The sequence below is a fragment of the Clostridium minihomine genome (assembly GCF_900240385.1).
GTDB classification, from domain to species: Bacteria; Bacillota; Clostridia; order Oscillospirales; family Acutalibacteraceae; genus Faecalispora; species Faecalispora minihomine.
In genome coordinates this window covers 402,619-460,289 of the sequence record NZ_OEQH01000001.1, presented here as the reverse complement: position 1 = coordinate 460,289, position 57,671 = coordinate 402,619, and the positions used below count along the sequence as shown (strand labels likewise).

55 protein-coding genes and 2 tRNA genes (2 of these 57 only partly in view) are annotated in these 57,671 nt (G+C 47.1%); 17 read left to right on the top strand and 40 right to left on the bottom strand.

The window, feature by feature from the left end:
- A protein-coding gene (locus C1A02_RS02195) for a protein-glutamine gamma-glutamyltransferase (RefSeq protein WP_101696562.1) crosses the window boundary here: on the top strand, nucleotides 1–661 show its 3' portion. The gene continues 149 nt to the left of window position 1, outside the view; the window shows 661 of its 810 coding nt (coding positions 150–810); its start codon lies off the left edge, out of view; the stop codon is at nucleotides 659–661.
- A 173-nt stretch (nucleotides 662–834) separates the two neighbouring features.
- On the opposite strand, the gene C1A02_RS02190 is transcribed toward C1A02_RS02195, so the two are convergent.
- Nucleotides 835–1,119: a GlsB/YeaQ/YmgE family stress response membrane protein gene (locus tag C1A02_RS02190; RefSeq protein ID WP_101696561.1), complete on the bottom strand. Its 285-nt coding sequence runs from the start codon at nucleotides 1,117–1,119 to the stop codon at nucleotides 835–837.
- Nucleotides 1,120–1,723: 604 nt separating this feature from the next.
- Between C1A02_RS02190 and C1A02_RS02185 the strand changes: the two genes are divergently transcribed.
- From C1A02_RS02185 to C1A02_RS02170, 3 genes are all read left to right on the top strand, one after another.
- Complete coding sequence (locus C1A02_RS02185; protein ID WP_101696560.1) at nucleotides 1,724–2,665, top strand: hypothetical protein; 942 nt, start codon at nucleotides 1,724–1,726, stop codon at nucleotides 2,663–2,665.
- A gap of 761 nt (nucleotides 2,666–3,426) precedes the next feature.
- Nucleotides 3,427–4,893 (top strand): CARDB domain-containing protein, encoded by a 1,467-nt coding sequence (locus C1A02_RS02175; RefSeq protein WP_101696558.1) that lies wholly within the window; start codon nucleotides 3,427–3,429, stop codon nucleotides 4,891–4,893.
- Between the two features lie 14 nt (nucleotides 4,894–4,907).
- The gene (locus C1A02_RS02170) at nucleotides 4,908–5,591 is read left to right on the top strand and encodes a hypothetical protein (RefSeq protein WP_101696557.1); all 684 of its coding nucleotides are present in this window, start codon (nucleotides 4,908–4,910) and stop codon (nucleotides 5,589–5,591) included.
- Between the two features lie 172 nt (nucleotides 5,592–5,763).
- Here C1A02_RS02170 and C1A02_RS02165 read toward each other — a convergent pair whose 3' ends face one another.
- The 5 genes from C1A02_RS02165 to C1A02_RS02145 all read right to left on the bottom strand — a co-directional run bounded on the left by C1A02_RS02165 (nucleotide 5,764) and on the right by C1A02_RS02145 (nucleotide 9,557).
- Nucleotides 5,764–5,970 (bottom strand): hypothetical protein, encoded by a 207-nt coding sequence (locus C1A02_RS02165; RefSeq protein WP_101696556.1) that lies wholly within the window; start codon nucleotides 5,968–5,970, stop codon nucleotides 5,764–5,766.
- A gap of 215 nt (nucleotides 5,971–6,185) precedes the next feature.
- Nucleotides 6,186–6,262, bottom strand: a tRNA-Pro gene (locus C1A02_RS02160).
- A gap of 32 nt (nucleotides 6,263–6,294) precedes the next feature.
- Nucleotides 6,295–6,368 (bottom strand) — tRNA-Gln (locus tag C1A02_RS02155).
- 311 nt (nucleotides 6,369–6,679) lie between these two features.
- Nucleotides 6,680–8,275, bottom strand: coding sequence for an NAD(P)/FAD-dependent oxidoreductase (locus C1A02_RS02150; RefSeq protein WP_101696555.1), 1,596 nt, complete (start codon nucleotides 8,273–8,275; stop codon nucleotides 6,680–6,682).
- Nucleotides 8,268–9,557: a BaiN/RdsA family NAD(P)/FAD-dependent oxidoreductase gene (locus C1A02_RS02145; RefSeq protein WP_101696554.1), complete on the bottom strand. Its 1,290-nt coding sequence runs from the start codon at nucleotides 9,555–9,557 to the stop codon at nucleotides 8,268–8,270. The genes C1A02_RS02150 and C1A02_RS02145 overlap by 8 nt, the downstream gene beginning before the upstream one ends.
- A 199-nt stretch (nucleotides 9,558–9,756) precedes the next feature.
- Here C1A02_RS02145 and C1A02_RS02140 point away from each other — a divergent pair, with 199 nt between their 5' ends.
- Nucleotides 9,757–10,656, top strand: a complete 900-nt coding sequence (locus C1A02_RS02140) for a GGDEF domain-containing protein (protein WP_101696553.1) — start codon at nucleotides 9,757–9,759, stop codon at nucleotides 10,654–10,656.
- 242 nt (nucleotides 10,657–10,898) lie between these two features.
- Here the strand turns inward: C1A02_RS02140 and C1A02_RS02135 are convergent, their stop codons facing one another.
- Genes C1A02_RS02135 through C1A02_RS02095 form a run of 9 tightly spaced genes read right to left on the bottom strand, consistent with a single transcriptional unit; the run spans nucleotide 10,899 to nucleotide 19,483 of the window.
- The gene (locus C1A02_RS02135) at nucleotides 10,899–12,104 is read right to left on the bottom strand and encodes a peptidase U32 family protein (RefSeq protein WP_101696552.1); all 1,206 of its coding nucleotides are present in this window, start codon (nucleotides 12,102–12,104) and stop codon (nucleotides 10,899–10,901) included.
- A complete protein-coding gene (gene mltG, locus C1A02_RS02130) occupies nucleotides 12,101–13,408 on the bottom strand; it encodes an endolytic transglycosylase MltG (protein WP_101696551.1) in 1,308 nt (435 codons plus the stop codon). The genes C1A02_RS02135 and mltG overlap by 4 nt, the downstream gene beginning before the upstream one ends.
- A gap of 11 nt (nucleotides 13,409–13,419) precedes the next feature.
- Complete coding sequence (locus C1A02_RS02125) at nucleotides 13,420–14,016, bottom strand: 5-formyltetrahydrofolate cyclo-ligase (RefSeq protein WP_101696550.1); 597 nt, start codon at nucleotides 14,014–14,016, stop codon at nucleotides 13,420–13,422.
- Nucleotides 14,007–14,546 (bottom strand): DJ-1 family glyoxalase III, encoded by a 540-nt coding sequence (locus C1A02_RS02120; protein WP_101696549.1) that lies wholly within the window; start codon nucleotides 14,544–14,546, stop codon nucleotides 14,007–14,009. Before C1A02_RS02120 ends, C1A02_RS02125 begins: the two co-directional genes overlap by 10 nt.
- Before the next feature lie 21 nt (nucleotides 14,547–14,567).
- On the bottom strand, nucleotides 14,568–15,446 hold the full coding sequence (locus C1A02_RS02115; protein WP_101696548.1) for a GNAT family N-acetyltransferase: 879 nt from the start codon (nucleotides 15,444–15,446) through the stop codon (nucleotides 14,568–14,570).
- Nucleotides 15,443–16,354 (bottom strand): DUF2156 domain-containing protein, encoded by a 912-nt coding sequence (locus C1A02_RS02110; RefSeq protein WP_101696547.1) that lies wholly within the window; start codon nucleotides 16,352–16,354, stop codon nucleotides 15,443–15,445. The genes C1A02_RS02115 and C1A02_RS02110 overlap by 4 nt, the downstream gene beginning before the upstream one ends.
- 6 nt (nucleotides 16,355–16,360) lie before the next feature.
- On the bottom strand, nucleotides 16,361–17,029 hold the full coding sequence (locus C1A02_RS02105; protein ID WP_101696546.1) for a dTMP kinase: 669 nt from the start codon (nucleotides 17,027–17,029) through the stop codon (nucleotides 16,361–16,363).
- Nucleotides 17,026–17,799, bottom strand: a complete 774-nt coding sequence (thyX, locus tag C1A02_RS02100; RefSeq protein ID WP_101696545.1) for an FAD-dependent thymidylate synthase — start codon at nucleotides 17,797–17,799, stop codon at nucleotides 17,026–17,028. The genes C1A02_RS02105 and thyX overlap by 4 nt, the downstream gene beginning before the upstream one ends.
- A gap of 16 nt (nucleotides 17,800–17,815) precedes the next feature.
- Nucleotides 17,816–19,483 (bottom strand): PASTA domain-containing protein, encoded by a 1,668-nt coding sequence (locus C1A02_RS02095; RefSeq protein WP_101696544.1) that lies wholly within the window; start codon nucleotides 19,481–19,483, stop codon nucleotides 17,816–17,818.
- Nucleotides 19,484–19,822: 339 nt separating this feature from the next.
- On the opposite strand from C1A02_RS02095, the gene C1A02_RS13400 reads away from it, so the two are divergent.
- The 4 genes from C1A02_RS13400 to C1A02_RS02080 all read left to right on the top strand — a co-directional run bounded on the left by C1A02_RS13400 (nucleotide 19,823) and on the right by C1A02_RS02080 (nucleotide 25,141).
- Entirely contained in the window at nucleotides 19,823–19,999 is a 177-nt protein-coding gene (locus C1A02_RS13400; protein ID WP_164997129.1) for a hypothetical protein, read from the top strand.
- Between the two features lie 361 nt (nucleotides 20,000–20,360).
- Nucleotides 20,361–21,914: a Ppx/GppA phosphatase family protein gene (locus C1A02_RS02090; protein ID WP_101696543.1), complete on the top strand. Its 1,554-nt coding sequence runs from the start codon at nucleotides 20,361–20,363 to the stop codon at nucleotides 21,912–21,914.
- A 17-nt stretch (nucleotides 21,915–21,931) separates the two neighbouring features.
- On the top strand, nucleotides 21,932–24,052 hold the full coding sequence (locus tag C1A02_RS02085; RefSeq protein WP_101696542.1) for an RNA degradosome polyphosphate kinase: 2,121 nt from the start codon (nucleotides 21,932–21,934) through the stop codon (nucleotides 24,050–24,052).
- Nucleotides 24,053–24,067: 15 nt separating this feature from the next.
- On the top strand, nucleotides 24,068–25,141 hold the full coding sequence (locus C1A02_RS02080) for a 6-phosphofructokinase (protein WP_207204866.1): 1,074 nt from the start codon (nucleotides 24,068–24,070) through the stop codon (nucleotides 25,139–25,141).
- Nucleotides 25,142–25,346: 205 nt separating this feature from the next.
- On the opposite strand, the gene C1A02_RS02075 is transcribed toward C1A02_RS02080, so the two are convergent.
- The 17 genes from C1A02_RS02075 to C1A02_RS01990 all read right to left on the bottom strand — a co-directional run bounded on the left by C1A02_RS02075 (nucleotide 25,347) and on the right by C1A02_RS01990 (nucleotide 42,807).
- Nucleotides 25,347–25,835, bottom strand: coding sequence for a prolyl-tRNA synthetase associated domain-containing protein (locus tag C1A02_RS02075; RefSeq protein ID WP_101696541.1), 489 nt, complete (start codon nucleotides 25,833–25,835; stop codon nucleotides 25,347–25,349).
- 85 nt (nucleotides 25,836–25,920) lie between these two features.
- On the bottom strand, nucleotides 25,921–26,355 hold the full coding sequence (locus C1A02_RS02070; RefSeq protein ID WP_243577887.1) for an EamA family transporter: 435 nt from the start codon (nucleotides 26,353–26,355) through the stop codon (nucleotides 25,921–25,923).
- Nucleotides 26,356–26,724: 369 nt separating this feature from the next.
- On the bottom strand, nucleotides 26,725–27,129 hold the full coding sequence (locus C1A02_RS02060; protein ID WP_101696538.1) for a ComEA family DNA-binding protein: 405 nt from the start codon (nucleotides 27,127–27,129) through the stop codon (nucleotides 26,725–26,727).
- Between the two features lie 12 nt (nucleotides 27,130–27,141).
- Nucleotides 27,142–27,951 (bottom strand): Cof-type HAD-IIB family hydrolase, encoded by an 810-nt coding sequence (locus C1A02_RS02055; protein ID WP_101696537.1) that lies wholly within the window; start codon nucleotides 27,949–27,951, stop codon nucleotides 27,142–27,144.
- An 11-nt stretch (nucleotides 27,952–27,962) separates the two neighbouring features.
- Nucleotides 27,963–28,883 carry an RluA family pseudouridine synthase gene (locus C1A02_RS02050; RefSeq protein WP_243577886.1) on the bottom strand — a complete coding sequence of 307 codons (921 nt, stop codon included), beginning with the start codon at nucleotides 28,881–28,883 and terminating at the stop codon, nucleotides 27,963–27,965.
- 1 nt (nucleotide 28,884) lies between these two features.
- Entirely contained in the window at nucleotides 28,885–29,412 is a 528-nt protein-coding gene (gene lspA / locus C1A02_RS02045) for a signal peptidase II (RefSeq protein ID WP_243577885.1), read from the bottom strand.
- A 100-nt stretch (nucleotides 29,413–29,512) separates the two neighbouring features.
- Nucleotides 29,513–30,259, bottom strand: a complete 747-nt coding sequence (locus tag C1A02_RS02040) for a DivIVA domain-containing protein (protein ID WP_101696534.1) — start codon at nucleotides 30,257–30,259, stop codon at nucleotides 29,513–29,515.
- Between the two features lie 15 nt (nucleotides 30,260–30,274).
- On the bottom strand, nucleotides 30,275–31,036 hold the full coding sequence (locus C1A02_RS02035; protein WP_101696533.1) for a YlmH family RNA-binding protein: 762 nt from the start codon (nucleotides 31,034–31,036) through the stop codon (nucleotides 30,275–30,277).
- Nucleotides 31,036–31,518 (bottom strand): cell division protein SepF, encoded by a 483-nt coding sequence (locus C1A02_RS02030; RefSeq protein WP_101696532.1) that lies wholly within the window; start codon nucleotides 31,516–31,518, stop codon nucleotides 31,036–31,038. Before C1A02_RS02030 ends, C1A02_RS02035 begins: the two co-directional genes overlap by 1 nt.
- Nucleotides 31,519–31,539: 21 nt before the next feature.
- Entirely contained in the window at nucleotides 31,540–32,283 is a 744-nt protein-coding gene (locus tag C1A02_RS02025; RefSeq protein WP_101696531.1) for a YggS family pyridoxal phosphate-dependent enzyme, read from the bottom strand.
- On the bottom strand, nucleotides 32,261–33,559 hold the full coding sequence (locus C1A02_RS02020) for a biotin/lipoyl attachment domain-containing protein (RefSeq protein ID WP_101696530.1): 1,299 nt from the start codon (nucleotides 33,557–33,559) through the stop codon (nucleotides 32,261–32,263). The genes C1A02_RS02025 and C1A02_RS02020 overlap by 23 nt, the downstream gene beginning before the upstream one ends.
- Complete coding sequence (gene miaA / locus C1A02_RS02015; RefSeq protein WP_101696529.1) at nucleotides 33,552–34,493, bottom strand: tRNA (adenosine(37)-N6)-dimethylallyltransferase MiaA; 942 nt, start codon at nucleotides 34,491–34,493, stop codon at nucleotides 33,552–33,554. Before miaA ends, C1A02_RS02020 begins: the two co-directional genes overlap by 8 nt.
- A 194-nt stretch (nucleotides 34,494–34,687) precedes the next feature.
- Entirely contained in the window at nucleotides 34,688–36,763 is a 2,076-nt protein-coding gene (mutL, locus tag C1A02_RS02010; protein WP_101696528.1) for a DNA mismatch repair endonuclease MutL, read from the bottom strand.
- A 32-nt stretch (nucleotides 36,764–36,795) separates the two neighbouring features.
- The gene (mutS, locus tag C1A02_RS02005; RefSeq protein ID WP_101696527.1) at nucleotides 36,796–39,411 is read right to left on the bottom strand and encodes a DNA mismatch repair protein MutS; all 2,616 of its coding nucleotides are present in this window, start codon (nucleotides 39,409–39,411) and stop codon (nucleotides 36,796–36,798) included.
- A 56-nt stretch (nucleotides 39,412–39,467) separates the two neighbouring features.
- Entirely contained in the window at nucleotides 39,468–39,878 is a 411-nt protein-coding gene (locus tag C1A02_RS02000) for a YlbF/YmcA family competence regulator (protein WP_101696526.1), read from the bottom strand.
- Nucleotides 39,879–40,003: 125 nt separating this feature from the next.
- On the bottom strand, nucleotides 40,004–41,419 hold the full coding sequence (gene miaB, locus C1A02_RS01995) for a tRNA (N6-isopentenyl adenosine(37)-C2)-methylthiotransferase MiaB (RefSeq protein ID WP_101696525.1): 1,416 nt from the start codon (nucleotides 41,417–41,419) through the stop codon (nucleotides 40,004–40,006).
- A gap of 443 nt (nucleotides 41,420–41,862) precedes the next feature.
- The gene (locus C1A02_RS01990) at nucleotides 41,863–42,807 is read right to left on the bottom strand and encodes a glycosyltransferase family 2 protein (protein WP_101696524.1); all 945 of its coding nucleotides are present in this window, start codon (nucleotides 42,805–42,807) and stop codon (nucleotides 41,863–41,865) included.
- A gap of 434 nt (nucleotides 42,808–43,241) precedes the next feature.
- Between C1A02_RS01990 and C1A02_RS01985 the strand changes: the two genes are divergently transcribed.
- From C1A02_RS01985 to C1A02_RS01975, 3 genes are all read left to right on the top strand, one after another.
- Nucleotides 43,242–43,949 (top strand): response regulator transcription factor, encoded by a 708-nt coding sequence (locus tag C1A02_RS01985; protein WP_101696523.1) that lies wholly within the window; start codon nucleotides 43,242–43,244, stop codon nucleotides 43,947–43,949.
- Complete coding sequence (locus tag C1A02_RS01980; protein WP_101696522.1) at nucleotides 43,915–46,068, top strand: sensor histidine kinase; 2,154 nt, start codon at nucleotides 43,915–43,917, stop codon at nucleotides 46,066–46,068. The genes C1A02_RS01985 and C1A02_RS01980 overlap by 35 nt, the downstream gene beginning before the upstream one ends.
- 102 nt (nucleotides 46,069–46,170) lie before the next feature.
- The gene (locus C1A02_RS01975; RefSeq protein ID WP_101696521.1) at nucleotides 46,171–46,566 is read left to right on the top strand and encodes a hypothetical protein; all 396 of its coding nucleotides are present in this window, start codon (nucleotides 46,171–46,173) and stop codon (nucleotides 46,564–46,566) included.
- Nucleotides 46,567–46,683: 117 nt separating this feature from the next.
- Here C1A02_RS01975 and prmA read toward each other — a convergent pair whose 3' ends face one another.
- Nucleotides 46,684–47,604, bottom strand: a complete 921-nt coding sequence (gene prmA / locus C1A02_RS01970) for a 50S ribosomal protein L11 methyltransferase (RefSeq protein WP_243577884.1) — start codon at nucleotides 47,602–47,604, stop codon at nucleotides 46,684–46,686.
- A 131-nt stretch (nucleotides 47,605–47,735) separates the two neighbouring features.
- Between prmA and C1A02_RS01965 the strand changes: the two genes are divergently transcribed.
- The 5 genes from C1A02_RS01965 (at nucleotide 47,736) to C1A02_RS01945 (ending at nucleotide 53,780) form a co-directional block, all read left to right on the top strand.
- The gene (locus tag C1A02_RS01965; protein WP_101696519.1) at nucleotides 47,736–49,289 is read left to right on the top strand and encodes an oligosaccharide flippase family protein; all 1,554 of its coding nucleotides are present in this window, start codon (nucleotides 47,736–47,738) and stop codon (nucleotides 49,287–49,289) included.
- A gap of 85 nt (nucleotides 49,290–49,374) precedes the next feature.
- Complete coding sequence (locus C1A02_RS01960) at nucleotides 49,375–50,352, top strand: putative ABC transporter permease (protein WP_101696518.1); 978 nt, start codon at nucleotides 49,375–49,377, stop codon at nucleotides 50,350–50,352.
- Nucleotides 50,353–50,604: 252 nt separating this feature from the next.
- Nucleotides 50,605–51,900, top strand: a complete 1,296-nt coding sequence (locus C1A02_RS01955; RefSeq protein ID WP_101696517.1) for an O-acetylhomoserine aminocarboxypropyltransferase/cysteine synthase family protein — start codon at nucleotides 50,605–50,607, stop codon at nucleotides 51,898–51,900.
- A gap of 346 nt (nucleotides 51,901–52,246) precedes the next feature.
- Complete coding sequence (locus C1A02_RS01950; protein WP_101696516.1) at nucleotides 52,247–52,747, top strand: RNA polymerase sigma factor; 501 nt, start codon at nucleotides 52,247–52,249, stop codon at nucleotides 52,745–52,747.
- The gene (locus C1A02_RS01945; protein ID WP_101696515.1) at nucleotides 52,728–53,780 is read left to right on the top strand and encodes a DUF4179 domain-containing protein; all 1,053 of its coding nucleotides are present in this window, start codon (nucleotides 52,728–52,730) and stop codon (nucleotides 53,778–53,780) included. The genes C1A02_RS01950 and C1A02_RS01945 overlap by 20 nt, the downstream gene beginning before the upstream one ends.
- A gap of 164 nt (nucleotides 53,781–53,944) precedes the next feature.
- On the opposite strand, the gene C1A02_RS01940 is transcribed toward C1A02_RS01945, so the two are convergent.
- From C1A02_RS01940 to C1A02_RS01915, 7 genes are all read right to left on the bottom strand, one after another.
- Nucleotides 53,945–54,376 carry a DUF3887 domain-containing protein gene (locus C1A02_RS01940; protein WP_101696514.1) on the bottom strand — a complete coding sequence of 144 codons (432 nt, stop codon included), beginning with the start codon at nucleotides 54,374–54,376 and terminating at the stop codon, nucleotides 53,945–53,947.
- Nucleotides 54,351–55,007, bottom strand: coding sequence for a YhfC family glutamic-type intramembrane protease (locus C1A02_RS01935; RefSeq protein WP_101696513.1), 657 nt, complete (start codon nucleotides 55,005–55,007; stop codon nucleotides 54,351–54,353). The genes C1A02_RS01940 and C1A02_RS01935 overlap by 26 nt, the downstream gene beginning before the upstream one ends.
- A gap of 182 nt (nucleotides 55,008–55,189) precedes the next feature.
- Nucleotides 55,190–55,345 (bottom strand): hypothetical protein, encoded by a 156-nt coding sequence (locus tag C1A02_RS13395; protein ID WP_164997128.1) that lies wholly within the window; start codon nucleotides 55,343–55,345, stop codon nucleotides 55,190–55,192.
- 48 nt (nucleotides 55,346–55,393) lie between these two features.
- Nucleotides 55,394–55,924: an inorganic diphosphatase gene (locus C1A02_RS01930; RefSeq protein WP_101696512.1), complete on the bottom strand. Its 531-nt coding sequence runs from the start codon at nucleotides 55,922–55,924 to the stop codon at nucleotides 55,394–55,396.
- Complete coding sequence (locus C1A02_RS01925) at nucleotides 55,921–56,343, bottom strand: aspartate carbamoyltransferase regulatory subunit (RefSeq protein ID WP_101696511.1); 423 nt, start codon at nucleotides 56,341–56,343, stop codon at nucleotides 55,921–55,923. Before C1A02_RS01925 ends, C1A02_RS01930 begins: the two co-directional genes overlap by 4 nt.
- The gene (gene pyrB, locus C1A02_RS01920) at nucleotides 56,337–57,257 is read right to left on the bottom strand and encodes an aspartate carbamoyltransferase (protein ID WP_101696510.1); all 921 of its coding nucleotides are present in this window, start codon (nucleotides 57,255–57,257) and stop codon (nucleotides 56,337–56,339) included. Before pyrB ends, C1A02_RS01925 begins: the two co-directional genes overlap by 7 nt.
- Before the next feature lie 131 nt (nucleotides 57,258–57,388).
- Nucleotides 57,389–57,671 carry the 3' portion of a MarR family winged helix-turn-helix transcriptional regulator gene (locus C1A02_RS01915; protein ID WP_101696509.1) on the bottom strand. It continues 230 nt past the right edge of the window, so the window shows 283 of its 513 coding nt (coding positions 231–513); its start codon lies beyond the right edge, outside the window; its stop codon occupies nucleotides 57,389–57,391.

Genomic DNA, 57,671 nt, shown 5'->3' with positions numbered 1-57,671 from the left:
CTCTCTGCGCAAAGAAATTGTTGATGCGGCAAGGAAGCTTAACGCCAGCAAACTCAAATTCGCCGTTTTTCACAAATCGGAATGCAACCCGGACTATTGGACCAGAACCAGCAACGGCGGCTTTCTTCTGAAAAGCGGAGTGAAGGCCAGCGACGCCATTCAGGATATTTTTACAAATGGTCAAAAGTATGCCACAGAATGTGCAACTGCTATGGTAATTGTGTATTACAAGGCCTTGATGGAAGTTTACCCAGAGGAAACATTTAATCGTCTGTTTCGCTCCATTTACCTGATGAACTGGCACAAACTAGATCCGCTGCTTCGAGAAGTGGGTGAGCCAAAAAAAGTCACAGATATCCTGCTGGGAGATCGGTGCTATTTTAAAAACCCTCAGGTAGATCCGAAAGTTTCTCAATTACAAGGCGAAAATGTCATTGTTTTACCAAACGGGTTGTACTATGGACACGGCATGGGGATTACCACCGCAGATCGGATCATCCGTGTGCTAAATGCCAACCGAATAGAAGATGCCACCCAATCGGCTTATTTTATGGAAAATTCTGCAGCCCGTCCCAACTTTAAAAAACTGGCAGATGCGGTTCCAAATTCTTCGGCAAGCCCCGCCGTGCTGCAGTGGCAGCCTTTCCCACAGCCGATTTAGAGATAGGTTTGCTGCTTTGATAGCGTTATTGTTTCATTTTGAAACATTCGAATGATTCAAATCGATATTGCACAAGGATTATGAAATGACAAAGAACTTAAAGCATCTATCAAGATCAGCCCCCAGCAGAAAGCCCACTGGACTTATTCCAGTGGGCTTTGATGTTTGGATGGTTATCTATTGATGGGTTGATCTCGATTTTCATGTTTTGTTTTCTGAATTAGATTAATAATCAGCAATAAAATGATTGCTCCTATTGTCGCTACAATCAAGCTCCAAAGGTTGAATCCAGTAAACCCTACACCAGTAATAAAGTTGAATATAAATCCACCTATAAATGCACCCACAACACCGACGCATACATTTGCAAATGCACCCATCTCTGAGTTTTTTCCTACTACCATACTGGCGATCCATCCGGCTAATGCACCTAATATAATCCAATAAACGATGCCCATATACTTTCATCTACTTTCTTTTCTAATATTTTTTATAAACTTTTTCACTCTTTAGAATATCCGAGTAATAATCATTTATGAATTTTTCATCTAAAAAGTCTCCGATACCAGATTCCATGACGAACCGGCAGCAGAGACATTTGGGTTTTATTTCGCTGTGAAAATGCTGAAAGGCTGGTTCATCAACAAAAATGGCAAGTTGAACTTTATAAGATAAAGCACCGCACTTATTCTGATGGCCATGAAACAACCAACGTCAAGCATGTCGGGCATTTAGGACTTTATTTTGAAAAATGCAAAAAAGCGAATCGATTCTGCCTTTTAATAGAGTTATGTGAAAATTTAAAACTAATATTCAAAGATTGAAAGCTTTACAATCTTTGCCTTATGAACTAGAATATTAATAAGGAAATTAATTCCAGTTGATTATACCCCTTACAGCGGGGCACCTCGCCCTTAGAGGCACCCGAATCAGTGCTGTTCTGAAAACGAAATGATTCCAATGAACTAAGTCTGGGTTATTTTGTTCTGTAACATTTTTAAAAATCGCGGGTATCCATCCGTATTGCCTGCGGATAGGTATTTGTCATGGAAGGTGATCGATATGAAAATTTCTCATCGAACTCGCAATCTTATCATAGGCCTTGCGGCCGTGGTAGTATTGGTTTTTTCTTTCGGTCTATATCAATACCAGCAGATGTCAAATTTAATATTCCGAATCCATATTCCCTCGAACTTTGTGACGATTGAACAGTATGTCAGCCCTATCCCCACCTTCAAAGACGGCCTTGTGAACCGCCGTGCCACGGAATTTTCTGCCTTTCTGGAGCAATTAGAATTCAAACGCGGAGACGATTCGTTTCTTCAGACAGATGCAGATTATCTCAGCGGCGACGCTTCCAACAGTATCAGCATTACGGTTGAGAATGATTCAGAAAGTGTGGTTAAAAATTTCCTTGTTTTCAAAAAAGAGCATCAGAAATATCTTCTTGTAGATGTACAGGACACATACCCTGATCAATATGCCGTGGTGGAAGGGGAACCATACGATTACCTGTACGCAAAACTGTCACACGCAAATAAGAAGGACAGTTCCTCTGAGCCGGTGAGAGCAGAGGGTGAAGAAGGCACAAACGAAACCCCCGCCCCGGTTTCCGGAAAGCTTACAACCCGCAGGGTGTATAAAGATGTGACGGCAGGGCCAATGAAGGCCAGACTGTATGCAGATGTGGAAATTCATTCTGGGGATTCCTTGTCGCAGGTCAACAGAGTAATCAAAATGGGCTGGGAGCAAAAGAGCGGCGGCAGCTGGCAGCTGGAGGACGCAATGACTGACTGGTGGCTGGAACAGACTCCTTCCACAGGCGTGAATTTTCGGGGAAGTGCCGTTTTTACAGCAAAAACCACGTCAAATGCAACCGGAGAATTTTCTCTTGAATCATTATCCTCACAGGGCTTTGATGTTTCCAACGTTGCGAACGATGGCAGCGCGCAACTGCACATACGCAAAACCGTGGATCTCGAATTCGGTTATTCTACCATATAGTTTTTAGTTGCATTCGAGCCACTCATAGGAGTGGTGTAAATAAAAAAACATGGTGCAAAACCATTGAAAAAATCCCCTTTCGAGTACAGTGAATAAAATACAAAAGGATAGAGATACCGGTTGTCATTCGACCTTTTTGAACTTGAACAGCAATTATTTTTTCTCTGCTTTCGGCACACCCAGCCGCCCAAACCGATACAAAATCAAAAGCATCTCGGCTGAGGCTTCTAAGCCGCCGACGGATGAACCAGGCAGCGAAAAACTGCTTAAAATTACAGCCTGAAAACCGCATTCCCACGCAGTTTTCAGGCTGTTTTTCTGCCTTTTTTCAGCACTGTGTAATACGTCAGTTGAATTTTGCAGGATAAATCCTTGCAATCAAAATGATCGCAGGGATTTTTTTATTTTAAGGAGGTTTTTAGATGGTTACCCTCGCTAAGGGATAGAATGCCTCCGCTAAACGTTGACCACTTTAAGTTAATATTATATGCGAGGAATTACGCGAAGAAAAGGAGTTTTGAATCCCTTTAATTATTCGCTAATCTACCGTTTCAAAAGACGTCTCGACTAGAATTTAATGTCTTTTCGAGGCGAATTTTTATAAAATAAAATGATGTTCCATGAACACCCATCACCTTTTTTTGCTATAAATAGAAAAAAATGTAAATATTTAGCTTGTGATTCTCAACTAGAATAATAACACAAATTTGTACCTATATAATAATTTTGCCCAGTTCAATAATTTTTTGGAGGATGTTACAATGAAAAAACGAATGCTAACTATGTTAATTGTTGTCTCCTATTTATTCAGTTTTCAAACCTCTTTTGCTACGCAATCTAATGATGCAATTATCGAAAGTAAAAGTAAAACAGTTGAATTATTAGATGTTGAAACAGAATCCTTATCCGATGATTTAGACAAATCGGAAATTTCCAGCGGTGGTAAATTTACGATAGATGAAAAATTTCAGAAGTCATTCATTAATACAAAATCTATTACCGCCGCAGTCAGTGGCCCAGATCTTACAATCGGCAATCTGAATGTTGTTACAAGCAAAACACCTTTTCCTTATAATGAAGATGTTACTTTTGAAATGCTTGTTGCAAATATTGGTACACAATCAATCTCTAATGTTAGAGTACAAACCTATGTTGACAACAATATCGTTGTTAATGATAGTATCGGAACTCTTGCTGCAAATAAAGGGGGTACCTATTCCGTCCCTCTCAGAAATTTGTGTGGGACTCACACTATAAAATTCACAATATCTTCAACCGAAAGCGAAACAACAACATCTAATAATTCAATCTCAAACCAATTCACATGGGAAAACGCAGTAGATTTAGCTGTATACTCTTTTATAAGTGAAGAGGGATCTACATTTGAAAGCTGCAAACACAATGATAATGAAAAAGAACCAAGCGATGTGACAAGAGAATTCACATTAAAAGTAGCCAATTACGGAAATGTTTCCGCAAATAACGTAAAAGTAAATCTCATGATGGGCTCAAGTTCGATAGGAACAATCACTGCAGATTTCTCAGCTAGAACTGTAAAATCATTTACTTTAAATTATGCTATTTATAAAGCAAACAATCAATTAAAATTATCAGCAATAATTGATCCAAATAATCAAACAAATGACGCAAAAACAGAAAACAATACAGCTACTAGAACATTTAAAGTAACATATGATACTGAAAGATGGGCAGGATACTTCAAAAATTCTAAAAATATTAACGTACAAATATTTCCCGCAGTAGAGGACTATATCATAAATCAGAGCGATTCTATAACAAGCAGTGAACTCACTTCAGCTATCAAACAATGGAACGGAATATCTTCAGCAGTTTCATTCCATTCATTTACCTATGCTGACGAAGATCATGACGATTTTGATATCGCTTTGGATGTCGCTAAATTACCTCGTGGTGTCTTAGGTGCGACGTTTTTGTATAAGCAATCTGGAGACCTTCTAGTTGATATCGATGATGTCATTAATGATAGCTCGCCATATATCAAATCGATAATATATCTTTCGCCAACCCTAATTGATTATAATACAGACATCCAAAAGACTACAGTAATCCATGAATTTGGACATGCTCTTGGCTTAAAACATACTTTCTGTGATGATAAATCAATCATGAAAGCATCTGTTACCAGTTTACTCTCAGCTACCTCGGTACAAGAACACGACAAATATAATATTAAACAAATATATTGAAAGGGGAACAATCTATGAAAAAGAAAGTATTATCCGTACTAATCACCGCTTTCTGTATGATTAGTCTTATCGGTTGCAGTTCAAATAATATCTCGAAAGAAGCTTCTGCTACAAATCTTATACAAAAAACATCCTATCAGTATCACGATATGAAAAAAGAGAGTCAGGGTGAGTTTTTGCTGTCAGTGGATCCAAAAAATTTAAAAGAACTGGAAAGTAATTGCGAGTACATTGTGCAGGGAAGATTATCTGATGATAGCAAGCAAGTTCCCGTGAAAAATTCTTTGGGCGATATTGCTTTTGAATACACAATCTCGTCTTTAGAAATCAGTAAAGTCTGGAAAGGCGATTTTAAAGAAGGAGGTACAATTAAACTTTGTGAATCTTATTATATTACCGAAAAGAATAACAAACAAGTTTTGCGTTACGCCTCTAATTATATGCCTTCAGACCTTGATAAGGACTACATTTTTTTCTTAGACAGCATGGATTTAGAAAATGACACTGTTTATACTCCTACTATTTATGAAAAAGGTCGATACCCATTGCCTTCTTCCATTTCAACAAACAAACAGAGATCTTTTAAAAGCATTTTTAATATAGATTCGATAAGTAATGAAGATCTAAATCTTGCTGACCATGATTCCACCATATATAAGTCAATATATGAAGAAGTCTTACAAAAGTATTTAAGCTAATGTTTTAATAAGAGGTTTGCTATCGCGATAAAGAGGATAGCAAACCTTTTTATTATGATGCCAAGTTTAGTAACATTTATCATCTCAATGGCAGCAATTGCGTTTATCGTCTTTGTGATTGTACCGGCAAGCTTCCTTGAGAACATCAAAGCAAAAGACACTCCGGTAATGGTCAGTCAGTTCGTCCACGCCGTTCTACCGCCAGACCTTCAGGATCTTCTGTGAGATAGATACGCTCCCATACTGCAACACTTTTGTGGTCGCTTACTTCAAATTGCCGCACTGCTTCGCAGTAGCTTAGTTTCTCCTTACGCATCGTTTCCACTACCATAACCTTGAATTCCGGCATATAGCGTTTATTTGGTATTCCTTTGAGCATACAAAAACACCCCATTTGTTTTCAGTATATCATACTGTCTAACAAATGGGGGGCAGTTCATTGTTTCCCGGAAGTTTTTATTTGTACATAAACGTATATTTCGACTTGCATCTTTTCAATTTTCAAGCCTTTTTAGTCATGTCTTAACACAAAACACAAATAATAAAACCCGCATCAAACTACCAAAAAACGGCAGTCTGATACGGGTTTCAACTTGGTCGAGGTGACAGGATTTGAACCTGCGACTTCTACGTCCCGAACGTAGCGCTCTACCAAGCTGAGCCACACCTCGAAAAAAGCTAGCCTCGGTTTCCCGAGGCTATATGGCTGCGGAACTAGGATTTGAACCCAGACAAACAGAGTCAGAGTCTGTCGTGCTACCATTACACAATTCCGCATCAATATTTAATTGCTTGAAGCAACGTCAATTATTATAACAAATTTCAAATAAATGTCAATAGGTTTTTCAAAAAAACTTCTCAAATTTTACATATTTTTTATTCTGTGAAAAAATAAGAGAAAATTCATCCTTTTCGTCACCTTTTGAAGCGACAAACCAGCAGCAATTTACCTATTTTAAGAATTGTAAAAAAATTCCCGCCGGAAGTACCCTATTTCATAGCATTTCCGGCGGAACCCATTCCCATTCATACCAAGTGAGCAAAACACCTAACTTGGTTCGTTTCTTATCTACCTTTTGCCCCGCTGACTATATGATTTCAGAGGTTAGAACCGCTTCTGCACAGCGAATCCCATCCACAGCCGCAGAAACAATTCCGCCTGCATAGCCGGCGCCTTCCCCACAGGGATATAAGCCCCCCAAAGAAACCGATTGACAATCCGCCCCTCTGGTCAGGCGAACCGGAGAAGAGCTTCGGGTTTCTACCCCTGTCAATACAGCATCCGGATCTGCAAATCCATGCAGTTTTCGGTTCATCTGTAAAATGCCCTGCCGCATGGATTCCACCACATAAGGCGGCAGGCAGCCTGCCAAATCACAGGGCACTGCTCCTGGCTGATAGCTGGGTGTGAGCCCAAAGGAATCGGATGCTTTTCCCTTTAAAAAATCCCCTACCCGCTGAGCGGGAGCATGATAATCACCGCCGCCTAAGTGAAAGGCAGCTTCTTCCCACCGGCGCTGAAACTGCACTCCGGCCAAAGGATGTGCGCTTTCAAAGTCCTGAGAAGAAACCCCCACCAGCAGTGCTGCATTTGCCCTCTTTTCATCCCGGGCATAGCGGCTCATCCCATTGGTCACCAAACGCCCCGCTTCCGAAGCAGCGGCAACCACCTGTCCGCCAGGGCACATACAAAAAGTATAGACTCCCCTGCCGTTTTCTAAATGTACCGCCAGCTTATAATCCGCAGCACCCAGTGCTGGATGTTCCGCAAAATTCCCATATTGGGCACGATTGATTTTTTCTTGCAGATGCTCGATTCTTGCCCCAATGGAAAAAGGCTTTTGCTCGATTGCTACGCCCTGCTCAAAAAGCTGTTCAAAGGTATCACGAGCGCTGTGCCCAACTGCCAAAACCACCTGACGGGCGTCTATGGTTTGCACCTGGCCATCCCGCTCCACTGTCAAGCCGGTCACTTTGCCATGTGTCGTTTTCAGATTCAGCAGCCTGGTTTCAAACCAGACTTCCCCGCCCAAAGCAATAATCTCTTCTCGAATGGTTTTCACAATTCCCGGCAGCAAGTCTGTTCCGATATGGGGCTTTGCGTCATACAGAATCTCTTCCGGTGCTCCTGCTTTCACCAGTTCTTCAAACACCTTGCTTGCCCGGCCGTCTTTCGTTCCGGTATTCAGCTTTCCGTCTGAAAAAGTACCGGCCCCACCTTCCCCGAACTGCACATTGGATTCAGGACGCAAAGAGCCTCCGTTCCAAAAATCCTGCACCTGCTGTGTCCGCTTCTCCACATTCGCACCGCGCTCCATGACAATGGGCCGCTGCCCGGCCTGCGCCAAAATAAGAGCCGCAAACAATCCGGCAGGGCCAAGCCCCACCACCACCGGACGCTGAGGAAACTTTTTGCAAGGGGGCATTTGGTATTGATACGGGCGCATACGGGTGATTTTTGCCCCACCGCACCGGGATAACACCTTCTCTTCTCCACTTTTTAAGGTTACCCCAATAGAATATTGAAAGTGGACGTCCTGTTTCTTTCGGGCATCCACCGATTTTTTTAAGATCTGAACTGATTCTATGTCATCAGAGGAAACCGACAAACGCAAGGCCGCCTGTTCTTTCAGTTCCTCTGTCCCAGCGGACAACGGAAGCCCAATCTCTGTAATCTTAATCATGTGATTCCTCCTTTATTGCCATAGCCGCGCTTCGGCCTGCTGCCATGCCGCTGATCCAAGCCCAATGCAGGTTAAATCCACCGCAATCTCCGTCCACATTCAGCTGCTCTCCGGCCAGATACATGCCGGAACTAAGACGGGATTCCATGGATGGAACCCAAACCTCGCTGACAGGAATTCCGCCTGCTGTCACCTGAGCATTTGTCCAAGAAAGCGTTCCAGTCACTGGGAAAATCCAGCTTTTTGCCGTCTTTGCCACTGTTTTCATCAAAGGACCGGTCAGATTTTTTGCCGAATCTCCTGCCTTTTCTGCCAAAGCTGCCACCATTACCTGCTGCCCCACTCGCTTGGGAAGAACGCCAAACAGCAATTCGCGCATTGGCAATTCTGGATAAAGCTGAGATAAATTCCGAATTAAATCACAAACATCCGGAAAAGACAATTCCGGGAATAAATCCACCGCAATCTCTGCCTTTTGGCAAGGATTCCCCAAAACAGTATGTGCCGACGCATACTCGCTGGCAAATCGAGACAGCTGAAATACACAGACTCCGGAAAGTCCCCGCTCAGTAAATTGAATTTCCCCTTCTTCTTCTTTTACAGTGTGGCCATCTGCCAAAAAGCGCACCTTCCCCGGGCAGCGAACGCCTTTCAGCGACCGCACCAGTGCAGCCGGAACAGTTACCTGTACCAAACCCGGAAATAACTGTGTTTCGCTGTGCCCTAGCTGACGCGCCAAAGACACGCCTTGGTCTGAACTGATTTGGGGAGAAGCTTTTCCCCCTTGGGCCAAAATCAGTTTACGGGCCCAAAGCGATTGCCCCTGAGCCAATGATAAAAGATAGCCGTTTTTCTGTTTTTTTACTTCTGTTACAGGGGAATCGCAGATTTCCTGCCCATGATACTTCTGAAAAAACAGGCGAAGTGCATCCAGAACAGCTGATGCCTGTCCGTTTTTGGGGTAAACCCTGCCCTGTTCCTCTTCCTGGCAGTAAAGTCCCATGGACTCAAACTCCCGAAGTACATCCGCGGGAGAAAATTGCGAAAACACAGCTTTTGCCAAAGCACTATCTCCATGATACCATCTATCTTGCGCATCCAAATTCGTTAGATTACATCTTCCGTTTCCGGTTGCCAAAAGCTTTTTTCCCACACGCGGCGCACCTTCCAACAGCGCCACCGCCCCTTTGTCGCCCAGAAGTTTGGCTGCTTGTCCGGCTGCCATTAATCCTGCTGCTCCGCCGCCCACGATTGCGATATCTACCTTTTGTGATATTGCCACTGAAATCACTCCCCTATTTGCTTGTACTATAGTAATATGAATTGGAATAATTGTAAACTATTCCAATAATTTAATATTCCAAATTAAAAAACCAACTGCTTCTTTTCTCCAATGGCATCTTGTACCAAATAATGGTAAATGTTATAATACTATGGTATAATAATATGATATTACCTGAGCCATTCGGAGGTCAGTTATCATGTCCTTAATTGAAAATCCGCAGCAACTATTGCAAACCATGCAAACTTTTGACAAGATGTTTAACATTGTTCGTATTGTGGATCCGGTGGAAAAAAGGGTGATCAATCACGCAACCAACGAAAGATGCCGTGTGAAAGAATCGATTTGCTATGATTTTTGGAACAGTAACAACCATTGTTCCAATTGTGTTTCTATGCGTGCCGCAGCAGAAAACAATACTTTTGTAAAAATCGAATACAACAAAGATCAAATTTTTATGGTGATGGCAACCCCGGTTCTGCTGTCCGACCATCCTTATGTGATGGAAACCTTAAAAGACATTACCGACACAGGCATTGTTCCGGATCTCAAAGGAAAAACCGTTCAGGAAATTGAAGAAATCATTGAAAACCTGAACCGGGCAGTCATCACAGATGAACTAACACAAATATATAACAGGCGCTTTGTGAATGAAAAGCTTCCTGTTGATTTATACACCGCATCGATCAGCTGCAGTAATCTGACTGCAATTATGATTGACATTGATAATTTCAAACAAATTAATGATACCTTTGGCCACGGAGCAGGCGATCAGGTGCTGCAAAAAGTGGCCGAAATTCTGGCAGACTTCCTTCAGCGAAAAGGCGACTGGGCCGCCCGGTATGGCGGAGATGAATTTTTGATGGTACTCCCCGGTGCCGGTGGAACAGATGGCATGAAAATTGCAGAACAAATTCGTCAGCAAATTGCGGGTGAAGTGATCCAGTGTGAAAAACAGCCCATCCATATTACTGTCAGCAGTGGAGTATACACGATTTGCCCGGAAGACAACGCCTTTTCTCTTCAGGATTTTTTCTATAGGATTGATAAAAAGCTGTATCAGGCCAAAAACACAGGAAAAAACACCATTATCAACTAAACGTAATTTTAAGATCCGAAACTTTATTCAGTCGCGCTATGAAATGTAGTAAAGACCCATCCAGTATATTGCAAGCCCTATCACCCTATGTTTCAACTCATTCTTTTCTCATCTTGACCTTTATCGGGAAATGTTATTTTCTCTATCATCATTCCCTGTTTTTTGTTTTTTAGCGAATCGCTGAAATAAGGGCAGAAAGCCAGATTGGCTTTCTGCCCTTTCCTCTTTTCATTGACGCTTGATCAGGCTCGCGATTTGCGCAGCAGCGCACCCGGAGCAACGGACCGCTCTGTTTTAGTCCGCACTTTCATGGTTGCATGGGGTGCCACATCAATCGGCATCATTTCCTCATCATACAGTTCGTCCAGTTTCAGAAGATAGGGAATGCCGCCCGGCTCCAGAACATCCACCACGTCCCCACGGAAAAAGCGATTTCTTTGGGACAAACGAGCTATGCCATTTTCCCATCCTTCACAAACAGCTACTACCTCATAATCCCGCACATAGCCACCATTTTGATACACCTGCCCCGGCTGGCCGAAATAAAAACCGGTGCTGTATTCCCGGTGGCTGATTTTATTAAGCTCCTCTGGAATCCAGTCCGGAAGCGGAGCCTGCGGGTTTTTCTCATAAAAATCAATGGCATGGCGATAGGCATTGGCCGTCACCGCCACATAATAGGCTGATTTGGCCCGCCCTTCGATTTTCAGGCTGCTGACCCCTGCTTGGGCCAGCTCGGGAATATGCTGAATCATACACATATCCCGGGAATTCATAATGTAAGTGCCCTTTTCATCCTCTTCAATGGGGAAATACTCACCCGGACGCTTTTCTTCCACCAAACGGTAAGACCAGCGGCAAGGCTGGGCACAATCCCCCCGGTTGGCATCTCGTCCCGTTAGATAATTGGACAAAAGACATCGCCCGGAAAAGGACACGCACATAGAACCGTGTACAAACACCTCCAGTTCCAGCTCAGAAGGTGTTTTGGCCCGAATCCCTGCAATTTCCTCCATGCTAAGTTCACGAGCCAGAACGACCCGAGAAGCCCCCATTTCATGAAAGGCACGGGCGGTTTCAAAATTCACCACACCTGCCTGAGTAGAAACATGCAATTCCACCTTAGGCGCGTGCCTTTGTGCCACTTTCATCACACCGAGATCTGCCACAATAAATGCGTCAATTCCAATCTCTTGCGCATTTTGCAACAGTTGCGGCAACCGGGGCAATTCCTCGTTGCGGGGAAGCGTATTACAGGTCATGTGCACACGCACACCCTTTTCATGAGCCATCCGCACCGACTTTTCCAACTCTTCCAAAGTAAAATTGGAAGGACCGGCCCGCATTCCAAATTCTTTTGCCGCCAAATAGACGGCGTCCGCACCGAATGCAATTGCGGACTCCAGCCGTTCCATATCCCCTGCCGGGGCCAGTAGTTCCATGTTCACTGAGTCAGACCTGCCTTTTTCAAGTTTTGCTGGTGCTGCTGCGCCGTTTTCGCATAATATGCCTTTCCATCGGCGGAGTGGCAGAAATAATAATAATCGCTGTTCGTCGGGTTCAAGGCCGCGTCAATCGCCTTGCTGCCCGGGTTGGTAATGGGCCCCGGAGGAAGCCCGACAATTGTATAGGTGTTGTATCTGCTCAAGAAATTATCCCGCTGATCGGCCGGAAGCTGAGCTTTGCTGCGGTAAGGATAAAAAATCGTCGAGTCACAGCCCAGCTGCTGTGTTCCGGTGGCCACACCGTTTTTCAGGCGATTGTGCAAAACGGAAGAAACTTTATACATATCTGCCTCATCCGCTGCTTCTGCCTGAATGATAGAAGCCAGATTCATCACTTCATCCATAGACATTCCCAGTGCCTTGGCCTTCTCGCGGATAGCACTGGTCAGCTTTTTATTGGTATTGTTAATCATCTTTCCCAATGCCTGCTGAGGATCCTCATCCTTATAAAAATCATAGGTATCGGGAAACAGATAGCCCTCCAGCAAATAATACCGGTCGCTGTCATTTTGAATAGATTCAATCAGGTTATACTGATTAAAATCCTGAGAATTGGCATATTTCAGCACTTCTTCAGCTGAACAAACACCGTTTTTCTCTAACAGCTCGGCCACTTCCCTTACATTCAGGCCCTCCTGAAATGTAATCTTGACCGTATCCACCCGGTTGTTGTTGGACTGCAAATAATTGATCAAAGCTTCATAATCCATATTGGTGTCAATTTCATAGGTACCGTTCCGGTAAGAACCGTCTGCTTTGGTCAGTTTGGAATAGATACGGAAAAATCCCGGCTGTTCAATCACACCATTGGAATACAAAATCTGAGAGATCTCTTTGGTGGAGGAACCTTTGGGGATTTCCACCGTAACATTTACTTGTGACTTTTGATAGGCCAGCATATCGGCGATCCCGGTCACCAGATATTGGCCCAATGCCACACCTAAAATGAGTATCATAGACATCCAGACGACCGTGAACAACCTTCGGTTGCGCTTGCCTTTTTCTCGGCTGCGCTGACGAAAGGCTTTTTCTTCGGCTTTCAGGGCGCGCTTTTCCGATGCCACCATGGCTTTTCGGGTTTGTGGGCTGCTGTAGCTGTGAATTACATCGGGTTCCGCTTGTGAACCCGACTGCTCCCCGGCAAGATATTCCTCATCATTTATTTCCAGCTTAAAATGCTGAGCCCTGCGCCGGTGGGAATCATCCGGCCTTCGGCCGCGGCCGCCCTGTTGCTTGTCATCGCGCATGATAGACCTCCCTACCTTGCTTTTTTGGATGTCTTTCGGACATACTTTTCTGTTATTAATATATCAACCGACCTGTCATAATACCCATGCGGCAAATTCCACTGCACACAAAAGGAATAGCACACGCCGACTGTAAATCCGCCAAATCGGGAAAGAAAGCGGTCATAATAACCGCTTCCGTATCCCAACCGAAATCCCTGAACATCAAAGCTGAACCCAGGCACCAGACAGAAGCCGCTTGACTCATCTTCTACCTTTTCGCAGCGCTCTGGAACAGGCTCCATTACGCCAAACGTTCCCGGGGCCAAATCCTCCAAAGAGCGAATGTAAAAAAACTCCATATCTCTGGTTCCCGGAATACACCGGGGGGCAGCAACCCTTTTTTGATTGGCCCAGGCGGCCTTTATGACAGCCAGCGTATCCACTTCAAGCTCTTTGCTGATGTAAGTAAACACGGTGGACGCTCGACTGTATTCCCGCAGCGAAAGCAGGCGGGACTGAATTTCAGAATCCAGACGCAACTTTGTTTCGTCCGACAGATTCTCCCTTAGCCCCCGGTATTTTGCCCGCAGATCCTTTTTCAGCTCTTTGATGTTCTTTACTGGCATTGCATTAAGTTCCTTAACCTTTCAGCAGTTTCCTTGTCCGCCAGCAAATCCACCAGCTTCAGCGCAAAATCGACGGAAGCCATGGGCCCTCTTCCGGTAACGATTTGGCCATCGAGAGTCACAAGTTCACCGGTATACTCCGCACCGGGGATCTCTCCCTTAAAACCATCGCTGACCGTGGCGCGTTTGCCTTTCAGCAAGCCCATATGCCCCAAAATAGAAGGCGCGGCGCAAATAGCCGCCACATAGCCGCCTTTTTCCAGGCAAGCAGTCACTGTATTCTTCACAATCTGTGACTGTTCCAGATTCGGGGTGCCCGGCAGTCCGCCCGGCAAAACCACCATTTTTAGGCCTTCCAAAGAAACTTCATCTTCTGTAATGTCGGCAATCACCGGGATCTGATGGGAACCCATAATCTGCTTCCCGCCCACACCCACAGTCTGAACCGGCACATTGGCACGCCGGAGCAAGTCCACTGTTATTAATGCTTCCATTTCTTCAAATCCATTTGCCAAAAAAACATAAGTCATTCCTGTCACATCCCCTTTTTATTAATCTAATGGTAAGCCCAAATAGGCTGTTTCCCCACATTGCACCGCAGAAATCTGCCGGAGCATTCCAAACCGCTGAACTTGTCCCTGCCCCGGGAACAGTACGCCGTTATCCGGCAGACGCAGCCGATACTGTTGAGCCGGCATTTTTGCCAGCATTTGCGCTGCCAGCGCCGGAAAGCTGATTTCATCCGCCATCAGCTCTGTTACTTCGCATACTTCGCCATCCAAATATCGGCAAAGTGCATAAGCGCCTTGTCCGTCTTTCCCACTGGCCACCAGTTTTCCGCCATATTGACCGTTGATTCCCTCAGCATATCGGAAAGCCTTTTCATCCCATAAAATAGACCCCGCCAAAGTATTCAGCTGCTGTTCACGCAGCGCCTTCATTCGGGAATACCCCAGAACCACCTGGCCCCACTGTGCTTTTCCACCCAACTGGGAAAGTTCCTGGGCGGAAACCGTTAAAAACCGGGTAACAAAGGCTTCCTCATACCCGTATTTGCTGTAATAGTCATACAGTGCATCGCTGGAGGGAAGCAAACAGGAAAAATGATCCCCCCGCTTTTCCCCCACATGAGCCGCGGCCCGAAGCAGCGCACCCATACAGCCTTGTTTTTGGTATTCCGGTAAGGTTGAGGCAACATAAATATAGTGCCCCTGCACCGTGCCGCCGGCCTGCACCATCTGAACCGGCAGCATGTGAACCATAGCCGCCGCTTTTCCGTCTATCTGATACACCAGGCAATTCTGGGGCTGAAAAGCATTATTGAAAAAATAATAGGTAGGCCGCTTGGATTCCTCAAAGCAGATTTGCCAGATCTGCGCCAGCTCCGCCTGCATTCCCCAGCGGGCCAGCCTGATTATTTTTTTGCTCATTTTTCCGTTCCCTTCAGAACCGCTCTGTATTTTTCAAGGACTAAGGCCGGGTAATACGAAAGCTTTGCTTTGCGAAGCCCTTCCAAACCCAGATCCTCTTCCCGATTCACATAGGAATACTGTGCCAAATTACGCCGGGCAAATTCGTTGTTAATGGCCGCATACAGCCCATCATAGCCCGGCAGTGCTTTTTCAAAATGGAGCAGGAATATTTGGGGATTGATTTCTTCCCCCAACGTATAGGCTACTGGTTTTCCATCCACGCGGATGACACCGCCGGACAGTTTCAGCGCCTCAAAATTAGCAAAAGCTTTTCTCAGTGCGCCCACTTCTTTATCCAGCCCATTTTCCGGGTCACACCCGTTAAATTGACACCATTCCCGGCTGATTTCCCGGCAGATATCGATGGTTTCTGCGGTAACATCTTCATATTCCCATTGGTACTGCCGATTGAATTTTGATAAATGATTCCGCTTGCCGTGGTATTTTCGCCCAGCCAGTTCGATTAAATCGGAACTGTTGTAAATATAGTCCGCACCATCCCTGTCAAGGCTAAACTCAAAAGCGCCGGGCATTGCTTCTTCCATGCGGGCAATCTCTTTATCCGTCATGCCCCACATCTGGAATCGAAACCCTTTTTCTGCGGCATCATCAATCAGCACCTGAAGCGCATCCTTCAGGCTTCCGGCACGAGCCGGGTCTGCCACATAGGGAAAATTATAGGTATGAAAATGCTCGCCGGACGACAAGTACACATAGCCGTCCTGCCGACAGATGCGGGAATGATAACTTTCATTCCAGATAAACAATGTTCCAAAGGCATTTTCACTGCCCATTTTTCCACTGGCAGAAAGTATCGGCTGAAGCCACTCTCGGTCCTCAATGGTTGCGTATTCAAATTTTAACATAAATCGCTACATTCCTTTTATGATTTCACTTGCCATAATTTCTGCATGAATTTCTTCTACCGACTTTATCTGTCCGCCCCGGGCACAGGAAATTAAAGTCCACCCCAGTTTCTGCACACAGTACAACGCACTTTCGCGGCAGGCCGCCAGAAAATCGGTATCCTTTTCATGCATATCTTTTTTTGCCTCGTCCCCCGCATACCGCTCTTGCAGCAGCCGCTGAGAGATAGAAAGAGGCATGTCCAAATAAAAAACCGCATCGGGTGCGGGCAGTTCCATTTTATTATACTCAAAATCGCATACCCAATCCAGATAAGCGTCCCACTGCGATTTGGGCAGTTTCGTCATTTGATACACCATATTCGAGGTGGTGTATCGATCGGCTACAATCAGCCGTCCATTTTGATAATCCTGCCGCCAATGCCGCACATAGCTGGCAAAACGGTCCACCGCATAAAAAGAACTTGCCGCAAAGGCGTTGACTTCCCCGGGATGACCGCCCAGCTCGCCGTTCAGATACATTTTGACCAAAGCAGAGGATTCCTCTTGATAATCCGGAAAAGAAACTCGGCGCAGCGAAACATTGCGCTGTTCCAGCGCCTGACACAGCAGCCCCGTCTGAGTGGCTTTTCCGCTGCCGTCCAGCCCTTCCAGCACAATCAGCCGTCTGCTCATTTTTCTTCCCCCAGTTTTTTATAATAAGCCCGTACTTCCGTCATTTTGCCACAGCTCATCTTCCCTTCGGGACAGCCGCCGCGCAGACAGGGCGGGCCGCAATGGGCAAACAGGTTTGGCGCCACACCCAGAACCAGGCGAAGCATCTGCACCGCCACGTCCTGAATTTCCCACTGGGCACGGTTACAGCACCGGTGAGAAAAGAAATTCATAAGCGAACGGGCATTCAGGGTACAGATCATTTTGGTTTCACAGGCATTGGGGAGCACAAACCGGGCGTCCTCAATTGCCTTTTTCTCTGCCGCACGAGCCGCTGCTTTGGGCTCTTTGCCTTCTTCCAACATCTGCGCCAGATGCTTCTCTTTTAAAATGCGGGTCAGGTTTTCATACCGGGTCTGCGCTTCTTCCATTGACCGGATAAACTCTTCTTTCGCCTCGGGAATCGCCTCGATTTCCGGGGGAACCACATACCCAAACTGATGCTCTGCCACATACCGCTGACTCTGCACGCTGTAAGAAGCGATACGGTGCCGGGTCATCTGCGCTAAGAATGCGCGGGAAACGCCTTCAATTGCAAATGTAAAAGAGGCATGCTCAACGGGGCTTTCATGCCCGATTTCAGAAAGCATCTCCACAAACTGGGCGGTCTTTTCGTCAGTCAGGCCATCCATGATATGTTCTACACCCACAGAGGAATAACACAGCTTGGCGGCGGCCGCCACTGTGCGTTCCGGCTGGGGTGTATAAGCGATTAACGCTACCTTAGCCATTGTTTTTTATCATCCTTCACTGTGTTGAATTGCCTAAAACAGACGGATCGGGGCCTTTGCTTAAAAGAATCACCACATGGGAACCATATTCCAACGTATCCCCTGCCTGCTGATCCTGATAGCCAACGGCTTCGCCTGCCGGCACATCGTCGTCAAACACGTCTCGTTTGGCAGGCGTCAGGCCGGCTGTTGTTACAGCCAAAGAGGCATCCGCAAGGCTAAGGCCCCGGATTTCCGGCAAAGAACGCATATGGGAGCCCTGGCTGACTACCACCACAATTTTCGTTCCTTTTTCCATCCTCTGCCCCGGCTCGGGAGCCTGCCGAATCACCAAATTTTCTGCCACTGTATCGCTGAATTCCTTATCAGATACCAAAATTTCGTAATTTGATTCACCGGAATTTTTTTCTGCCAAAATATCATCCAGCTTTTTGCCCACTAAATTGGGGGTTTCGATTCGGTTTGCGTCGCCTGCGTTAGAATCGGGCATGGCTTCCATCATAATTCCGGTCGCGGTGGATTCCAAACCGGCAGAAACCGCAGGCAGATCCGCCCCTTTCACTCCCCCGGAACCGGGTGGGAACAGCCAGAAAATACCGATCAAAATAAAAATAGCCAAAGAAACCACGCCAGAGCCTATCGCCCAAACAATGCCCGGAGTTCCTTTTCGAACCGGTTCCGGTTCCGGCAAAATCGGGGACATGGTATCCCCGATTTTCGCAGTTACCGTGGGGGCAGACGAAAGCTCTGCTCTCATGCGCTCAAAATGGGGAGTCCGCTTAGACGGCATCACCTGAAGCGCATTGGCAAGGCCCGTGATTACATAGGGCGGAAGCGCACGCAGAACATTCGTGGGAATCATCAGCCGGGAATCCGCCTTACGCCGCAAAGCATCCTGAGGCAAGGTGCCGGTCAGTGCAAAAAACAGGCATGCGGCAAATCCATACACATCGGTTGCCTCATCCGGCACATAATCCATCACATACTGTTCCAAAGCCGCACAGCCCGCAACCAAATCCGGCGGCAGGTCGGTGTCCATCCGGCGCACGGCATCCAGCTGAAAATCGGTCAGCTTCATTTTGCCGTCCTGCAAAATCACCAATGTATCCGGGGAAATCCCCAAATGGTTAATCCCTTTTGAGTGCAGCGTGCTCAAAGCAGAAAGCACCGGCATAAACAATGGCCGGGCTGCATTCCAGTCCAGGCTTCCGCCGCTGCGCTCTACAAAATAGCGCAGTGTGATGCAATCCTCCCACTCCGCCACAGTATAAGCTGTTCCGTTTTCCTCAAAAATATCATAAATCTGCTCAATCGCAGAAAGCTGGCGAACATGAGCCAACTCGCGAGCGTGACTTAAAAAAGACGCTTTATATTCCTCAAACGTAATTTCACTGCCATCCACAATGCGGATTTCTAATCCCTCCGGCAGCCTTTCACTCATAGTCTGGGGGAAAAATTCCCGAATCAGCGTTTTGATATTCAAAACGCTGTCATAGCCGATATAAGAAATGCCTTCTCCGTTGGTTTTCTGCGCCAAACCGATCAAATATCGATTTTGCAGCATTGTCTTAAGAGGCAGCGCCTCCGGCTCTTGGGGTTCATCCTCCGAGTGTCCGCAATGAGGGCAGGATTCCTGAACGGCTTTTTCTGACATACAGTTCATACATAGCTCAAAGTCAGTCATACAGTTTCCTCCATAATGATATTATGGACACACAAACCAGACGTTATCCCGCCGGGGATGCTCGCGACCCCTTGTTTGCGAAGGATAACGCCGGGCATACCGGACGGTCCCGGTTTTCCTCATAGGCAGCGCGCACATTTCGCTGCGTCCTCGTTCTATTCGAAATAGTATACCATAATTCATGATTATAAAGCAAGTAGCAATCATGTAACCGGCCCCGGACCGGCCTGTGATGGCAAATGAAGTTTTTCCAATAAATGATATGAAGTTATTTCACAAATCCTCCTTTTGCTATACGAAAGCGCTATGCTATTTCATATAGCAAAAGGAGGTGAATCCTTGGCAAACTCCAAAATAGGCCGCCCAACGGATAATCCCAAAGATAAATCGCTGTTTGTCCGTTTGGATCACGAAAGCAGCGAAGTGTTAGAAGCATATTGTGAGCAACAGCAAGTCACAAAAGCAGAAGCGGCACGGCGTGGGATTAAAAAGCTGAGGGACGACCTGAAAAAATGAAGGAAGCAGCGCCTTCCCATCACAGAAACCGCCACTTCCCCAAAACCGACAAATGCCCAAAGGCAGATGCAGCGTAAATATTGTACCATGCGCAGCAAATCCTTTCAAGGCTTTGTCGGAAAACCTACACGAACAAGCACAAAACCAATTTAAATCAGCAGAGAATCCGGCAGCTGCCGGATTCTCTGCTGATTTTTTCTGCCAATTACTCAAAATCCCCTGCTTTGATTCCACAGAAAAGCCACACAGAAAAATCAGAATGAAAAAGATGCTGTTGCGCTAGTTTTAACCGGACTTTCATTGATATTCCCCCTTTGGTTTGATATAATAATAATACTTTTTTAGATAGGGTGATTGCCTGGTGAACCACAAAAAAGGCGGCAAAATTGCCGCTGTCATCGACATCAGTTCCAACATGCTGAAAATGAAAATTTCTCAGCTGCAAAAAGGCAAAATTGTGACGGTTGATCGTTTAGAATACCCCATTAAACTGGGAACCGAGGTCTTTCACGGCGGAAAAATCAGCTTTGAAAGTCTGTGGCAGCTTTCTTCTGCTTTGCATGGCTTTAGCGAAGTGATGAAAGAATACGGCACCGAACAGCACCGGGTTGTGGCAACCACCGCGTTGCGGGAAGCGCAAAACCGGGATTACATTACGGATCAGCTGAAAATCCAAAACAACATCACCGTTCAGATTCTGGAAGACGATCAGGAAAAGACGCTGATTTATTCCGAAATTTTGAAATCCATTCAGTCCATGCCTGACTTCCCTCCCGGAAACACCTTAATCTCTTTTATCGGCACTGGGAGCATTGGACTGTCTATTTTTGACGGTTCGGACATGATCTTTTCTCAAAACATCTCTATGGGGCCCATGAAGCTATATAACATGCTGGGCAGCATTCAGGAAAACAGCGGCGATTTCGACACCGTGGTGGAAGAATATCTGAACCTAATTGTGCAGCATATTCCCATCCCCACCCAGCTCAGCAGCATCCGCAATCTGGTGCTCACCGGCAGCGAAATCGAGTTAATCGCGCGCATCTGCGCAGTCACGCCCTCTCAGGGCCGTTATACCATCCGGGCAGAACTCATTGGGCGCCTGTTTCAGGAAGTCCGCGTTATGACTCCGGAATCCATTGCGGATAAGTATGGCATTTCCGACGCCAGTGCTCAGGTGCTTTATCCGGTTCTGGTGATTTATATGCAGCTGCTTCAGCTGACCCACGCAGACAGTGTCATTTCCCCAAAGGTAGAATTGTGGGATGCACTGCTGCGGCAAATGCTGATTCCCAAAAGCAAAAAGGAATATGAAGATCATGTGGTTACCAATGCGATTTGCTGTGCCCAATGGATTGCAGATCGCTACCGCTGCAACCGCTCGCATTCTGATGCCGTGCGCAAATTTTCCTGCCGGATTTTTGACAAAACAAAAAAAATTCATGGCATGGATTACAAATGCCGGCTGATTCTGGAGCTGGCCAGTATTCTGCACGATGCCGGGTATTACATCAATTCCAAAGAGCATTTGAACAGCACTTTCGATTTGGTGAAGAATATCGATCTGTACGGGCTGACGGATCGAGAGGTTCTGATCGTAGCCTTTTTGTCCAGCTATGACGAATATCAGGTTCCCAGCAACGACGACCCGGAGTTTTCTATGCTGGATAAGCAAACTCGTTTAATCATTTCTAAACTGGTGGCGATTTTCCGGCTGTCTAATGCGCTGGATAAGTCCCAGACGCAAAAACTGAAAGATATTTCCATCAAGCTGGAAAAAGACCGCTTGGTGATTACCGGCAGCAGTGATGATAATTTAACGTTGGAAAAATGGGCCTTTGATCTTTGCGCGCCGTTTTTTCAGGAAGTATTCGGAATCCATCCGGTGCTTGCCATTAAAACGCTGATGCTTTGAGCAAAGGAGGCCGCAAGATGAATAGAGGCAAACAGTTTCCTTATTTAAATCGCGAACTGAGCTGGATGGATTTTAACGGAAGGGTATTAGAAGAAGCTTTTGAAAAAGAAAACCCGGTGATGGAACGGCTTCGCTTTTTGGGAATCACAGCTTCCAATCTGGACGAATTCTTTATGGTGCGCGTGGCCGGAGTCAAAGCGCAAATCCATTCGGGCTATAAAACGCCGGATATTTCGGGCCTGACCCCAGAGGATTTGATTCTTCGCCTGACCCGGAAAATCCGCACCTTTACCGAACAGCAATATACTGCTTTACACCGATCCATTTTGCCTGCACTTCGCAAAGAAGGGGTACGATTTTGTACCCCCGCAGAACTCAATGCCAAGCAAAAACAGTTTCTTTCTGATTATTTTCACAAAATTCTGTTTCCGGTTTTGACCCCTTTAGCGGTAGACCGAAGCCGTCCGTTCCCCATTTTGTCAAACAAGAGTCTAAATCTGGCGGTACGGCTGAAAAATAGCGAAGAAGAAAACATGTTCGCTTTGGTGCAGGTTCCTTCTATTTTATCCCGATTTCTGCAAGTGCCGGATCCGGAAAAAAAGATTTTTGTGCTGCTGGAAAACGTCATCTCTGATAAAATCAAAGAGTTGTTTGGCATGTATCAGATCGAAGCCTGCTCCCCTTTCCGCCTGACCCGCAATTCCGATTTGGAAATTGATGAGGATGCGGAAGATTTGCTGACTGAAGTGCAAAAATCCATTAAAAAACGAAAACGGGGCCGCCCGGTTCGGTTGGAACTGCTGCAAAACTGTGATCCCGAAATCAAGGAATTTCTGGTGGAAACACTGGATTTAAAGCCCTATGACATCTTTGAAGTGCCGGGCCCCATTGATTTGACGTATTTAACGAAATTTGCGTCACTGCCGGGCTATGACCACCTTTGTTTCACCCCCATTAAGCCGGTGAATCCCCCTGCTGCCTTTTGGGGCTATGAGGATATTTTTCAGGCGATTCGAGAAAAAGACCGCATGGTTCATCACCCTTATGAAAGCTTTCAATGCGTGGTGGATTTTGTGCGCAGGGCCGCCGACGATGCCGATGTACTGGCCATTAAGCAAACTCTTTACCGGGTCAGCGGCCATTCGCCCATCATTGGCGCTTTGATCCGCGCAGCCGAAAACGGCAAACAGGTAACCGTTTTGGTAGAGCTGAAAGCCCGGTTTGACGAAGAAAACAATATTAATTGGGCGAAAAAACTGGAGCAAGCAGGATGCCACGTAATTTACGGACTCTCTGGACTCAAAACCCACTGCAAAATTCTGTTGGTGGTGCGCCGGGAAGAAGATGGCATTCGCCGCTACCTGCACATGGGAACCGGAAACTACAACGATTCCACAGCAAAAATCTATACAGATATCGGTGTGTTTACCTGCAAAGAACCGTATGGTGTGGATGCCTCTTCTCTTTTTAACGTTCTAACCGGTTACTCGCGGCCGCCGGAATACCGAAGGTTTATTGTCGCCCCCCATGGGATGAGAAGCTTTTTTCACCGCATGATTCAAAGAGAAACCGAAAATGCCCAAAAGGGCTTACCCAGTGGAATCACTGCAAAAGTAAACTCTTTGATTGACCCGGAAATCATCCAGCTTTTATATCAAGCCTCTCAGGCAGGGGTTCCCATCCGGCTGATTGTCCGCGGCATGTGCAGCCTGATTCCCCGGCTGCCCGAACTGAGCGAAACCATTACTGTCCACAGCATTGTGGGGCAGCTTTTAGAGCACAGCCGGATTTTTGCCTTTGAAAACGGTGGGAATCCAAAAATCTATATGGGAAGCGCGGACTGGATGCCACGGAATTTGGATCGCCGGGTGGAGTTGGTCTTCCCCATTGAAGGCGAAGAACTGCGCAAAAGAGCATTTGAGATATTGGAAATTATGCTGGCTGATAATGTAAACACCCGAATCATGCAGCCAGACACCAACTATCTTCTGGTCAGCCGCCGGGGAAAAGCGGCGGTCAATTGCCAGACCCTGTTTGCCTCTAAGGCGCGCAAGAGTGTGGCGGAACTGAAAAAATCCGAAGAAATCAAGCTGCTGGTGCCAATTCGTGATGCGGATTCGGCAAAGCTACAAAAATAAAGAGGAGCATGTCGAATGAGAGTTGGAATTTTAACCAGCGGCGGCGATTGTCAGGGGCTAAACGCCGCAATCCGTGCCGTAGGAAAAGCACTCATTGAAAAATATGAAGAAGATATCACCATTTTAGGAATCCGGGACGGATACCGGGGCCTGATTGAGGGCGATTACAAAGAGATGGATCCCAAAGATTTTTCTGGAATTCTTACGCTTGGGGGAACTATTTTGGGAACCTCACGCCAGCCTTTTAAGGAAATGCGGCTTTCTTCTGGGGACCAACCGGATAAAATCGAGTGCATGAAGAAAAATTATAAGCGGATGAAGCTGGACTGCGTGGTTATTTTGGGCGGAAACGGCACCCACAAAACCGCCAATCTGCTCAGTCAAGAAGGGCTTAATGTCATTACCCTGCCCAAAACCATTGACAACGATCTTTGGAACACCGAAATGACTTTTGGGTTTTCCAGTGCGGTAGAAACCGCCACCACCGTAATTGACGCCATTCACAGCACGGCAACCTCTCACGGGCGTGTGTTTATTATCGAATTGATGGGGCACAAAGTTGGGTGGCTTACCTTGCACGCCGGTGTCGCAGGCGGAGCCGACGCCATTCTGCTTCCCGAAATTCCTTACGACATTGATTCAATATGCAGCATGTTAAAACTGCGCAAACGCTCTGGCAAACAGTTTTCTATCTTAGCCGTGGCAGAAGGTGCTCTTTCAAAAGAAGAAGCCCAGCTTTCCAAAAAAGAGCTGAAAGCCAAGCGGGCAAAAATGACCGAACCCTCCCTTTCTTATCGGCTGGCCAAAGAAATCGGTGCCAAAACCGGCGACGAGGTTCGGGTCACCATTCCCGGTCACTTTCAGCGAGGCGGCAGCCCCTGCCCATATGACCGTGTTCTTTCCACTCGATTCGGAACCGCTGCCGCACGGCTGATTCAGGAGGGCCGTTTTGGTTACATGGTCGCTTTGCAAAATCAAAAAATTGTTCCCGTACCTTTAAGTGAAGTGGCCGGAAAATTAAAAGCTGTTCCCATCGACTGTGAGCTCATTCAGTCCGCCAGAGATATCGGCATCAGTTTTGGCGATTAAATTCGTGTGAAATAAAAAAGAAGATAAAAAAGAAAGCAGCTTTCTGCTTTCTTTTTTTATCCTCTTTTTATAGCTATCACAACTTAAACCGAAATACAAACAGTATATTTTATATAAATTATTCTTTAAGTATATAAAACATGGTGTTTTCCCGCTAAATTTTCAGAAAACCGAATGGAAAAACACACTTCTTACAGGAACAGCATTACATCAAAAGATACGAAAAAAGATTGCCATGATTCTGAATCACTGTTTCCAAATCACTTAGCCGAAGCCAAACCGTCGCCGTATTGTCATTGGGATGAACACCGATCTCATCCAACTTTTTTAAATCTTGGTCTAGCACAACTTCCACACAGCGGCTATCGTCATTCAAAATACCCAAAGGAGTAACCGCACCGCTGGTTAGACCCAGCTTTTCCATTAATAGATTTTCAGACGCAAAACTCAAGGGTCTGCTGCCAAGCTGTTGCCGTATGGATTTTAAGTCTGCCTTTTTTTCTTTGCTCATAACAAGCAAGAAAAATTTCGTCTTTTTATCATCTCGTACAAATAAATTTTTCACGATGTTATTTGCGCCATCCAGTTGCAATGCTTCCATTTGTTCTATGGTGAATACAGCGGGATGTTCCTCAGAGCGATAGGGAATTTGTAAAGCATGCAACAATTCATACACTTTCTGTTTGGCATCCATTCACTTACCTCCCGTTCCATCGAAATGATAGCAAAGGAACCTGTACTCTATGGCCGTTTTTCCGTCAACCACCAATTCAATAAGATTACTTGCTACTGATTAAAACCAACCCCACAAAGCAAACGGCCACCCCCAAAAGCTGTTTGACAGAAATTGTTTCATGAAAGACCAGAGCCCCAACGATCAGCAAAATGGAGGACAACAGGATATTGGCAGTCAGCGGGCCCTTGCTGATATTCCAGCCGGCACGGTAAAGGAAAAGATATCCGGTTTCTAAGCCGACAACAGCCAAACCCAGCAGAACGCTGGTCCAGTTTATCTTAGCGATGTTCTGCAGCAGATTGCGATCCTGACTGGTAAAAAAGAACAAAACCAGCGAAGCGGCCGCCCCCACCAGATAAGTAATGAGAAGTGAAAAGAAAGGGCTTGCGGACTGAGGGGTGCTTTTGGTGCTAAGATTATAAACCACATTAGAGCAAACAATCAGAAAAAGGGGCCACAAATAATGCCACATATTCATTCCTCATCCTTTAACAATAGTATAAAATAATAAGCCAACCGTTCAACCGTATTGTTTTTACAGCAACCTGCATTCATGCCGGTTATTTCCCGGCCGAGGAAACATGGAAGGCGAAAATAGATTTACTTGATTTGCACCAAAAACACTCCTGTTTTTGAAAAAAGAAAATTGTTTCTTTTCCCAAAGTTGATACAGGCCGGGCAACCCTTTTGAAAATTTCAGAAAGGTCGCCCGGCTTCTCATAAAAGGAACCGATATTTTAGCTTGCTTTTGTGTCCCATTCAAAGCAAATGAAATACCATTTGGCTTGTGTTTTGACTGCGTCGGGTTTCTATTGAAAGAACACCCTGAACTTTTTTGTTCTTTTAATCAGTCCACTGTAATCAAATCCTGAATCTGCTGAAAGGTTTTTTCCCCGATGCCCGAAACCTGCTTCAGCTCTTCCGTACTTTGAAATTCCCCATAGGTATTCCGATGCTCCACAATGCGTTGTGCCGTTACCGAGCCGATACCGGGAAGTGTTTCCAACTCCTGCACATCCGCTGTGTTCAAGTGAACCAAGCCTTCTTCTACCGGCTCCGGTTCATATTCTTCCTCCGACGGCCCGGGAAGAGAAACCACTAAATCAGACGAAGCGGCCCCGGAACCATCGGTATGAACAATGGTCGTAAGGGTTACCTGTGGAACAAACAGCACATTGTATCCGATAATCAAAGCGCCCAGAACGGCCGAAGCCGCCAAAAGCCAACGTATTTGACGATTATCTTCATCCAACTTTTTCACCGCCTACTCTTGGTGAGTTTGCTCCAAATACTCGATTAAATCTGCCACCGCACCTTCATAACAATGACCCACCACCAAGTCTGCCATGTCCTGAATATCCTGCGGCGCATTGGACGGTACGGCCGCAAACCCTGCCGCTTTCAGCAGTTCCACATCATTATAATAATCGCCGATTGCCACCACTTGACTGCGGCTGATGCCGGTCTGATTCAAAATTTCATCCAGCCCGGTTCCTTTATTGACTTCATCGGGAAGCATCTCTAAAAAATGAGAAGAGGTTTGGACAAACCGAACACCCGGGTGGGAAAACGTATCGGTAAAATCATGCATTTTCTGTTTTATTTCCGGCTCGCTGGCAAACAGAACCTTGCACCAACTGCCGGGAATATCTTCTGCTTTGGTTTCCACACAAGATAGGCCTTCATGCTCCAAGTGAGCCTGTATGTAACGGTTACACCGCAAAACAAATAAATCTCGTTCGGTAAATACCTCATACCCCACTTCGGGAAAATGCTCTGCCAGAATACGGGCGTATTCCGAAGCCTGTGGCGGCATAGAAACACTTTTCACCACTCGATCCGTTTCAAAATCATAAATAACAGCACCGTTGAGCAATACCGAAAGGCCATTGGGCTGCGACTGATGATAATATTGGGCGCCCGAATCCCCCGAGCGTCCGGTGGCAATGGCAAACTGCCCGCCTTTTTCCTGAAAACGTCGAATCGCTTTTAAATTCCGTTCCGGAATTTGATAGTTTTCTCCAATTAAGGTCCCATCCAAATCAGAGATCAGCAACAAATCCTGAATCTTCAAAAAAACCCTCCTTATAGACGCCTGAGCTGTTTTAAAAAGTCCGTAAAATACTCTGGCAAATCACTGGTAATTTCTACGGTATGGCCATCCCGAGGATGCCGGAACCCAAGCACTCTTGCATGCAGACATTGCCCCTGCAAAGAAGTAATCACCTTTTTGGGGCCATAAACCGGATCACCGGCCACCGGATGACCCAAATATGCCATATGAACCCGAATTTGATGGGTTCGGCCTGTTTCCAGCTGCAACTGCAAATGAGAAAAACCAGGCAGTTCTTCCAACATCTGATAATGGGTCACAGCCCAGCGGCTGTTCTTTTGAGTAACAGCCATTCGTTTCCGGTCAATGGGATGTCTGCCAATCGGTGCTTCCACTGTACCGCTTTCTTCCCGAAAATGCCCGTATACCACCGCTTCGTATTGTCGGGTAAAGGAATGTTCCTTAATTTGAGCGGCAAGACTTTGATGAGCAGCATCATTTTTCGCCACCACCAGTAAACCGCTGGTGTCTTTGTCAATGCGGTGAACAATTCCCGGTCGAATCACCCCATTAATACCCGAAAGAGAATTTCCGCAGTGATACAAAAGGGCATTGACCAGTGTTCCGTCCCGATTGCCGGGGGCAGGATGCACCACCATACCCTTTGGTTTGTTTACCACCAGCAGATCCTCATCCTCATAAGGGATTTCCAGGGGGATATTTTGAGGTTCCACCTCTTCTAAAACAGCCGGTTCGGGCAAAAGGATCTCTATGATCTGACCTTCCGACACCCGGTCATTTTTAGAAAGGGGCACGCCGTCCCGCAGAATAGCGCCCGAAAGCATCAGCTTCTGCACAGCGGATCGGGTCAGCTCTTCCAGCATTTCGCTGACTGTCTGATCCGCCCGGGCGTTCTGATACTCTGGCCCCACCACCAGCTGTTTTTTTTGCAAATTAACCACCCATCCTGTAATTTCTGTTCCGGTTATAATGCGCATATTTGGCATACCGCTTGGGACCTTTGGGTTTTCCCGTATCTGAATACAGAATAACATAAAGAATCAGCAGGCCGCAGCCAACGGTGACACAGATATCCGCAAAATTAAACACCGGCGGAAAAAACTGAAAATGCAGAAAATCCACCACAAAATGGAACCGAACCCGATCAATTAAGTTCCCCAGTCCGCCCGCCATAATCAAAACAACAGCTGTGCGGGTCAGGTTTGTGTGTGCTTTATACCAAATCAGTGTGCCTGCCATAATCAGACAGACCAGCGCTGTCACTGTCACAAAAAGCCACTGGTGATTGGCCAAAATTCCAAAGGCAGCCCCTCTGTTTTCCACATAGGTCAACTGAAAAAAACCGGGAATCAACTCAATACTTCCCACGGGTTTTAAATGAGCCAGCACCAGCATTTTAAAAAATTGATCCGCAGCTACGCCCACGGCTACCGCCACAAAGGACAGCAAAACTGTAACCAAAACGAACTCCCTCTTTTCCAGGAAAAAAAGGGCGGGCCATACCCGTCCTTCCCTCCTTGTGTGCAAAATGATATTTTCATGCCCATTACGGCAGCATTCCTTATTTTTCGCCAGTTTCATCCACTTCGTCAAACTTTAAAACATCATACCGCAAATCATGCTCCGGCAAGCTGTTATCAAACATGGATGCATCCACGGCAAACTCTTCTTCTGCCGAGTGCTGCGGGCGGTACTCCGGCTCTTCTTGGGGCTCTTGTGCCACAGGTTCCGAAATTATTATCTCTTCTTCCGGCTCAACCGGCTGAGGTTCGGGCATTGCGGCTGCGGCAGGCCGTGCCTGAGGTTCAAAATCCTCTTTGCGGCTGGGAATTGCATCGATCATGGTCAAATGATCTTTGTAAATCGCCAGCAGCTTGGTACGGAAATCCAAAACCTTTTTCTTCAGGTCTTCCAGTTCCCGCTCCTGAGCCACCACATCGGCTTTTGCCGTGCCGATAATGCGCTCGGACTTTAACGTAGCATCTTTTAGGATGATTTCAGCCTTATGCCGCGCTTCGCGAATCGAAGCTTCCCCTAACTTTTGGGCACTGACCAAAGCGGTTTTGATTTCGCTTTCGTCCTTGCGGTAGTCCTCTATTTTTTCGGCCAGCACTTCCAATTTTTTTTCAAGGTGCGCCTTTTCTTGAGAAAGTGCCTCATATGCCTCGTTTTGCTCCATCGTCTTTTTCAAAAGCTGATCGTAGGAATCTCTTACCTGATCGATAAAATGATCCACGTCCTCGGTACGGTAACCGGAAAAATTCGATTTGCGGAAGCTTACATTAATGATATCGTTAAGAGTAAGCATGACTAAAACCTCCTGTTATCTGTATTTTCTTCCACTCAAGTTAAAACGGCCCTTTTTTGTTTCCGGCCCAATCTGGTCAAGGATAAAACGTCCCATTCCACGCACCGACAACCGATCACCCGCTTTGACCGTTGCAGAAAGAGAAAGGGTTTGTATTCCATTAAGCAGCACACTGCCCGCTTCCACCAGCCGGGCGGCCTTTTCTCGGCTGGTTTGCAAAGCTGCCGCAGCGGCGCAGTCCAACCGAGGGGACGCAATTACCCCGGAAAAAGGCACAAATCCAAGTCCCCCGGGAAGCGGCTCTTCGAATCCGGGGGCAACACGCACCCCCACCCGGCCGATTTTTGTCAGCTGGGTACTCACATATTCTGAAATTTCTTCTCTTAAAAACAGCACACCGCGCCCAGGCTCCACCAGTAAATCGCCCACCGTATCACGATTGATTCCGGCACCCATTAAGGCGCCAAGAAAATCCCGGTGGGTCAACACGTCACACTCGCGAAACGATGCGGTAAATGCCGCTATGGGAAATTCTGACGGGTCTGGCTCCTGATATTCCGGGAACGCACCGAACATCACGCGTTCGGCCTCTTCAAACCCGCCCCAGAATAAATAGCGGAAAAAGCCCTCCCGGCGCAGGATCCCTTGTGCCGAGAAGGCCTGTGCTTCGGACAGAAAGCCCACAAAAACAGGCTGATACCGCCGGGAACAAAGACGAATTGCATCCAGAAGCCTGGCCTCCAGCATCGCATCATTTTGTGGGGAATTCGGTTTCATTAGAAATAAACACCGTTGTTTTCTAATTCATCTAAAACATCATCACCCGTTAAATCCACATTGTAAGGGGTGATAATAAATGTACTGGTGGCTACGCGCTTGATTTTTCCGCCGTTGGCATATGCCACACCGCTAAGAAAATCAATAATGCGCCGACAAACATCTTTGTTGGTGTTTTCTAAATTTAACACCACCGTGTGCATTTTTAAAAGCTCGTCCGCCACGGCACGAGTTTCTTCGCCAAAGCGTTCGGGCTTAAACAGCACCACCTGAAGCTGCGTGGTAGCGTGAATATTCACCACCTTATTGCTGCTGGAGGAACCGGAATTACGCTTAATCATCTCGCGCTCCCGAATTGTTTCTGCATGGTTGTCCGAGCCGGAGATAATATCGTCCGCACGGTCATCCACATACTCCTCATCCTCGTACTCGTCCTCAGGTGCGCCCCACATATCTTTAAATTTCTGAACCAATCCAGCCATTTTGATTGCCTCCCTAATATCTTAATGAAGGATTCCATACTGCCTTTGTCCGAACAGGGCAGACCCCACCCGAACCATATTTGCTCCGCAGCGTATCGCCTGTGCATAATCAGATGACATTCCCATGGACAAATAATCCATAGAAACATTATCTAATCTTTTTGACTGTATGTCAACATAATATTGTCGCATCTTCGAAAAATATGAAACAGTTTTTTCGGGATTATCGCAGACAGGCGGGATTGTCATGAGCCCGCGCACCGAAACCCCCGGCATAGTGGAAATAATTCCCAGTAAGTCTTCCAGTGATTCCGGGGAAACGCCGGACTTATTTTCTTCTTCGCCGATATTCACTTCGATCAGCACCTGAGTAATAACGTCCCTTTGCACAGAAAGGCGAGAAATTTCTTTTGCCAGCTTTTCACTGTCCACCGACTGAATTAGACTAACCTGCCCCACCAGAAATTTAACCTTATTGCTCTGCAAATGGCCAATGAACTGTCGGTCGCAGGGAGAGAGCAGCGGCAGCTTGTCGCAAAGTTCCTGCACCCGGTTTTCTCCAATATGGGTCACCCCCAGCTCGATGGCCCGGTTAATCACCGGAACAGGAACCGTTTTGGTCGCCGCCAAAAGCGTAATATCCTCCGGCTTTCTGCCGGATTCCAAAGCGGCTTCCTCGATGCGGGAACGAATCACCTTTAAGTTTTCTTCCAAATCCCCAAAGCGGCTTTCCAGTTCCTGGTCACTTAATGACTTTTCCATCATACAAATCAGTCCCTTCTATAATCACCTCATCATATAGACGAATTGAAGTTTTTGTCATGAGATCGTTCCATTCCGGAGCATTTTCATCCAGTTCCTTACAAATCACATAGCTTCCGCTGTGGAATAGCGGAACAACCTGCACGAATTCAATGGAATTTCCATGCATGACATAGACACCCGGAACTTCTCTTTCAATCTTTTTAACGGTTTTATCTTCCTGAGTAACCTCTTTGACCAGCTTTTCAAAATGAATGCTTTTCTGGCTGACCATAATTCCCGAATAGTCCCCCGTCTGCACCTGCACTGTAGCATCCCGCACCGATGCAATGCCCGCATCCATGTTGGAACAACGCAGAACCACAGCGGCTGCGGCCTGTTTATCCGGCTGGTTTACCTTCGCCACCGTGGCCGGAACCGGCTTGCCCACAGCAAACGGAAAGTCAATGCTGACCCGGTTCCCTTCTTTCAGCTTTAAGGCATCATCAGGCTCTACCACAGCGGCAAAATACCAGTCAAATTCTTCGCAGACTTTTCCAACTACATTTCCATCCAAAGGGGTGGGCTTCTTTTTTTCCTGTAACTGTGCCACAGAAAGACCCAAGACCGATTTATAGTCATATTGACTTTCATAACCGTCCACCACTCCCACAAAAAAGCCGGAAGCCGGAGCCTTAATTTGCCCCATGCGGGTTCCTCCGCCGGACACGGTGATGGAACTCAACTGATTTTGCAGCTGCGCAATTCTGGCACTGAAGTCTTTAAGCGTCCCCACCACCACCTGCCGTTCATTCATCACATACAGCAGAGTATCACGGTTTTGAGTCAAAGAACCGTAATTTTGGTTGCGCACAGCAGTCAGCGTTTCAATCAGCTGACGATTGATCTGCTGGGTTAAAAGTTCCGGGTTGGCGGCATAAGTATCACCGGGGTTGCTCAGGCTCTGCAGCCGGGCAATCTCTCGCTGCAATCGTTCCACCTGCTGCTGCTGAGTGGCGTCCTTAGCGCTGTCATAAACCTCTGCCACCACACCGCCTTTGGCCACCTTGCCGCCTTCCCCCAATAAATAAGTCAAAACCCCCGGAACCGTCTGCTGAATCATCTGTTCTTTTCGAATGGCTGTACCGGTCATTTGAATTGTGTCTTGCCCTGTGGCATAAATGGCTGTTTCTGTTTTTACACTGCTGTAATTTGCGTTGTAAATTTGATTCCCAATATAAAAAAGAAGCAGTATGCCGATAAGGCCTGAAATCAGGCGTTTGAGTACCGGATTATTCATACAGCTCCCCCCTTACGATTTCTTGCGCGACAGAAAGCAGCGCATCAAAATTGGGATAATCGTCCACAAACAGCCAGTGAAGCTGTTCTTCCCGCTTAAACCAAGTGATTTGCCTCTTGGCGTAGCGCCGGGTTTCTTGCTTGATGGTTTCTGCCGCCTGCTCGAGACTGATTTCTCCCCGAAAATAGGGCAGCAGTTCTTTATAACCAATGGCCTGTAAGGCCGTAGCGCCGTCGGGCCGATTCAGCACCTGCTCGGCCTCTTTTAAAAGCCCTTGCTCCAGCATTTCATCCACCCGCAAGTTAATTCGCTCATAGAGCTTACTTCTGTCCCGAAAATTCAGGCAAAGAAAACAGACCTGATAAGGCGATGGTTCCAGCCGGGAGTTTTTCAGATGCTCCGTCATGGTTACTCCGGTCACTCGGTACAGCTCAATGGCACGAATTAGCCGGGGCAGGTTGCGCGGGTCAATGCGCGCGGCAGATTTCGGATCAAAAGAAGCCAGCTCCTGCAAAAGGCTTTCGGAGCCCTCTTGTCGGGCTCGGGCCGCCAGTTCCTCGCGGAGCGCGCTGTCGTTCTCCGCTTGGGAAAACTGGGTATTGCTGATAAGGGATCGGATATAAAGTCCCGTTCCGCCAGCTAATACCGGAAGCTTTCCCCTCCCGTGAATCTCCTGAATCTTGGCTTTTGCTAAATCCACATATTCCGCTACGGAAAAGGATTGACCGGGCTCTGCAAACCCCATTAAATGATGGGGAACCCCTTGCATTTCTTGTGGAGTGGGCTTGGCTGTTCCAATTTGCATCCCTTTATAAATCTGCATAGAATCCGCTGAAACCACTTCTCCGTTTTGACGAAGCGCCAACTCCACGGCCAATTTTGTTTTGCCGCTGGCCGTGGGGCCCCCAATCACCAAAAGGGGTATTTTCTGCATCACTCTTCCTCCTTTTCCGTATGATCATTCTTCTAGGGGTGTTTCTGAAAATCCTTTAGGGTAATTTTGCTGCAAACCTATCTGCTGCGCCCCAAAAAGCCCTGATACATTCAGTATCTCTGTGCTTTTTGCTTTGCATTCGTTTGTTTTTAATGAATTTCCCGTCGATTTCCTTTTTTCAGAAGCCCCTTCATTTAAATTCTTCCGAATTGCTTTTCCAGTTCTTTTTGGGTCAGCACAATAGAAATGGGTCTTCCGTGGGGGCAATACCGCAATTGGGGATTTGCGTCCAGCTGGTGCACCAGCGCAATCAGTTCTTCGGGCGAACGATCGTCATGGGCTTTCATGGCCGCACGGCAGGCAATATTGTGATACAGCCAATCTAAGTGCTCTGTGGTAACATCCGTGCGGGATTGCGCCAAATAGCCCGCAATTTCCATCACGGCCTCCGGCACATCCTCTCCGGTGAGTGAAAGGGGAGCACTGCGCACCAAAACGGTGCCGGAACCAAAATCATCAATTTCAAACCCTGCCGCTTCGCACAGCTCCAAAGAGGCCAGCACGGCAGCATATTCATTCTTTTCTAACAAAACGGGAACCGGCTGTAACAGCATTTGAGAAAAAGACATGCCGCTTTGTTCCTTTAATTGTTCGTATAACAAGCGTTCATGGGCCGCATGGCGATCAATCAGCACCATTTCTTTCCCCTGTGCTCCGGTTCTTTCCAGCAAAATATACGTGCCAAAAGCGTGCCCGATATACCGGAATTCTGACTGTGTATCCCCCAGAGCCACAGGCTTTTCTGCCTGCACCGGCATCATCTGTTCAAAAACCACCGGTGCAGCAGAAGGCTCTTGCAAAGTCGTAAGTGCGGTCGGCTGTTCTGCCGGAGCCAGCTCATTTCGATAGAAATTAGCCGCCGGGACAGCCGGATGCTCCGCCTCTTTCGTTTCTTGCCCGTTTACGGGATAAGCCGTGTGAGGCGTATCCTGCAAAAAGTGTGGGTTTGCCGCAGGCTGGGCAGAATGGGCACCAAAGCTGCCTGTTCTTTGATAAGCCGGAGTAGTGGGAACAGAAATTTCCACTGAATCCTCCCAGCCGCTATCATTGAGCACAGGCTGACTGCCCACAGAAGAACCAAAAATTTGGGGCAAAGAAATCTGCTGGGGCTTTTCTGTCGGCGGATCAAAAGGAAGCGGAGCCGGAGCCGCCGGCTTTGGTTCTGCCTGAGAAGTACTCATGTTGCCTGCCGGATTCTGCAAAGTAATTCGGTTTGGGGAATCTCCCTTTGTCAAGGCAGTTTTTACCCCGTAATAAATTACGTCAAACACCGGACGCTCATTGATAAAGCGAACCTCTAGCTTTCCGGGATGCACATTCACATCCACAGCCTGTGCCGGAATGGAAAGATGCAGCACACAGGCGGGGAATTTTCCCACCATCAAAGAACCTTTAAACGCCTGCTCTAAAGCAACTTGAGCGGTGCGGCTTTTCACCGTTCGTCCATTGATGAAAAACTGCTGCATACTGCGGTTTGGCCGGGCATGAGAAGGCTTGCTGACAAACCCGGTAGCATGAAGACCCTGAAACTCATATTCCATCGGAATTAGCCCTGCGGTAAATTCGCGGCCAAACACCGCAAATACTGCCGATTTCAGCTGCCCGTCCCCGGGCGTTCTTAACGTTTCTTTTCCATCGCGCACCAGCCGCAAAGCCAGCTCCGGATGGGAAAGCGCTATTTTATCCAAAACGGCGGCGACCGCATTGGCCTCCACCGTATCCTTCTTCAGAAATTTCATGCGGGCAGGGGTGTTAAAAAAGATCTCCTGCACTGTAATGGTAGTGCCACGGGCGCGCCCCGCGTCCTCCAACACCTGTTCCTCGCCACCCTCTATCACATAGCGGGTTCCGGCCAGATCCTCTTCGGTGCGGGTCACCAGTTCTACCTTGGCAACCGCCGCAACCGAAGCCAAAGCCTCTCCCCGAAATCCCAGTGTTCCAATAGACTCCAAATCTTCCGCCAAAGATACCTTGCTGGTGGCATGGCGCAAAAATGCCTTGGGAACATCTTCCCGGGCGATTCCGCTGCCGTTGTCGGTAACGCGCATCAATTTGGCGCCGCCGTTTTGAATTTCCACCGTTACTGAGGTGGCACCCGCATCGATGGAGTTTTCCACCAACTCTTTTATGACGGAGGCCGGGCGCTCCACCACCTCACCGGCAGCGATTAGCTCCGCCACATGCTTGTCCAGCAGATTGATTTTTCCCATTCACTGCCTCCTGTCTTATCTTCGTTTCTAGTTTAATCCTGCACCATCCGGCACAGCTCAAACAAGGTGTTCATACATTCAATGGGCGTCAGCGTATTGACATCCAATTGTTTCAGCCGGGTGACCAGTTCTGATTCTTTGGGGGATACCAACGCCATCTGCCCTTCCGGCTCTGCCGGCACATGCTTCGCAGAACCTTTGGCCGCCGTTACCGGCTGCCCGTGTTCCAGCTCATGCAGCACCTGCTTGGCCCGGGTTACCACCTTATTGGGGACCCCTGCCAGCTTGGCCACTTCAATGCCAAAGCTGTCATCTGCCCCGCCCCGCACAATGCGGCGCAGGAAAGTAATGTCATCGCCGCGCTTTTTCACTGCAATGTTATAGTTCTTCACACCCGAAACCAAATCTTCCAACACCGTCAGCTCATGATAATGGGTGGCAAACAATGCTTTTGCCCCCAAAGATCGCTTGTCCGCCACATGCTCCAGCACTGCCCGGGCAATGCTCATGCCGTCAAAAGTAGACGTGCCGCGCCCGATTTCGTCCAGCACCAAAAGGCTGTGGCTCGTGGCATTTTTTAAAATCTCTGCCACTTCTGTCATTTCCACCATAAAGGTGGATTGTCCCGAAGCCATGTCGTCCGATGCGCCCACACGGGTGAAAATACTGTCTACAATACCAATTTCGGCTGTTTCTGCCGGAACAAAACAGCCAATTTGAGCCATGAGCACAATCAATGCGATCTGGCGCATATAAGTGGATTTACCCGCCATGTTGGGGCCGGTGATAATGGCCACACGATTTTCATTTCGATCCAGCTCCACGTCGTTTGGAACAAAGGGAGCACCGTCCAAAAGCTGCTCCACCACTGGATGACGGCTTTCTTTTAATAGAATTTTACCGCCCAAATTCACTTCTGGCCGGTGATAACCGTTGGCCACCGAAACCGCCGCAAAAGAAATGAGCACATCCAGCTGCGCCACAGCAGAAGCCGTCATCTGCACCCGGGAAAGCTGCTCCGCCACCTGAGTGCGCACCGTTTCAAACAGCTGGCCTTCCAGCTGAACTGATTTTTCCTGAGCACCCAGAATCCGGCCTTCCAGCTGTTTTAAATCTGGGGTGATAAAGCGTTCGCAATTGGTTAAAGTCTGTTTTCTTATGTACCCCTCGGGAACTTTATCCCGATAAGAGTTCGACACTTCAATATAGTAACCGAATACTCGGTTATAGCCGATTTTCAGTTTTGGAATCCCGGTTTTTTCCCGTTCTTCGGCTTCCAGCCGGGCAATATATTCTTTGCCGCTGCCCATGTCAGTGCGAAAAGCATCCAGCTCTTCATGATAGCCCGGGCGAATCATGCCGCCCTCCCGAATGGAAAAGGGTGGTTCGTCCACAATGGCTTCTTCAATCAAAGCGCATACATCTTCCAGCGGATCAATTTTCTGCCGCAGATCCTGAAGCAGATTGGAACGCATCCCGTCCAAAAGCTGTTTTAATGCCGGAAGTCGAGACAGCGCGCCGCAAAGGGAACGAAGTTCCCTGGCGTTAGCTGTGCCATACACAATACGGGTCATCAGCCGTTCCAAATCGTGAATCCCTGTCAGCTGCTCCGTGATGCTTTCCCGGAACATGCCATCCAAGGTCAGTTCTTCTACCGCATTCTGGCGGCGCAGAATCTGAGCGGGATTTAATAAAGGGCGCTCGATCCACACACGGATCAGGCGTTTTCCCATAGCCGTTTTTGTTTTATCCAAAACCCACAAAAGAGAGCCGCGCTTGCTTTTCGTGCGCATGGTTTCTAAAAGTTCCAAATTCCGCCGGGCGGATAAATCCAGCCCCATAAACTGAGAGCCAAAATACATCTCAATGGAATTCAGACGTTCCAAACCGGTGCGTTGGGTTTTTTTCAGGTAAATCAAAAGGCACCCCACCGCACTGACCACCAAAGGCCGCTCTGAAATGTCCAGTTCGTCCAGCGCCGGTGCAAAATGGTTTTCCAGTACCTTCCCCGCCCCGCGGGTTTCTTCTTCCGGAATGCATTCCAAAGAAGCACTCAGCTTGTCTTTGATAAACTTGGCAAGGCCTGTCAAAGCCAGTGCCTGGGGATTGAGCAAAATTTCACGGGGGCAAAAACGGGCCAGCTCATTTTTCACCTGAGCTTCCAATTCCTGAGCAGAACCGCCTGCCAGTTCCGTTGCCCGCAATTCCCCGGTGGAAATATCAGCAAAGCAAATTCCCGCACTGTTTTCTCCCGAAAACAAAGAGCAGATAAAGTTATTGCGGGATTCGTCCAGCATACTGCTTTCCATCACCGTACCCGGCGTAATCACCCGGATAACGGCCCGCTTTACTAAACCTTTGGCGATGGCCGGATCCTCTACCTGTTCACAGATGGCCACCTTATAGCCTTTGGCCACCAGCCGGGCAATGTAGCTTTCTGCGCTGTGGAAGGGCACACCACACATGGGGGCGCGCTCTTCCTGTCCGCAGTCCCGTCCCGTCAGGGTCAGTTCCAGTTCTTTAGAGGCCAGTTTGGCATCTTCAAAAAACATTTCGTAAAAATCGCCCAGTCTGAAAAACAGCAGAGTGTCCGGATTTTGTTCCTTGATTTCAAAATATTGCCGCATCATAGGTGAAAGATCCGCCATGATTCCATCTCCCTGTCTGTTTCAGTGTTTTTGTAACAAGTTCAATTGCGCCCGGATTAATGGCAGCCAGAGCAGCTGGAGCATCCGCCGGCACCGCAAGCACTGGGGTTATAATCCGCCAAATCCGGATCCTCTCCGTCAGCAGATGCATTGATAATGGCACTGATGCGCTGCAGCATCAAATCCATATCTTCTTTGGCCAAGTTAAAGTCCAGCATTGCCGGGTGGTTCATGACCTGATCATAGGTATTGCGCAGTTCCTCGTTCAGTTCCTGCATTTTATCCTCGTCTCGGTCTGCTTTAGCACCTTCTCTGCTGATAGCAATTCTTTTCAGGTTAAAATCTGCAATCAGGCCTTGCAGTTCCTGGTTGCTGTCGCTTTCCTTTTTTGCCTGCTGAAATGCCAGATATCTTTCATCCTTTTGAATCTCTTTTCCTAACTGACGAGCCATTTCAATAATGTCCATATTTGTTGCCTCCTAAAAAATAAATAAAATAAATCCACACCGCCGAACAGAGGCTTGTTCCAGCCAAAACCACTCGGCATCGCACAAGATTAGCATTCCCGCAAAACAGCGGGGACATCAAATCCCTAAACTAATTCTCCGTTTAAAATCCAATGACGTGCCTTGGTAATTTTAACCGGACAGAAGTTTCCAACCAATTCGTCGCCGCCGTCAAACTCCACAATGACGTTTCCCCCGTTGCGCCCAACCATCAGGCCGGTTTTGGGGTTTCGTTCTTCTGCCAGCACCCGCTGAACAGAACCCACCATAGAAGCACAACGGGCCGCGGCGATTTCTTCCTGAACCGCAAGCAGCTCTTGAAACCATCTGGATTTTTCCTCATCCGGAATGGGGTCGGGCATTTTTGCCGCCCGGGTTCCCACTCGTGGGGAATAAATAAAAGTAAACAAAGAAGTAAAGCCCACTTCTTTGACCAGGCTGATCGTATCCAGAAATTCCTCATACGTTTCCCCGGGGAATCCTACAATAATATCAGAAGTCAGTGACAAATCGGGTATTTTCTTCTTCGCATAAGCTATCATGTCCAAATATTTTTCACGGGTGTACCCCCGGTTCATTTCTTTTAGCACCCGGTTATTGCCCGATTGGAAGGGCAAATGCAGGTGGTGACAGATGTGCTCGCTTTCCCCTATCACATCAAACAATTCGCGGGTTGCATCTTTGGGGTGAGATGTCATAAAGCGAATTTGGTAATCCCCCGGAATTTCATCCAGTTCCCGCAATAGCTGCGCAAAATTGATAGAAGGGGTCAGTTCTTTGCCATAGGAATTCACATTCTGCCCCAACAGGGTAATGTCCCGGTAGCCTGCCTCTACCAACGAGCGAACCTCGTCGATAATCGCTTCGGGCCGGCGGCTGCGTTCGCGCCCGCGCACATAAGGAACCACACAGAAGGAACAGAAATTATTGCAGCCATACATTACGGTGACCCATGCCTTAAAGATTCCGTCACGGCGAATGGGCAGCCCTTCGATAATGTTTTTATCTTCACTGTCGTCGCCCCGCTCAAACACCCGGCGGCCATCCGTAATGGTGCGAAACAAAAGCTCCGGCAATTTGTGAATCACATGGGTTCCAAACACCAAATTGACAAAAGGAAAGCTTTTTTTCATTCGCTCGGCCACATGTTCCTGTTCCATCATGCAGCCGCAAACCGCAATGATAAGCGAAGGATTGCGCCGCTTAACGTTTTTCAGCGCCCCCACATTGCCGAACACCCTATCTTCCGCGTGTTCCCGAACAGCACAGGTGTTAAACAGGATCAAATCTGCGTCTTCCTCATTTTCTGTAAAAGAAAAGCCCATCTGCTCCAGCTGACCTTTGATTTTTTCCCCATCCGCCACGTTCTGCTGGCAGCCATAGGTGCGCACGCATGCCATGGGAACCGCGCCTTTTGCGCGGATAGACATCGTCTGCGCCACTTCTTCAATATATCGTTCGCGGGTGTATTCCCGCACCTTTTGATCCAGCTTTACTGCCAAAGAGAGATACCTCCTACACCGTTGGTTTTCTGCCGTTTTCCGCCTGTTCACAGCAGCCTACCAAAACTTCTTTTTCCGGTGAAAAAGAACCGTTTCTGCCGCGGAAAAACCTGTTGGCCGATTTTGTTAGTATACCATATTTTATTCCCAGCGGCAAGTAAAAGGAGGCTGCCGCAAAACATTTGTTTTACGGCAGCCTCCCTCAAGTAACGCTGGAAAAAACCACCTTCTGCAGCGGTTTTTCCAAAGGCTTTTCGCAGCCCAGCCTTTGGCAAAACAACAACTAGGATGACAGCCGCCGTCCAAGTGATTCTGATTCACAAACTGCAAGCGGGCCTTACCGAAATCATCCCCAAAGGCCGAAAACGAACAATTTATCCGCTGTTTTGGCCCATAAAAGCACCCCGCGGACAAAGCAAAAAGCCCAAAAGTGCTTCAGCACTTCAGGTTTTGGGACGATACATCCAGGGAATCAGATTCCAGCACTGCAGCCTGCGGCGCAGCACCCGGCTGGTTCTTCGGCCCGGTATCAGCAGACGATCGTAGCCTTCCACACGCAAATAACCGCGCAGCGCATTGTAGCCAACCCCTTCCCTGAGAAGGACATCTACACAATCCATAATCGTACCCGGAATTTTTTCCTGCGCAAAAGACTCACAAAGTGCCCGGTTCTCTTCACAGCGATTCTCAATAACAGCTTGTACCCGAAGAGCGGCTTCAATGGACTGAAAAACTTCCCGCCCAATGGCAGCGCCTTTTCCCCGCCACAGCTCCAATTCCCGGTTTCGTTTTAAAACCAGAGGAGCTTTGGCAATCTTGCCGCCGCAAAGCAAACAGCAATAGATGAATTCTTCGCTGTATCCGTAGCGGCAGTTTTCTTGAAAATGAAGCTTTTGTGCCTGAATAAAATTTCTGCGCAGCAGCAATGCGGCAATGTCTACCCGCATCTTGCCCTCTGCCATTTGCCGGGCATACCAGGCGCCGTCCAACGCCGCTTTGCCCTTTATCGGTTCCGCATCGCCTTCGATGGCACCAAACACAAGATCCGCCTGTGTTTGGCGTGCAGTTTCCAGATAGCTTTCCAAATAAGCGCGGTACAGCCGCCGGGCAAAAGCAAAGGTAAGATACTCGCCCGTTGCTTTTTGCATTCCGGTGTTCAGCGCAGCCGACACACTTCCTTTGCCGTTTTGTATGACAAAGCCATGCATTTTTTCTTCTTTTATATACTGTACCGCACGAAGAACAGTCTGATCCTCGGAACCCATGTCCACGACAATCCACTCCACCGCCGTACCGGCAATTTGTTCTTTCAGGGATCGCAAAATCCCCGGCAGCTCGATTTCAACATCCTTTACAGGAAGAATTACGGAAAGCTCGGGTGTTTGCATGACCAACGCACACTCCTGCATTAAAATTCAGATAAAGAACTTTATTTGATAAAAATAAAACAATAATTTCCCTGTTCCCAGTATAGCATATTTTCGCCGGGAATAAAGATGTAAAAGTACCAGAACCGAATGTAAAATCAAAAATCTTTTGTCATTTTTTCCACAGTAGGCTGAGTAACTGGGGGAAAATCCCTTTGCCCGCCGGGATGACAAGCCCTTGCCGTCTATGTTATAATAACCAAATCATATCGATTCAGCTGGTAGCCCGCATTTTTCCGGAATAGCAGCCCTGTGCTTACAGGATTTATTCGCAAAAATCGTAAGATAGCTGTAAGAAAACCGCTGGGAAAATGTCATCTTTTTATACTATAGTGAATAGTGGATATGACTCACACAAAATATATGACAAAAGTTCTTGAAAGGGAATCGGAGCGATGGAAAAACAATGTATTCTGGTTGTGGATGATGATAAAGAAATCGTCCGAGCCATTTCGATTTATTTAGAAAAAGAAGGTTTTGAAGTCCTGTGTGCCTATGATGGAGTACAGGCGGTGGATTTGGCCATGAGCCGCGACATTCACCTGATTTTAATCGATGTCATGATGCCCAAGCAAAACGGGCTGGCCGCCATTCTGAAAATTCGGGAAAACCGCAATCTGCCAATTATCGTACTGTCTGCAAAATCAGAGGACAGCGATAAAATTCTGGGCCTTTCTATGGGCGCAGATGATTATATTACAAAACCCTTTAACCCTTTAGAGCTGGTGGCAAGGGTGAAATCTCAGCTGCGCCGCTATACCACACTGGGGGATATTCACTCCACCGGGCAAAATGCCATCTCAATCGGCAGGCTGACCTTTGACACAGAAAACCGCACACTGACCGCCGATGGCGAGCCGGTGCGCCTGACTGCCACAGAAACTAAAATAGTAGAACTTTTAATGAAAAATGCGGGGCGGATTTTCCCGGCGGAGGAAATTTACCGCCGCGTGTGGAACGAGCCGGCATTTTCAGCAGAAAATACAGTGATGGTGCACATCCGGCGAATTCGTGAAAAAATTGAAATCAATCCGAAGGAACCGGAATATTTGAAGGTGGTGTGGGGCATTGGGTACAAAATCGACAAACCCGAAAAGCGGTAGTTTTGTCAGTTGGCTTTGCTTTTTTTTAAGCGTGAGCATTCTGTTTACCGCTGCCTGTCAGGCACTTTTTGTGTTCACAGCCGGCAGCAGCGCCATTGCAGAAGCAAAGCATTCTGTGCAGATAGCGCTGGAAAACGACCCCCAATTGACCACCGCCTTCCGGCGGGATGTGAGCAAGCTGACCCGTGCGGCTTTGCTGGAACTGACAGACCGGGATTCTGAAGGTAATTTTGCCAAAAAATATCCGGATTTAAAATGGGAAACCGCCAATGTAATGCTGTTTGCCAATGAAGATTACTACCCTGTTCTCAGCAATACCGGTTCGACGGATCCGGAAAGCCCTCGAAATGTTCGGCTGTTAGACAGCTTTCGTCAAGGAGCACCGGAAGGCTATAACTATCTTGTACTGTTTGATGGTGACAGCATTTCTATTGAACGCAACGGGAACCGGGTTTATGACACAGACGCTATGATCGACTTAGACGGATATCAGACTTATTTTTCGGATCTGGCAGATAAGGACGGAGAGTTCTGGGAAGAACACCCGAACCTTTCTGAGCTGTCTTTGGTCATGGTGATTGCACCAAATATCCGCACCGAACAAAAATCCGCCGTTTTATCGGATGCAGTCAACCAACTGTTCCGGCTGCGGATCTCTTTGTTTTTCAGCGCCGCGCTGCTGGTTGCCGCTGTTGTGCTGTTTGTAATTTATCTGTTTATCCGAAGAAAAAAGGCAGAGTTTGATAGCCGCATTGCCCACCTGACCGGCAACATCTGGCTGGAAATCAAGCTTCTCTTTTTGGGTTCCACCCTTTGGTACTGCTTTCAAAATGTTCAGCCGGAACCAAATCCTCCTGCTGAAACATTTTGGCCATTGCTGCTTTTATTCTGGCTGATTCTGTTTGGCATTAACGATGTGCGATATAATCCTCAATTTTATCTGCACAACCTTTACCTGACCTCAAAAAGCCAGTATCTGTCTCACCAAATGAAACGCACCTTTCAAAAGCGGTTACTGAATAGCTTTTTTCTGTTTGTCTTACTGGAAGCGGCGGTCATGATTTTCTTTTGGCTGATTTCTTCCGCAATCGCCAAATGGGTGGCGGCGGCCGCCGCACTGGGAATCCTTCTATTGTATTTTCGGCATTTCAGCCGGGTGCTTCAGGAATTTGCTCAGCTAACCGACCAAATTTCTCAAATGAAAAATGGTGCCTCCTACACCCCCTTGTCCTTGCGAAAAGAATCGGATCTGTTTTTGGCGGCGGAAGAGCTGAACAGCATTCAGTCCGGCATTAACCATGCAGTGGAAGAACAAGTTCGGGCAGAACGCATGAAAATCGAATTGGTCACCAATGTGTCCCATGATATTAAAACACCGCTTACCTCTATCATCAATTACATTGAACTGCTTCGCCAGGAAAAGGATTTGCCGGAGCACGTTCAGGATTACGTCGAGATTCTGGCAGGCAAAGCCGATCGCCTGAAAAAGATGGTACAGGATATTTTTGAAGTATCCAAAGCCAGCACCGGAAACATCGAGCTTCATCTGGAACCACTGATCCTGCAAAAGCTGATTCAGCAAACGTTAGCGGATATGGAAGAGAACATTTCGGAATCCCGGCTGGCTCTTAAATTGGATTTTCCACAGGAGCCCGTCTATATTCTGGCAGACGGAAACCGGATGTACCGGGTATTCCAAAACCTGTTCCGCAACGCGTTGCAGTACTCTTTGGAAGGCTCGCGAATCTTTATTCAGCTGACTGTGCAGGACGGTGCCGCTCTGACCCAGATAAAAAACACCTCGCGCTTTGCTCTGGATAATTTGCCGGATGTAACGGAACGTTTTGTTCGGGGGGATGAATCCCGCACCACCGACGGAACCGGATTGGGGCTTTCCATTGCCAAAAGCTTTACCGAAGCCTGCGGCGGCACCTTTTCTGTCAGCACCAACGCCGATCTGTTCGGTGTTACGGTTTCTTTCCCGAGCGTCCCGGATCCCAAAGACGAGGAAGAAGAGAACGAACAGAAGCAAGCATCCTCGTCAGAAAAAGAACCCACTCTGGAAAATCTTACTCTGCCATCCGGCCAGACGGAAACACCCCCTATAGAATCTGAATAAAGAAAGAGATTTCTGCTAATGACTTGACAATTTGAAGTTTGTAAATTTACAACTGAGAAAAAGTCCCTATGATGGTAATACTAAATGAGTGGAGGGATTGTCATGTGTGAGAAAGTGCAAAAACGAATTATTTTTTCTTTTCTAAGTATTGCTATTTTATATTTCGCGGGGTTTTCCATTTTTTCTTTGGACGAAACGCAACTGGCCAAGTTACCCGGTAATCAATTTTATAAGGATGAGAATCAATTTTTAGGTAAAACACAGGAAAGCGAAGAGGTTTATGAAGCAACCTATCGCTTCCATACCCAAACCGGCAATCCACAAACCTTTGTTGCTTCTATCTATCCGCAAAGTGATGGTCTTTCTCAAAATTATTATGGAACCATTGAAGAGCGTGCTGCAAAAGCGATTGCAGAAATGGCTGAATCAAAAAACATCTCTTTGCCTGCGTCTTATCAAGAGGATATCCAAATTAGTCATGTATACAAAATAAAATAAAAAACAAAAGCAAACCGTCGCAACGGTTTGCTTTTGCTTTTTTGTAATGATTATGAAAGGACCGCTGCTGCAATTGTTTTGCAGCAGCGGTCCTTTTTGTTATATACTTCTTTTCTTTCAGCCTTTCGCCCTTAACGCCATAGCGACCCAGCCTTTTTCTTCCCGGCGCTGCAAGATGTCAAAATCCTGCTCCACCACAGCCAGCACATCAGCTTCACGGGTGTCAATAATCCCGCTGATCAGATAAACCGCTTCGGGCTTTAAAAACTGCTGGATATCCTTGGTCAAAAGAATAATCACATCTGCCACGATATTGGCAGCCACCACATCGAACTGCCCCTGCACCTTTTCGGTCAAATCCCCGTGAATTCCGCAAAACTGATCGGTAAATCCATTGATGCGTGCATTTTCCACAGCGGTGCGAACACCGGCTTCGTCAATGTCTACCCCCACAGCCTTTTCTGCTCCCAAAAGCAAAGCCGCGATGGAAAGAATTCCGCTGCCGCAGCCCACATCCAGCATAGTGCAGCCCGGCGCTACATATTCTTCCAAAAGCTCCATGCACAGCCGAGTGGTTTCGTGGGTCCCCGTTCCAAAAGCTACCCCCGGCTCTAAATGCAGAACCGCACGATCCCCTGCGTCATACGCATCCTCCCATGTGGGGCGGATTAAAAGCTTTTGTCCCACAGGCATGGGCTTAAAATATTTCTTCCAATTATTGATCCAGTCTTCCTGCTGGCAGGCAGCCGTATCAATTTCATACGAAATTCCCGCCGCCCCGTATCGTTCGCTCAAAAACGCCACGGCTTCCGCCGGATTTTCTTTCGGATCAATATAAACATGCACCAACGCCTTGGTGCGATCCTTTTGAAGCAGTTCCTCATCAATCAAATCAATATGAGCAATGTCCCAGGCTTCCTGTTCCAAATTGGAGTAATCTTCAATATAAATACCGTAAGGCACGACCATCTGGGCAATATCGCCCGCTCGATCCACATCTTTTGCCGGCACGGTAATTGTCACTTCTGTCCATTCCATAGAATCCTGTTTCCCCTTTCTGTTCTGCACCTTATTGTACACGATCTGCGGGAAATTGTACATATTTTTCCCAAGCACCTGAATACATTTGACTAGAGCCTATTGGAATATGAAATAGTAAAGGTGGCCATATGAATAAACGGATATTCCTGATTAATACTTTAATTCTCACAGCCGGTTCCATGTTGATGCGAATGCTAAACATTGGGTACCGGGTCTTTATTTCGGATCATATCGGCGCTGCAGGCCTTGGATTATACCAGTTGATTTTTTCCGTCTTTATTTTGGCAATCACCATTTCCACTTCCGGCATCAGTCTGGCTGTCACCCGATTGGTGGCCGAGGCCATGGCCAAAAACGATCCCGGGTATGCCAAAGGAGCGGTGCGCAAAGGAATTGCCTGCTCGTTAACCCTCAGCCTTGCGGCGATGTCTGCTTTGTATTTTCTGGCACAGCCCATTGCCACCGTTTTGCTAAATGAACCGGCTGCGGCCCGCCCTTTGCAGATGTTGGCCCCCGGGCTGCCTTTTATGGCGATCTCGGCCAGCCTGCGCGGCTACTTTATCGCCATGCGCAAGGCTCTGCGCCCGGCAACGGCAGAAATTTTGGAGCAATGCGCCACCATCGGCATTGTGGTGGCGCTGTTTGCTGTTTTAAAACCCGGCACATTGGAATCTGCCTGCCTTATTTTAATGCTGGGTTCCACTGCGGGAGAAATGATCTCTTGCCTTTATAACTGCATTCTATACTTTTGGGATGTCCGCCGTCTGAAAGGGCACCACACACACAGTTCCGGCGCCCTTTGGGGAATTCTGCGCATTGCGCTGCCCTCTATGACCGGGTATACGGCCCGCAACATTCTCAGCACCATTGAAAACCTGCTGATTCCAACCGGCCTAAGAAAAAACGGCGCCGATTCGGTAAGCGCCATGGCTCAATACGGTGTGATTCAGGGCATGGTTATGCCGGTGCTTTATTTTCCCGCCGCTTTGCTGTCCGCTTTGTCTGCCTTGTTGGTGCCGGAAATGGCAGAGGCAAACGCAGCCGGCCGCGAGCGCACCATTACTCGGGCGACCGGGCGGGCCATGCAGATGACTTTACTGTTTTCCTTTTTGATTATGGGGATTTTTCTGGGCTTTTCGCGGGATATCGGGCTGACTTTTTACAAAAATGAACAGACTGGGATTATTTTGCGGATTTTGGCTCCTTTGGTTCCGCTGATGTATTTGGACAGCATTGTGGACAGCATCCTGAAAGGACTGGATCAGCAAATGAGTTCGCTCAAATACAATTTGTCCGATTCCACATTGCGCGTCATTCTGATTTATTCCCTGATTCCTATTTGGGGACTGAAAGGGTATATCGCGGTGGTCTTTTTCAGCACCATTTTTAATGCCAGCCTGAGCATCCACCGGCTGATTAAAGTGGCCCGTGTGCCGATTCAGATGGGAAACTGGGTATTAAAACCACTGCTTTGCACCGCACTAGCCGTCACGCTGGTAACACTTTTGCTGCGGGTTTCCCCCTTTCATCTGCTTTTGCCTTATCAGTGCTTAATTTTACAGGTGATTCTTACCCCGATTCTTTACTGTGGATTTCTGCGGTTATGCGGCAGCGTAACGGGGGATGACATAAAATGGATACGCTCTTTGATTCATCCCAGCCAGCCGGCCGTGGCAAAATAAGATTGACAAACTGGGTTTCACACCCTAAACTAAAAAAACAATAACGTTTTTCAACCCAATGATTCTATGATAATGAGGTCCTATCATGCCAACCTTTGTCAATCTTACCCTATTATTCTCTGTTTACAGCTGCTTCGGCTGGATCTGCGAATGTATTTACTGCTCTGTTCCAGCCAAACGATGGATTAACCGCGGCTTTTTAAATGGCCCGTTTTGCCCAGTGTATGGATTCGGCGCTTTGCTCATCATCGGGGCGCTGTCGCCGTTAATTCCCCTTTACCCCTTTCCACTGGATTTGGTTCTGTTGTTTTTTGCGGCGGTCCTTTTAACCTCTGCCTTAGAATACCTGACCAGCGTACTGCTGGAAAAGCTCTTTCACACCTCTTGGTGGGACTATTCCCAGCATCGGTTTCAAATCAACGGGCGGGTGTGCCTTTTAAACTCTTTTCTATTTGGGATAATGTCTGTATTTGTCTTAAAAATTCTGCACCCGCCCATTCAAGAGCTTTTGCAGACTTTCCCGCGCACAGCCACCTTCCCTGTGGCCGGCGGGCTGTTTGTATACTTTATTCTGGACGGCACCGTTACCGTTATCGGCATTTTGCGCATGAACGGCAAGCTGGCTCAATTGCAGCAGATTTTGGATGAAATTCGAGAGCGCACCGTCGCTTTGGCCGAAAACAACCGGAATACTTTGGAGCAGTCACTGGATGAACTTCGGGACAAAGCCCAAGAAAGAACGTCAGAAACGCTGCTCAGCTTCCACCAGGCAGTAGAAGAACTGCGCTTAAAAGCCGACAGCAGCAGAATCGAAGGGCTGGATCATCTGCGAGAATCCATTCAGGAACTGGTTAACGATGAACTGCGGCAACACCTGCGGCTTCTTCGGGACAAGCAGGAGTATATGGAATCCGACAGTCATCCGATGTACCGCCGAATGATGAATGCCTTCCCCCGGATGCGTTCTATTCAAAGCCCCGAATCCTTTCAGCGGGTTCGTCAGGCGGCGAACGCCGCCCGTGAAAAAGCGCGCAAGCTAACCGGAAAAGACAAGGAACTGTGAGTTCTTTTTCAAAATTATTATTTTAGCTTTTTTAAAGATTGACTTTGTCACGATTTACAAGTATACTGTAAAACAACAAATCACAAATTCATATATGTTTAATTTATTTTAATTTTTGGAAGGAGCTATCCGCAATGAAATTCCGATTTTTATTTTTGCACCCGAAAGAGTATGGTCGAATGTGCAGCTGTTGTGCGTACGCTTCTTTGCCCATATCCCTTTAAAAAATAAAAAAAGAAAGAGTGAAATAAAATGAGCAATCAGGAAAAACGAACATGGAAATTTGAAACTCTTCAGCTGCATGCAGGACAGGAGCAGCCGGATCCGGCCACAGACGCCAGAGCAGTTCCCATTTACCAGACCACTTCTTATGTGTTTAAAGACAGCAAAACGGCAGCGGCCCGGTTCAGCCTGGCAGAATCCGGTAACATCTATGGGCGCCTGACCAACAGCACCCAAGGCGTTTTTGAAGAGAGAATCGCCGCTTTGGAAGGCGGCATTGCCGCTTTAGCCGTGGCCTCTGGCGCGGCGGCAGTTACTTATTCTATTTTGAACATTGCACAGGCCGGCGATCACATTGTTTCTGCCAAAACCATTTATGGCGGCACATACAATCTGTTTGCCCACACACTGCCGCAATACGGCATCACCACAACCTTTGTGGATCCCGATGAAGAAAACAGCTTTTTAAATGCCATTCAGGAAAACACCAAAGCCATCTTCATCGAAAGCCTTGGCAACCCCAATTCAAACATCATCGAAGTAGAAAAGATTTCGGCCATCGCTCACAGCCACGGAATCCCGCTTTTGATCGACAGCACCTTTACTCCCCCCAGCCAGTTCCGCGCCATTGAATACGGCGCAGATATCGTCATCCATTCCGCCACTAAATTCATCGGCGGCCACGGCACAACCTTGGGCGGTGTAATTGTCGATTCCGGCAAATTTGACTGGGCCGCTTCCGGCAAATTCCCGGCCTTAACCGAACCCACCGAAAGCTACCACGGCCTGAGCTTTACCGGTGCCGCAGGAGCTGCCGCTTTCATTACCAGAATCCGCGCAATTTTACTGCGGGATACCGGCGCCAGCATTTCGCCTTTCAATGCATTTTTGCTTCTGCAAGGGCTGGAAACGCTCTCTCTGCGCGTGGAGCGCCATGTAGAAAACAGCCTAAAAGTCATCGAGTTTTTGAAAAATCACCCCAAAGTGGAGCGTGTGAACCACCCTTCATTGCCTGACAGCCCCTATCACGCCTTGTACCAGCGCTACTTCCCCAAAGGGGCCGGTTCCATCTTTACCTTTGATGTAAAAGGCGGCGCAGAAGAAGCCACCCGCTTTATTGATAACTTGCAGCTGTTCTCTTTGCTGGCCAATGTGGCGGACGTAAAATCTTTGGTGATTCACCCGGCCAGCACCACCCATTCTCAGATGAATGAACAGGAACTGCTGGAATCTGGAATTCACCCCAGCACGGTGCGGTTGTCTATCGGTACCGAGCATATTGATGATATCCTGTACGATTTGCAGCAGGCTCTGGACACAATCTAATTTTTGGCCCCTTTTTCTTTCTCATCCCCAAAGAATTTGAATATCCCTTCCAACGTCTTCTGTCAAATAATATAAAAATAGAACTCCGCCCCAATCATTGGCACATGCTATGGTTGGGGTATTCTATGTTTTATCAAAAAGTAAAAGACAAATAAAGATTCGGAATCGAGAAAAATGATGCGCAGAAGTTCCCAAAATGACCCCCAATTTATCATTTTATCTTGATATACAGGACACTTCATACCAACAGTTCTTTTTCACATGTATATGGACGCTAAATTTTTTCTTTATTCCTGTAGCTTTTTTCTTGTTTCAGGGGTGTTTCTAGTGAAAGGAGATTCCGAACATGAAGCCACAATCATTGCGTGCAGATGATTGCGCGGAAGAAGTGATACTGTTCTATCGTGATATGGTTTATCGTCTGGCTTTTGCCCGAACAGGAACAACATGCGATGCAGATGAAATTTTTCAGGAAGTTTTCTTGCGTTATATCAGAAAACACCCGGTATTTGAAAATGAAGAGCATCGAAAAGCATGGCTAATCAAAGTTACAATCAACTGTTCCAAAAAACTATGGGGTTCCGTATGGAAACGAAAAGTGGAGCATTTAGAAGAAACTTTACCCTTTGAAACCAAAGAGGATATAGACCTTTATCATGAGCTGCAACAATTACCCGCAAAATACCGCGAGGTCATTCATCTGTTTTATTACGAAGAGATGTCTGTTGAAGAAATCAGTAAACTATTAAACCGAAAAAATTCTACCGTCAGAACCCAGCTGACCCGTGCCAGAGGATTGCTTAAAAACGTGTTGGAGGAGGGGTGCTATGTTGAAAGAAAAATATAATCATATGAGTGACCAAATTCATCCAAGCGATGAACTATTGCATAAAACTTTACACACAGCCAGCGGCAGTGAAAAAAGGAATATCCGTAAATTTTTGTTATTACGAAAACCGGTTGCAGTGCTTGTTGCCTTGTGTCTCTGCCTGACGCTGTCTGTTCCTGCACTGGCAGCCAATGTAGAGTCAATCTATCAGCTCATGTATCTGGTTTCTCCCGGTATCGCTCAATTTTTTATGCCGGTACAACAATCGGATGAAAGTAACGGCATCAAAATGGAAGTCGTTTCTGCTTCGATTCATGAAAACACAGCTGAAATTTATGTTACCATGCAGGATGTAACCGGTGATCGCATTGATGGCAGCACGGATCTTTATGACAGCTATTCCATTCACCGGCCGTTCGACAGTTCCGCCCATTGCGAACTGATTGGATATGAAGACAGCACGAAAACAGCTACTTTTTTAATTACTATCGAAGAGTGGGGCAAGCACAATATTACCGGTGATAAAATTACATTTTCGGTACGGGAATTTTTGAGCCATAAAAAAACATATGAGAATGTGGAAATTCCAATCAGCCTTTCTGACATTTCTGCTGCCAGGCAAACACAAAGCGTTTCATTAAAAGGCGGCGGCGGAAAAGATTATAAGAGGAATACAAATGCTAAAAACAATCCGGCCCTCATCCCCACAAAGCCAATGGACAAATTCCCAGTTGATGGAATCGATTTCACCGGAATTGCCTATCTGGACGGAAAACTGCATGTTCAAACCGCTGTAAAAAATCCTTTGGAGAACGGCAATCACGGATTTCTATATCTGAAAGATAAAAATGGAACCGTGATTAATTGCAATTACAGTTTCTATTTTTCTAACCAAGAGCTAGAATCCGATTCGATTGTTTACCACGAATCCGTGTTTGATATTCCACAAGATGAAATTTCAAACTATGCTCTATATGGTCATTTTGTAACCTCTGGAATGAAAACAGAAGGAGACTGGCAAATTACATTTCCCTTAAAAAGCATGACATAAGAAAGACAAAGAATCTTTCTGCGTAAGTGGCAACAATGAAAAACTGTGATTAGAGAATCCTAGCAAAAAAAGATACCCAAGCATTTTTTGTAAATGCTTGGGTATTTCTTCTGCCTTGTTTGGCCTTAGATAGAAACTCACAGCCAATTGATACAATGGCTCATTTATTTATAATACAGTCCTGCCATCTTCATATCTTTGGAAAATGAAATCGTATAAACAAAGCTTTTACTTTCATATTCTGCTTTGGCCACGGCCACCGCATATTCTTCTTTGGTCTCTTTATCAGAAGCACCGGCAACCGACAAATCTGTTATTTTCTGAAAGCTTCCACCCTCAGCAATGGCCTGATACACCGAATCCAATGCCTCGTCTGTCAAAGCAGCTTTCATGGTTTCATTGCTCATTTCGCGAAGCGTATCGCTATTCTTGGAGTTGACCGCTTCCACCACTTCATTCGCTGCAGATTTTACCGCCGCTTCATCAAAATCGCCCGATAAACCCGGCTGAGCACAAGCGGTAAACAAAACTGAACAAAAGACTGCCAAAACGCTGATAGTCAGCCATTTTCTAAGTTTCACTGTCTGTTTTTTCATCACGGTTTCCTCCTATATAAAGCTTGCGGGAATGGAATGCATACACCGCCATCACCAGCACCATTGCGCCAAAAACCAGTTCTGCCTGCACTGTCGCAAGTCCCCCTGTGACCAACAAAGAAACAACCGAGTTCACTAAGCCGTGAACTGCAATCGCCGCCAGCAAAAAGCGAACCCGCCACCCGGTTTGAAAGCCGTTCCAAACCAAAATCGTCAACGCAATGTGCAGCACAATTGCCAGCGCCCGTTCTACAATTCCCAACCACAGATCTCCCACCGAATATCCACTTAAAAACAGCGGAAGCAAAACCATAACCGCTTCTGCTGTGCCGTGTCCCAATCCAAAAAGCACCGGCTGAAGTATGGAACACTGCGCAGGACGAAGCAGAAATTTTTTAAATAAGAATCGAAATCCTTCTTCAAATAATCCGGCAGAAAAACTCAATAGAATAAAAAACGCTGTGGGATACACCACACTGAACAAAGTGTAACTGCCGGTCTGCGCCCACAGGCCAAGCAACGGCAGCCGAAGCAACGGCTGAGAAATCAGAAAGCAGGCCGCCCCCAACCCAAACCAGACGAAATATCGCCACTGAAACCGCCTCTGGCTAATCTGTTTGTTTTCAGTCATTCCGCTCCTCCTTCTGTTTGATTCCGACTTTATTCAATCGAAAGATATCCTGCCACAAGCACCGCATCCGTATTCCGATTCAGTCCTTTCCAAAGGATAACACTCGGCAAAAAAGATAGACAACAGTGAGGCCCCGCAAATGCCCCAATAGCAGAAAAAACCGCCGAAAGCCACAGCTGCCGTTAAGCGAACCCACAAAAAGCAGGGCGCCGGCAACCGCACCAATCAGCGGAAAAACACATCACATATTCCATACTGTCAGGCTTCCAGCGGGTGCGGGGCATGGGCTGAACGAAACACATGGAAAAAGCGGTAAATACCCCTTTTAATACCTCCATGTATTCGCCCCCCTGTCCCGCTGCCCACCAACAGTCTTTTAACGGTTTTTATTTGCAAAAATTCTCGACGTAGCTGTTCAGCGCTACCTCAATAATCCGTACAGCCTCTTCCCGGCCGCTGACTTCTTTTACAGCAGTTTCCTTATTCTCCAGCTCTTTGTAGACCTTAAAGAAGTGAGACATCTCATCAAAAACATGAGTGGGCAATTCGTTAATATCCTGATACTGGTTATAAGTGGGATCATTAAAGGGAATGGCAATAATTTTTTCGTCGTTACGTCCGCCGTCCAGCATGGAAATCACGCCGATGGGGTAGCAACGCACCAAAGTATGAGGCTCCAAAGGTTCAGAGCAGAGCACCAGAACGTCCAAGGGATCCAGATCATCGCCATAAGTTCTGGGGATAAAGCCATAGTTTGCCGGGTAGTGAGTGGAGGTATACAGAATCCGATCCAACAGAATCAGGCCGGTTTCTTTGTCCAGCTCATACTTTTTCTTGCTGCCTTTGGAAATTTCCACCACCGCAACAAAATCATTCGGGGTAATTCTTTTGGGGGAAATGTCATGCCAAATGTTCATTTTTGAAACTCCTGTTCACAATATATGCAGCGGTATTGCTGCAATTCTTCATTACAAAGCCGGAAAATATGATCCACGCCTTCCTCCGCATTGCTGATGCATCGCGGGTTCTTGCAGCGGATCACGTTGGTCACCTGCTTTGGAAGCTCAAGGCTTCGTTTTTCTACAATTCTTCCCATATCAATAATGTTGATGGTAATATTATGATCCATTACCCCAAGAATGTCAAGGTTCAAATCGGTTTTTCCTTCAATCTTAATAATGTCTTTCTTCCCATACTTGCTGCTTTTGGCATTCTTGATAATGGCGACACTGCAATCGAGGGTATCCAACCCCAAAAGAGAATAAATCCGCATGCCGGAGCCCGCGTGGATATGGTCGATGACAATTCCTTTTTCTAAACTGTCGATATTCAGCATACTTCCACCTCCAAAAGCTTCAGAATCAAGGCCATTCGGACATACACTCCGTTCTGTGCCTGCTCAAAATAGGCTGCACGGGGATCCTCATCCACATCTGCCGTGATTTCGTTGACCCGGGGCAGCGGATGAAGCACCGACAAATCTGCTTTTGCGGCTTTGAGTTTTTCTGCGGTTAAAATGCAGCTGTCTTTTAAACGAACATAATCTTCTTCGTTAAAAAAACGCTCCTTTTGAATCCGGGTCATATAGAGGATGTCCAATTCCGGCATCACTTGTTCCAGCGTTTCCACTTCCCGATACGGCGCGTGATGCTTTTGAAGTACATCTTGCCGGATATAATCCGGAACCCGCAGTTCTTCGGGCGAAATCAGCACAAAGCGAATCTCCGGAAAGCGAACCAAGGATTTCATCAACGAGTGAACCGTGCGCCCAAATTTTAAATCCCCACATAATCCAATGGTGATTCCCCCAAGGCTTCCTCTTTTGCGGCGTATGGTCATCAAATCCGTCAGGGTTTGCGTGGGATGCTGATGTCCGCCATCCCCGGCATTAATCACCGGAATCCCGGAATAATGCGATGCCACCAAAGGAGCACCTTCTTTTGGATGGCGCATAGCGCAGATATCGGCATAACAGGACACCGCCCGAATGGTGTCGGCCACGCTTTCTCCTTTTGCCACCGAGCTGTTGTCTGCAGAAGCAAACCCAAGCACGCTTCCCCCCAGCCGCAGCATGGCAGACTCAAAACTCAGCCGTGTTCGGGTGCTGGGCTCATAAAACAGCGTGGCAAGAATTCTTCCCCGGCAGGCTTGCGAAAAATGCTCTCGATCTGCGGCAATGCGGTCTGCCAGATCCAGCAGTTCCTGTGTTTCTTCCACCGAAAAGTCCAAAGGGTCTATCAGGTGCTTCATTCCAGTCTTCCTTTCCATGTCCTGCGCGCTCAAAAGAAGCACACCTTGAAAATTTCGCTCTTTCAAAGGTGTGCTTCATCCGTGCTATTGTTTGTCGGTATTTCTCTTGCCGATAAGTATACCGCAAAAATTTATGCCTGTCTATCTTTTTCTTCGGGAAATGACTGGAAGTTTTCGGTGGCTTCTATTTTCACATGCTCTACCACATCGCTCAAATCTGCTAAAAGGCGGGAAATCTGCTGAATTTTTTCTTCCCCAAACCGGTTTGCCACTGTGCTGATTTGGAACAAAAACCGATCAATTGCCTGTGAGAAAACTTCTGCTCCGACCGGAGTAAGCGTTACATACACCACACGTCGATCATCCGTGGCAGCGGTTCGCGTTACCAATCCCTTTTTCTGCAGGGATTTGAGC

Excerpts from the sequence above, each read along its gene's own strand:
- C1A02_RS02035 (WP_101696533.1), bottom strand. The coding sequence starts at position 31,036 with ATGAAACCGAATTCCCCACAAAATGATGCGATGCTGGAGGCCAGGCTT.
- C1A02_RS02075 (WP_101696541.1), bottom strand. The coding sequence starts at position 25,835 with ATGGATGCCAAACAGAAAGTGTATGAATTGTTGCATGCTTTACAAATT.
- C1A02_RS01985 (WP_101696523.1), top strand. The coding sequence starts at position 43,242 with ATGGAAAAACAATGTATTCTGGTTGTGGATGATGATAAAGAAATCGTC.
- C1A02_RS01965 (WP_101696519.1), top strand. The coding sequence starts at position 47,736 with ATGAATAAACGGATATTCCTGATTAATACTTTAATTCTCACAGCCGGT.
- C1A02_RS01990 (WP_101696524.1), bottom strand. The coding sequence starts at position 42,807 with ATGCAAACACCCGAGCTTTCCGTAATTCTTCCTGTAAAGGATGTTGAA.
- thyX (WP_101696545.1), bottom strand. The coding sequence starts at position 17,799 with ATGGCTAAGGTAGCGTTAATCGCTTATACACCCCAGCCGGAACGCACA.
- C1A02_RS02020 (WP_101696530.1), bottom strand. The coding sequence starts at position 33,559 with ATGAATAATCCGGTACTCAAACGCCTGATTTCAGGCCTTATCGGCATA.
- C1A02_RS01950 (WP_101696516.1), top strand. The coding sequence starts at position 52,247 with ATGAAGCCACAATCATTGCGTGCAGATGATTGCGCGGAAGAAGTGATA.
- C1A02_RS02000 (WP_101696526.1), bottom strand. The coding sequence starts at position 39,878 with ATGGACATTATTGAAATGGCTCGTCAGTTAGGAAAAGAGATTCAAAAG.
- C1A02_RS02150 (WP_101696555.1), bottom strand. The coding sequence starts at position 8,275 with ATGATTAAGATTACAGAGATTGGGCTTCCGTTGTCCGCTGGGACAGAG.
- C1A02_RS02085 (WP_101696542.1), top strand. The coding sequence starts at position 21,932 with ATGAATAGAGGCAAACAGTTTCCTTATTTAAATCGCGAACTGAGCTGG.
- pyrB (WP_101696510.1), bottom strand. The coding sequence starts at position 57,257 with ATGAAGCACCTGATAGACCCTTTGGACTTTTCGGTGGAAGAAACACAG.
- C1A02_RS02190 (WP_101696561.1), bottom strand. The coding sequence starts at position 1,119 with ATGGGCATCGTTTATTGGATTATATTAGGTGCATTAGCCGGATGGATC.
- C1A02_RS01975 (WP_101696521.1), top strand. The coding sequence starts at position 46,171 with ATGTGTGAGAAAGTGCAAAAACGAATTATTTTTTCTTTTCTAAGTATT.
- miaA (WP_101696529.1), bottom strand. The coding sequence starts at position 34,493 with ATGCAGAAAATACCCCTTTTGGTGATTGGGGGCCCCACGGCCAGCGGC.
- C1A02_RS01935 (WP_101696513.1), bottom strand. The coding sequence starts at position 55,007 with ATGACTGAAAACAAACAGATTAGCCAGAGGCGGTTTCAGTGGCGATAT.
- prmA (WP_243577884.1), bottom strand. The coding sequence starts at position 47,604 with ATGGAATGGACAGAAGTGACAATTACCGTGCCGGCAAAAGATGTGGAT.
- C1A02_RS01960 (WP_101696518.1), top strand. The coding sequence starts at position 49,375 with ATGCCAACCTTTGTCAATCTTACCCTATTATTCTCTGTTTACAGCTGC.
- C1A02_RS02030 (WP_101696532.1), bottom strand. The coding sequence starts at position 31,518 with ATGGCTGGATTGGTTCAGAAATTTAAAGATATGTGGGGCGCACCTGAG.
- C1A02_RS02170 (WP_101696557.1), top strand. The coding sequence starts at position 4,908 with ATGAAAAAGAAAGTATTATCCGTACTAATCACCGCTTTCTGTATGATT.
- C1A02_RS02165 (WP_101696556.1), bottom strand. The coding sequence starts at position 5,970 with ATGCTCAAAGGAATACCAAATAAACGCTATATGCCGGAATTCAAGGTT.
- C1A02_RS02095 (WP_101696544.1), bottom strand. The coding sequence starts at position 19,483 with ATGACTGACTTTGAGCTATGTATGAACTGTATGTCAGAAAAAGCCGTT.
- C1A02_RS02140 (WP_101696553.1), top strand. The coding sequence starts at position 9,757 with ATGTCCTTAATTGAAAATCCGCAGCAACTATTGCAAACCATGCAAACT.
- C1A02_RS02115 (WP_101696548.1), bottom strand. The coding sequence starts at position 15,446 with ATGAGCAAAAAAATAATCAGGCTGGCCCGCTGGGGAATGCAGGCGGAG.
- mutS (WP_101696527.1), bottom strand. The coding sequence starts at position 39,411 with ATGGCGGATCTTTCACCTATGATGCGGCAATATTTTGAAATCAAGGAA.
- C1A02_RS01925 (WP_101696511.1), bottom strand. The coding sequence starts at position 56,343 with ATGCTGAATATCGACAGTTTAGAAAAAGGAATTGTCATCGACCATATC.
- C1A02_RS02025 (WP_101696531.1), bottom strand. The coding sequence starts at position 32,283 with ATGATGGAAAAGTCATTAAGTGACCAGGAACTGGAAAGCCGCTTTGGG.
- C1A02_RS02125 (WP_101696550.1), bottom strand. The coding sequence starts at position 14,016 with ATGCCAGTAAAGAACATCAAAGAGCTGAAAAAGGATCTGCGGGCAAAA.
- C1A02_RS02080 (WP_207204866.1), top strand. The coding sequence starts at position 24,068 with ATGAGAGTTGGAATTTTAACCAGCGGCGGCGATTGTCAGGGGCTAAAC.
- C1A02_RS02175 (WP_101696558.1), top strand. The coding sequence starts at position 3,427 with ATGAAAAAACGAATGCTAACTATGTTAATTGTTGTCTCCTATTTATTC.
- C1A02_RS02040 (WP_101696534.1), bottom strand. The coding sequence starts at position 30,259 with ATGCTTACTCTTAACGATATCATTAATGTAAGCTTCCGCAAATCGAAT.
- C1A02_RS01955 (WP_101696517.1), top strand. The coding sequence starts at position 50,605 with ATGAGCAATCAGGAAAAACGAACATGGAAATTTGAAACTCTTCAGCTG.
- C1A02_RS01930 (WP_101696512.1), bottom strand. The coding sequence starts at position 55,924 with ATGAACATTTGGCATGACATTTCCCCCAAAAGAATTACCCCGAATGAT.
- mltG (WP_101696551.1), bottom strand. The coding sequence starts at position 13,408 with ATGCGCGATGACAAGCAACAGGGCGGCCGCGGCCGAAGGCCGGATGAT.
- C1A02_RS02105 (WP_101696546.1), bottom strand. The coding sequence starts at position 17,029 with ATGAGCAGACGGCTGATTGTGCTGGAAGGGCTGGACGGCAGCGGAAAA.
- C1A02_RS13395 (WP_164997128.1), bottom strand. The coding sequence starts at position 55,345 with ATGGAGGTATTAAAAGGGGTATTTACCGCTTTTTCCATGTGTTTCGTT.
- C1A02_RS02070 (WP_243577887.1), bottom strand. The coding sequence starts at position 26,355 with ATGAATATGTGGCATTATTTGTGGCCCCTTTTTCTGATTGTTTGCTCT.
- C1A02_RS02110 (WP_101696547.1), bottom strand. The coding sequence starts at position 16,354 with ATGTTAAAATTTGAATACGCAACCATTGAGGACCGAGAGTGGCTTCAG.
- mutL (WP_101696528.1), bottom strand. The coding sequence starts at position 36,763 with ATGGGAAAAATCAATCTGCTGGACAAGCATGTGGCGGAGCTAATCGCT.
- C1A02_RS01940 (WP_101696514.1), bottom strand. The coding sequence starts at position 54,376 with ATGAAAAAACAGACAGTGAAACTTAGAAAATGGCTGACTATCAGCGTT.
- C1A02_RS02185 (WP_101696560.1), top strand. The coding sequence starts at position 1,724 with ATGAAAATTTCTCATCGAACTCGCAATCTTATCATAGGCCTTGCGGCC.
- C1A02_RS02120 (WP_101696549.1), bottom strand. The coding sequence starts at position 14,546 with ATGACTTATGTTTTTTTGGCAAATGGATTTGAAGAAATGGAAGCATTA.
- C1A02_RS01945 (WP_101696515.1), top strand. The coding sequence starts at position 52,728 with ATGTTGAAAGAAAAATATAATCATATGAGTGACCAAATTCATCCAAGC.